Consider the following 56,217-nt stretch of genomic DNA (forward strand, 5'->3'; position numbering starts at 1 on the left):
TCGTCGGTTGGTTGAGGAGGTCGCGCAGCGACCGTCTCGGCTCGCACCTCAACCGGCGACTCGTCGGTTGGTTGAGGAGGTCGCGCAGCGACCGTCTCGGCTCGCACCTCAACCGGCGACTCGTCGGTTGGTTGAGGAGGTCGCGCAGCGACCGTCTCGAAACCAGCATCCCTAGGCTCGACCCATGCCGTTGCCCTGGGATGCCAAGGTCGTCGTCGGCGTCCTGGCTGTGAGCGGGACGGTGCACCTGCTGCGGCCCGAGACCTACGAGCCGTTGATGCCGGACTTCGTGCCTGCCCACCGCGAGGTGATCTACGGCAGCGGGGTGGCCGAGCTGGTGTGCGCGGCCGGGATGCTCCAGCCGCGCACGCGTCGCCTGGCGTCGTACGCCGCGGCAGCCCTGCTGGTAGTCGTGTTCCCGGGCAACCTCAAGATGGCTGACGACGCACGACGGTCCCGCAGTACACGCTTCAAGGCGATCGCCTATGCCCGGCTGCCGCTCCAGTGGCCGATGATCCGGGCCGCCTTGCGAGCGGCCCGGACCACCGGCTGAGAGCTCAGAGGTCGGGAGTGGGCGACAGCGCCGTCGCGCGGTTGCAGTCGGCGACCTTGCACCGAACGACCGCCGCCTTGGCGGTGCCGTTGGCCTGCATCAGCAGCTTGGTGTTGGTCTCCCACCAGATCCGGCCGAAGTAGCCGTTGATCCGGTAGTGGGCGACCGCCACGCCACCTGCTTTGCGCACCACGATGTCGGCGGCGCCCAGACCATCGGTGAGCAGCGGGATGGTGGCGAAGCGTCGGCCGTCAGGAGAGCCGGCCTCGATCCGCTCCTTGCAGCTGGTCCAGAGCCGGTCGGACTGCGTGCCGAGGTGGGTGAGAACCTGGCAGCCACCCGCCTGTGGGTCCTTGTCGTAGTAGCCGATCAGGCCGTGCGCGATGCTCGCGTAGTTGCTGCGCTTGGAGTTCACCTTGGCGACGGTGTCGATGACGGTGTCCCACGTGACTGTCTTGATCGTGAAGGTCCAGAACGACGCGATCACCCGGCCCAGGTCGAAGTCGAGCAGCCTCGGGGTCGAGGCGAACGATCGCGAGATGATCTCCTGCTTCTGCACGAGGTCATAGATCCCGATCGTCGGCTTCTGCGTGGTGTCGCCGTAGGAGTAGGCCACCTGGCCGGCAACGGCGTCCAGCTTGGCGTTGAACGGGTCGATGCCGGCGACGAGGACCTTGGTGTTGCCGGTCTTCGCGACCCGCACCAGCTTGGTGTTTCCCCACAGCTTGTTCCCGGTCGCCACGATGTAGGACTGGTTCCACTTGCCGTAGAGCAGCACGCGCCCGGCGTTGACCGTCACCTTGATGGTGCCGTCGTGGATGGTCTTGCCATCCAGGTGGGGACCGGCTTCGTTGGGACCCCGTGGGAGGGCCGCCGGCTTGATCGTCACCTGCACCGGTGCGGCGAGCGCCGGCGCGGCGGCCATCATCGGTGCAGCGAGTGCCAGCAGCGCCGTCGTTGTGGTCAGCAGTCTGCGCATCCGGTCAATCTCCTCGTTTCCCCGTTGGTGAGCAGTGGGACGGGCACGTCCCACTGCTTACCCCACCACACTTGTAGCGTCTTGGGCATGCCAGATCTGCCGAGGGTCGGCCTGCTCCTGGCCGGCTGCGTGGTCCTGGGCCTCGGCGTGGCCATGTTGCTGACGGCCGACCTCGGCTCCGACGGCTACTCGACGTTCGTCAACGGGCTGGCGATGACGGTGGGCGTCTCCTTCTGGGTGATGAACATCGTGGTGGGCTCGATCCTCGTGGGCTTGGCGGCGGCGCGACGCGTGCGTCCGGGCCTGGGCACGATCACCCAGGTCGTCGTCGTCGGCGTCGTCATCTCGGCACTGCTCGACCTCTGGTCGACCCCGGACCCGACGTGGGGGAGGGCTGCCCTGCTGGTGCTTGCCTTCCCTGTGCTGGCGCTCGGCATCGCGGCCTACCTCGGCAGTGACACCGGAGCCGGCCCGGCCGAGGCGGCCGCGCTGGCCTGGGACCCGCCGGTGCGGTTCCGATGGAGCTACAGCCTGGTCCAGGGCGGAGGTGCCCTCGGCGGCTGGCTCCTCGGCGCGACCGTCGGGGTCGGCACGGTTGGCGTGGTGCTCGCCCTCGGTCCGCTCATCGACCTGGCCAGCCGTGTGCTGCGCATGGACGTGCACCAGTCGGGCTGACCGGTCGACCACCGGGTCGACCACCGGGGCGACTACCTTGACGCCTGTGGCGGTGGACGCGGTGATCTTCGACTGGGGCGGCACCTTGACCAGGTGGCACGACGTCGACTTCCACGAGGAGTCGCTGGCACTGGCGCAGGCCGTCGTGCAGTCCGCCGACGAGCCCGTGGACCTGGCCACGCTCGCCCCCCGCCTCCACGAGGCCAACGCGACCGTGTGGGGCAGGGCACGTGAAGAGCAGCGCAGCTCCACCCTGGACGACCTGTTCGACGAGGCGGGACTGACCCATGACCCCGAGCTGCTGCGGGCCTACTACGACTTCTGGCTCCCGCACACCGCCACCGATCCCCAGGCCGGACCGCTCTTCGAGGCCTTGCGGGCTCGGGGCATCAAGGTGGGCGTCTTGTCCAACACGGTGTGGCCGCGGGCCTGGCACCGGGGCTTCTTCGAGCGCGACGGGGTCCTCGACCTCATCGACGGCGATGTCTACACCTCGGAGATCCCGTGGACCAAGCCCGCTCCGGAGGCGTTCAGCGCGGCCGCGCGGGCCGTCGGCCTGAGCGACCTGTCCCGGTGCGTCTACGTGGGTGACCGACTCTTCGACGACGTCTGGGGCGCACAGAACTCCGGCATGAGAGCCATCCACGTCCCGTTGAGCAACATCCCTGCGGCGCAGGTCGGCCACTCGCTCGGAGTACCCGACGCCGTGGTGCACCACCTCATCGAGATCGTGGACGTCGTCGCTGACTGGTGAAGGCGGAGACTGCCTGCATGTTTGTGCACTGCACAAACATGAGGCGCGGATCGATACCGGCGAGCGGCCGTCCCGTTGCATGATCTTGCACAGGCGATCCGGTCCACCCCCACATCCCGGGCCGGCATGCCGACAGTTGGAAGTCAGGGCAAGCAGGACTGAAGTTCCCAAGTCCGGGCACCCATCGGCCCGCGGGCTTCCGGTGTCGGGGAATGTCTCGGGAGTTCCTCGGCACCGGAAGACCGCGGGCCATTGCCTTTGTCGAACCTCTCCTGCCCAGCTCGCCTGCTCAGGTCTCCGGTCGACAGCTCGCAGGTCACCCGAGGTCCGAGGCCCCTGGCCACGAGCCGGGCGGGAGGCCGAGGGCGGTCTGTCGCACCGCGGCTCGAGTGAGCGCCTGGATCGCCCAGCTGCGGTCCTGGCCCACGGTGTTGGCCACGACGTAGGCGTAGGTCTCGCAACAGCGAGCCTCCAGGTCGCACGCAGCCTTGACCACACCGATCACGTTGGCGGGGATGTCCGGCAGCTCGTAGGTCGGTGCAGCCGGCACCGGCTCGACGCCCTCCTCGCGCAGCCGCGTGGTCAGCAGGTCCCGCCACGCCCGGTGGGTGCTGTAGGCGTCGACGACCTCGGCGAACACGTGCGGGGTCGCAGACTCAGACGTCTGTGCACCCAGGCTGCCGTAGACGAAGAGCGCGGCATGCTCTGCCGCGAGCGCCGTCTGCAACGCCTCGACGGTCTCGGTGGTGGTCAACGCGGCACCCCGCCGCGAGGCACGAGGCCAGCGGCGATACCCGCGGACATGCTCGCCAGCAACCGCGCCACGGCACCGCTCTGCGCGCTCCTGGCCAGCCGGGCCAGCTCCTTCTGGGCGGCCAGCTCGCGGGCGCGCAACCGCCCGGCCGTGAGGCGACGCCCGGGGGTCGGAAACGGGGTCTCGGTGGTGTCGGGCGCTGATGTCCGGATCGCTTCGAGGTGGTCGGCGTGGATGCGAGCCAGGCGCCCACCAGTGTCGATCGCCGGGCGCGAGACCCGGAGGTCGGCCAGCAGGACCGCGCTGAGCGCGTGGGCCCGGTCGAGAGCCTTCAGGTCGGGATCCGCCTGGCTCGGCTGGGAGCCGGGGTCAGCCGAGGACGTGGAGGTGGCCGAGGCGGTCGAGCCGGCGGTGGAAGTGGGTGAGGAGGTCGAGCGCTGGCCCTGCCGGGAGCAGCCGGCCAGGCTGAGCGTCGCGACGCCTGCGGTTGTCAGGGCCGCGCGCCGAGTGCTCCTCACGGCCTGACCCTAACGGCTGGCTCCCGGCGCGGACCGGGCCGCTATCGTGGGTGGTCGACAACAGCACAGGAGGTCAGCGCCCGTGAGCCCAGGAAACAACCCCGGGACCGTCGGGTCAGCGAATGCGGCCACGCGCGACCGCATCAGCGCTGCCATCGCCGATCCCCTTGGTGCCCTCGGGCTCGATCTCGAGGCGGTCGAGCTGACTCCCGCCGGCAAGCGCCGCGTCCTCCGAGTGGCCGTCGACCGAGACGGCGGCGTCACCCTCGACGACATCGCCGAGGCCACCCGTCAGGTGTCGCAGGCACTCGACGACTCCGAGGCCATGGGGGAGGCGCCCTACACGCTGGAGGTCACCTCGCGCGGCGTCGACCGACCCCTGACCTTGCCGCGCCACTGGCGCCGCAACCACGACCGCCTCGTCGCGGTCACCACGAACGATGGCGAGAGACTCACGGGTCGGATCGGCGAGAGTGGCGAGGAGGCCGTGACCCTCGACGTCTCCGGGCAGCCGCGAGTCCTCGCCTACGACCAGGTCGCCAAGGCGTTGGTTCAGGTCGAGTTCAACCGCAAGCACGCGCAGAGCGACGAGCCCACCGACGACAAGGAGGCGTGATGGACATCGACCTGAGCATCCTGCGGATGCTGGAGCGGGAGAAGGAGATCTCCTTCGACGTGCTCGTCGAAGCGATCGAGCAGGCGTTGCTGACGGCCTACCACAAGACGCCCGGCGCGGTGGAGCAAGCACGGGTGCAGCTCGACCGCAAGTCGGGTCACGTGACCGTGCTGGCCTCGGAGGTCGACGACGAGGGCAACGTCGTCGGCGAGTACGACGACACGCCCGACGGATTCGGCCGGATCGCTGCGACGACGGCCAAGCAGATCATGCTGCAGCGGCTGCGCGACGCCGAGGACGACATCCGCTACGGCGAGTTCTCCGGCAAGGAGGGCGACATCGTCTCGGGCGTCATCCAGCAGGGGCGCAACCCCGACGACGTGATGGTCGACCTCGGCAAGCTCGAGGCCCTGCTGCCGATGGGGGAGCGGGCGCCAGGGGAGCGCTACGAGCACGGGGCCCGCATCAAGTGCCTGGTCATCTCGGTGCGCAAGGGCATGCGCGGGCCACAGGTCACCCTCTCGCGGTCCCACCCCAACCTCGTCAAGAAGCTGTTCGCGCTCGAGGTCCCGGAGATCGCCGACGGCATCGTCGAGATCGCCGCGATCGCACGCGAGGCCGGCCACCGCACCAAGATCGCGGTACGCACTACCCAGTCGGGCGTCAACGCCAAAGGCGCCTGCATCGGCCCGATGGGCCAACGCGTGCGCAACGTCATGTCGGAGCTGCACGGCGAGAAGATCGACATCGTCGACTGGTCCGACGACCCTGCGGAGATGGTGGCCCACGCCTTGTCGCCGGCCCGGGTGACCGAAGTACAGGTCATCGACGCCGACGCCAGGTCCGCCCGGGTCATCGTGCCCGACTTCCAGCTGTCCCTGGCCATCGGCAAGGAGGGCCAGAACGCCCGCCTGGCCGCGCGGCTCACCGGCTGGCGCATCGACATCCGCTCCGATGATGAGACCGACAGCGGTTCGTGAGGAACGAACCAACCGCGTCGGTCGGGCCAGGCTGAGCAAGCGACGCGACCGAGGAACTAGGTCGCACGAGCGCGTCGAAACCCGGTGCTGACGAGACCTCCGCACGTGGGGTTTCGGTCCGGAACACGAGTACGGCTAGACTCCCCCGAAGTGGCTCACCCGTCGTTGACCCCTGCCCCCGGACCTGTCCGGACCTGCATCGGTTGCCGCCAGCGAGCTGCCAAGAGCGAGTTGTTGCGCGTGGTCGCCGGCGCAGGAGCAGACGGTCAACCGGCCGTGTGTCCTGATCCGGCCGGCGTGGCACCTGGACGAGGGGCGCACCTGCACCCCACGACCGAGTGCCTCGACCAGGCGGTCAGACGGCGAGCGTTCAGCCGGGCCCTGCGGGTCCAGGAGGGACTCACCGTCGCCCCCCTGCGCGAGCACCTCGACACCAGCACCGACACGACCGACAGAAACTGGAGCAGCAGCTCATGAGCACTCGATGAGTACTTCGCAATGAGCCCCGCACATCTGCAATAACGGTCGCTGAACCCTGAACCGGGTCGGCGGCCAGAAGGAGAGAAGTGGCCAAGACCCGAGTTCATGAGCTCGCCAAGACCTACGGCATCGAGAGCAAGGAAGTGCTCGAGAAGCTGAAGGAGATGGGCGAGTTCGTCAAGTCGCCTTCCTCGACGATCGAGCTTCCCGTCGAGATGAAGTTCAAGAAGCAGTACGGCGATGCGTTGCTGGCCTCCAAGGCCGCCGCAGCGCCCGCTGCCCCGCCTGCCGCACCGCCTACCGCACCGCCTGCGGAGAAGCCCGCCGCCACGGCCCCCGCGGCCGCGCCGGCAGTGTCCGCACCCCCGACTCCGGCTGAGCCCGCCGCGCCTGCCGCTCCGGCTGCCGAGGCCCCGGCGGCGAAGGCCGCTCCGCGGCCCGGCCCGCGACCGAGCACGCCTGAGGCGCCTGCCGCCGCGGAGGCTGCGCCGGCCACGGAGGCTCCGGCTCCGGCTGCCACCGATGCCGACGAGACCGGCACCACCGGTGCTCGTCCCAAGGCCCCGGCCCCGCGGCCGGTCGGCAAGCCGAGCGGTACGCCGCGTCCCGGCAACAACCCGTTCGCCTCCAGCCAGGGCATGGGTCGCCGTCCGGCGCCCGGCCCCGAGCGCGAGGTCAGCGACGAGCAGCGTCCGCCGCGTCCTCCGGCCGGTCGTGGCGAGGGTCGCCCCGGCATGCCTCGCCCCAACCCGGCGATGATGCCCAAGTCCCCGGCCGCCTTCGGCGCGGGCCCAGGCGGCCGTGGCGCAGGTGGCCCCGGACGCGGTGGCGCCCCTGGGCGTCCCGGTGCTCCGGGTCGCGCAGGTGCCGGCGCAGGTGCGCCCGGCCGTGGCGGTCCCGGTGGTGGCGGCGGTGGCTTCGGCCCCAGTGGCGGTGGCCGTCCCGGCCAGGGCCGTGGTGGTCGCGGCCAGACCCAGGGCGCCTTCGGGCGACCGGGTGGTCCGTCGCGTCGCGGTCGCAAGTCCAAGCGCGCACGCCGCCAGGAGTTCGAGCAGATGGAGGCGCCGACGATCGGTGGCGTGCGCGTCCGCAAGGGCAACGGCGAGACCGTTCGCCTTGCTCGCGGCGCCTCGCTGACCGACTTCGCGGAGAAGATCGGCGTCGACGCGGCCGCTTTGGTGCAGATGCTGTTCTCGCTCGGCGAGATGGTCACGGCCACCGAGTCGGTCAACGCCGAGACCCTCGAGCTGATCGGCGAGGAGCTCAACTACGTCGTCCAGATCGTCTCGCCCGAGGACGAGGACCGCGAGCTGCTGGAGTCCTTCGACCTCGAGTTCGGTGAGGACGAGGGCGACGAGAGCGACCTGGTCATCCGACCGCCGGTCGTGACCGTCATGGGTCACGTCGACCACGGCAAGACCAAGCTCCTCGACGCACTGCGCAACGCCAACGTCGTCGACAAGGAGGCCGGTGGCATCACCCAGCACATCGGCGCCTACCAGGTCGCGACCGAGGTCGACGGCAACGACCGCCGCATCACCTTCATCGACACCCCGGGTCACGAGGCGTTCACCGCCATGCGTGCTCGTGGCTCGAAGTCCTCCGACATCGCGGTCCTCGTGGTGGCGGCCGACGACGGAGTGATGCCGCAGACGGTGGAGGCGCTCAACCACGCCAAGGCCGCCGGCGTACCCATCGTCGTCGCGGTCAACAAGATCGACAAGCCTGACGCAGACCCGACCAAGGTCCGCGGTCAGCTCACCGAGTACGGCCTGGTGCCCGAGGAGTACGGCGGCGACTCGATGTTCGTCGACGTCTCGGCCAAGTCCGAGCTCAACCTCGACAAGCTGCTCGAGGCGATCGTGCTGACGGCCGACGCGTCGCTGGACCTGCGTGCCAACCCGACGCAGGACGCCCAGGGTCTGGTCATCGAGGCGCACCTCGACAAGGGTCGTGGTCCCGTGGCGACCGTGCTCGTGCAGCGCGGCACCCTGCGGGTCGGCGACTCGATCGTCGCCGGTCCGGCCCACGGCCGGGTCCGCGCGATGATCGACGAGCACGGCGACCCGATCGAGCAGGCCGACCCCTCGCGCCCCGCGATGGTGCTGGGTCTGTCGGCCGTCCCCGGCGCCGGGCAGAACTTCATCGTCGTCGAGGACGACCGGATGGCCCGCCAGATCGCCGAGAAGCGTGAGGCCCGTGAGCGTGCCGCCAACCAGGCCCGCTACCGCGTCCGCCGCACGCTCGAGGACTTCATGGCCTCCATGGAGAAGGGCGAGAGCCAGGAGCTCAACCTCATCCTCAAGGGCGACGTGTCGGGTTCGGTCGAGGCACTCGAGGATGCGCTGGCCAAGATCGACGTGGGCGACGAGGTGTCGCTGCGCGTCATCGACCGCGGTGTCGGTGCGATCACCGAGACCAACGTCGACCTGGCAGCCGCGTCCGACGCGATCATCATCGGCTTCAACGTCCGCCCCCAGGGCAAGGCGACCGAGCTGGCCGATCGCGAGGGCGTGGAGATCCGCTACTACACGGTGATCTACCAGGCGATCGACGAGATCGAGGCCGCCCTGAAGGGCATGCTCAAGCCGGAGTTCGAGGAGTCGACACTCGGCCAGGCGGAGATCCGCGCGATCTTCCGCTCGTCCAAGGTCGGCAACATCGCCGGCTGCATGGTCATCGACGGAGTCATCCGCCGCAATGCCAAGGTCCGCGTCATCCGAGACGGTGCCGTGGTGGCCAACAACCTCGACCTCGCCTCGCTCAAGCGCGAGAAGGACGACGCGTCCGAGGTGCGCGAGGGCTTCGAGTGCGGTCTGGTGCTGCGCAACTTCCAAGACATCAAGGAAGGCGACATCGTCGAGGCCTTCGAGATGCGGGAGATCCCGCGCGGCTGACCCCGCCGAGTCGGCGCAGTCTGCCCAGCAGACTGCGCCGACTCGACATCGACGTGGAGGCTAACTGCGCCGATTCGGCGCACGAGGAGAGACATGAGCAATCCCCGGGTGCGCAAGATCGCCGACCGGATCCAGGTGATCGTGGCGGAGATGCTGGAGCGGCGGATCAAGGACCCGCGACTGGGCTTCATCACCATCACCGACGTACGCCTGACGGGTGACTCCCAGCAGGCGACGATCTTCTACACGGTGCTGAGCGAACCAGACTCGGCTACCGGCGACTACGCCAGCACGGCTGCCGCCCTCGAGTCGGCCAAGGGCCTGCTCCGTTCGGAGGTGGCCAAGCAGCTGGGCATGCGTCACGCCCCTTCGCTGACCTTCGTCCCCGACGAGATCCCCGAGGCGGCCCGCCACCTCGAGGAGGTCCTAGCCGCGGCCAAGGCGTCAGACGCCGAGGTCGAGGCGGCGCGGGCTGGAGCGGCGTACGCCGGCGAGGAGGACCCCTACAAGAAGCCGCGCGAGCTGGAGGACGACGACGAGGAGCCCTTCGAGACGCCTGGTCCCTCGGCTCCTCAGGACACGTGACTACGTCCGGTCTGGTCGTCGTCGACAAGCCCGCTGGCATCACCTCCCACGACGTGGTGGCGCGCGTACGACGGCTGGCCGGCACCCGCAAGGTCGGCCACGCCGGCACCCTGGACCCGATGGCGACGGGCGTCCTGGTGCTCGGCGTCGAGCGCGCCACCCGGCTGCTCGGTCACCTGATGCTGACCGAGAAGGCCTACGACGCCACCGTGCGGCTCGGGGTCACCACCACGACCGACGACGCCGAGGGTGAGGTGGTCGCCGCGAGGTCGGCCCACGACCTCGACGTGGCCCAGGTGCGAGCCGCCGCGGCCCGGTTCGCCGGGACCATTGCGCAGGTGCCGTCGGCGGTGTCGGCCATCAAGGTGGACGGGCAGCGCGCCTATGCGCGGGTGCGGGCGGGGGAGGACGTGGAGCTCGAGCCCCGTACCGTCACCATCCACGACCTCGTCGTGCACGAGGTTCGCATCGCAGAGGTGACCGACCTCGACATCTCCGTGCGCTGCTCGAGCGGCACCTACGTGCGGGCCATCGCCCGTGACCTCGGTGTGGCTCTCGGCGTGGGAGGTCACCTCACCTCGTTACGACGCACGGCCGTCGGTCCGTTCGAGGTGGCGCAGGCCCACACGCTGGAGGCGTTGGCGGCCGAGTTCGCGCTGGTGCCGATCGCGGAGGCGGCCCGGGCATCCTTCGCGGCGCTCGACCTCACCGACCGCCAGGCTGCCGACGTACGCGTCGGCCGCACCCTCGACGTCGACCTGCGCGAGCTCACCGCCGTGTTCGACCCCGCGGGCGAGTTCCTGGCCCTCTACGAGCCGCGCGAGGGCCGGGCTCGTGCGGTCGCGGTGTTCGTCGGATGACTAGTCTTCGGTCCGTGCAGCTCTGGCGCTCGACCGCCGAGGTCCCGGCCGGCCTCGGCCGCACCGTCGTGGTGATCGGCAACTTCGACGGCGTGCACCGTGGCCACCGCCACGTGGTCGCCAGGGCCCGTGAGATCGGCGATGAGCGTGGGCTGAAGGTGGTGGCCGTGACGTTCGACCCGCACCCGATGGCCGTACTCCGTCCAGACCACGCGCCGACCACCCTGACCTCGATCGAGGACCGCGCCCGGCTGCTGGGTCAGGCCGGTGCGGACGCCGTGCTCGCACTGCCCTTCACCCGCGAGGTGGCCGGTTGGTCGCCGGAGGAGTTCGTCGACCGCATCCTGGTTGACCTGCTGCATGCCTCCGGCGTCGTCGTCGGCGCCAACTTCCGGTTCGGCCACCGGGCGGCCGGCGATGTGGCCATGTTGACCGAGGCCGGACTGTCCCGCGACTTCACGACCGACGGCATCGCGCTCGACGCAGGCCCCATGGTGTGGTCGTCGACCTACGTACGCACCTGCCTGGCCGCCGGTGACGTCGCCGGTGCGGCCGAGGCACTCGGGCGTCCCGTCACCGTGCGCGGGGTCGTGGTCCGAGGTGACCAGCGGGGACGCGAGCTGGGGTTCCCGACCGCCAACGTGCCCGTGGGCGACCCGGGTTCGCGCCCCTCGACGGTGCCGGCCGATGGCGTGTACGCCGGGTGGCTGCGTCGGCTCGACACCGGCGAGCGCTTCCCCGCGGCGATCAGCGTCGGCACCAACCCGACCTTCGACGGGCAGCGGGAGCGGCGCGTGGAGTCCTACGTGCTCGACCACGACGACCCCGAGGACTGGCTCGACCTCTACGACGTCGAGGTGGAGGTCGAGTTCGTCGAGAGGCTGCGTGGCATGGTGCGCTTCGACTCGGTCGATGAGCTGGTGACCCAGATGAAGGACGACGTCACTCGCGCGCGCGACCTGCTGGCGGCCTGATGGCCGACCCGGCTCGCAGTGCGGAGACCTGGTTCCTCGAGCACGGGCTTCCCTACTTCGTCGACGACGTGCGTGCCGAGGTGGCGCGCCGACTGTCGCGGCCGCGTGTGGTCCTGGTGCTGCTGGTCGCCTCGTTGATCGGTCTCGCCTCCGGGCTCGCTGTCGGCATCCCGGCGAGCTCTGGGTCGTTCGGTTTCGCGGCGGGTGCGTGGCTCGCAGTGGTCGTGGTGACGGCGTACGCCTTGTTCGCGCTGCGTATGCACGTGATCGCCGTGTGGGCGCTCAAGCGGGCGTTCGCGAGCCTCGGACTGCTCTTTCCCCTGGCGACGCGAGCGCTGCCGATGTTGTTGCTCTTCGTGACGTTCCTGTTCATCAACACCGAGGTCTGGCAGGTCACCCACTTCATGGGCGCGGGGGTGATCTGGGGCGCTGTGCTGTTCTTCGGCCTGGCGGCCACGGGGTTCTTGCTGGTGCGGCTCGACGAGGAGCTCGACCAGTTCGACGACGACATCTCCGTGGAGACCTTCCTCGAGGTCACTGCCGACACCCCGCTGGCCGACACCGCTCAGCGACTCGTGGCCGAGGGCCACGACCTCCAGGCCGAGGCCGAGGTCACCGGGCTGCAGAAGGCCAACCTCGTGCTGGTGCTGCTGGTCGCCCAGGCGGTGCAGGTGCTGCTCCTCGCGGTGGCGGTGTTCGGGTTCTTCGCCGTCTTCGGGATGGTGGCGATCAACGACCAGGTCATCGAGTCGTGGATCACCGTCCCGCCGTCCTACCCGTTGGGTCAGCACCTCGTCAGCCGCGAGCTGGCCCGGGTCTCGATCTTCCTGGCGGCCTTCAGCGGCCTCTATTTCACGGTGTACGCCGTCACCGACAACACCTACCGCCAGCAGTTCTTCGACAAGATCATGCGCGAGCTGGCCCGCGTCGTGGTCGCCCGGATCTGCTACCGGGAGCTGCGGCGTACGAAGGGGTAGTCCCGTGCAGTTGACGGGTCACGCTCGGCGTGTCGCACCGTCAACTGCACGGGAGTACCCCCGCCAGGTAGATCAGGCGTCGAGGTCCTGCTCGACGAGGGCAGCGATCTTGTCGACCGCATCCTGGTCGTCGGAGCTGACCTCGACGGTGTCACCGTTGCCCGCGCCGAGCGTCATGATCATCAGCGCCGAGCTGGCGTCGACGGGGTCGCCCCCGGGGATGGCCAACGTCACCTCGGTGTCCAGCTCGCCGGCGGCTTCCGAGATGATCGCTGCAGGACGGGCGTGGAGGCCGACGGCGGAACCGACGACGACGGTCTTGGTGGGCATGGTGCTCCTTCTCTGGTGATGGGTGGTTGAGCCAGCTGCGTCAGGCGAGGACCGCGATGTCCTCGTCGTTGGCCGGCCAGATCGTCTTGGCAGCGATCACCGCGACCGCCCCGACGGCCACGCCGACGACCAGCGCGAAGATGTAGCCGAAGACGTTGTGTACGGCGAACAGCACGAAGATCCCGCCGTGTGGGGCTCTGACGGCGACGTCCAGAGCCTCCGACAGGGCGCCGGTCACGGCGCTGCCGATCATGATCGACGGGATGACCCGCAGCGGATCGGCCGCAGCGAACGGGATGGCTCCCTCGGTGATGAACGAGGCGCCGAGCAGCCAGCCTGCCTTGCCGTTCTCGCGTTCGGGAACGTTGAACAGGTGCGGACGTACGACGGTCGCCAGCGCCAGGGCGATCGGCGGCACCATGCCGGCGAGCATGACCGCCGCCATGATCTTGAGGCGGGGGTCGTCGGGCGCTGCCGTGGCCGCGGCACCGACGCCGGCCGCGGCGAAGCTGTAGGCGACCTTGTTGAGTGGCCCACCCATGTCGAAGGCCATCATCAGGCCGAGGACGATGCCGAGCAGCACCGCGCTCGAGCCGCTCATGTCGTTGAGCCCGTTGGTCAGCTTGTCCATCAACCACGAGATCGGACGACCGAGCACGACGAGCATGACCAGGCCGGCCAGGATGCTGGTCAGTAAGGGGATCACGAGCACCGGCATCAGCCCACGAGCCCAGGTAGGCACCTTCCAGCCGGTGATCCACTTGGCGATGATGCCGGCGAGAACTCCGCCGACGATGGCGCCGAGGAAGCCCGTGGCCGGCAGGCCGTTGCCGTCGGCGTCGACGAACCCGCCGATGTTGGCCGCCAGCCCGCCCATCACGAAGCCCGGCGCGATGCCGGGCCGGTCGGCGATCGCGTAGGCGATGTAGCCGGCCAGGGCAGGCACGAAGAAGGCGAAGGCGGTCTTGCCGATGATGAAGAAGATCGCGCCGAGGTAGGCGAAGAAGCTCGACCCGAACAGGGCGTGCTCGAGTCCGGACGCATCGACGTCGGGGAGGTTGAAGATCGAGTTGTGCGCGGCGATCTCGCCGAACGGCCCCACGATCTCGTAGCCGCCGAACAGGAAGCTCAAGGCGATCAGCAGACCACCCGCGGCGACGAACGGGATCATGTAGGACACACCGGTCATCAGGATGCGGCGTACGCGCCCACCCCACGACTCCGCTGCCCCCGCCGAGCCACCGACGTCAGCACCTCCGGCGGCGCCCTCGACGCGAGGTGCGTTGGGGTCCGAGGCGTAGCGGACGGCCTCGGCGATCATCGCGTCAGCGTCGTCGATCGGACGCTTGACGCCGGACTGCACCACGGGCTTGCCCCCGAAGCGCGCCCGGTCACGCACGCCGACGTCGACGGCGAAGATGACTGCCCCGGCCGCGGCGATGGTCTCGCGCGGCAGTGGCGTCGAGCCTGCGGAGCCCTGGGTCTCGACGTGCATCGTGATGCCCGCGCGCTCGGCAGCGGCCTCCAGGGCCTCGGCGGCCATGTAGGTATGGGCGATGCCGGTCGGGCAGGCCGTGACGGCGACCAGCGAGGGCTTGTCGCCGGAGGGAGCCGCCGCTGGAGGCGGAGGCGTGTGAGCCGCCTCTGCGGCGGGTGCTGCGGCGGCGGGCGGTGGGGCCGGTGCCGCGGTCGGTGCCGCGGTCGGGGGTTCCTCGCCCACCACGCCGGCGACCAGGTCCACGACCTGTGCAGGCGTGCTGGCTGCCCGCAAGCTGTCGGTGAACTCCTTCTTCACCAGGGCCCTGGCCAGCTTGGCGAGCAGCTTGAGGTGGGACGCGTCGCCGCCGGCCGGCGCGGCTATCAGGAACGCCAGGTCGGCGGGGCCGTCCTTGGCGCCGAAGTCGACGGTAGGGGAGAGACGCGCGAAGGCGAGGGTCGGGGTGTCCACCCCGGCGCTTCGGCAGTGGGGGATTGCGATCCCACCGTTCAGGCCGGTGGCCGCGGTCGCCTCACGGGCGAGCGCGTCATCGGCCAGCTGTGTCACATCGGTCGCCCGGCCGGCGTCGCCGACGATGCCCGCCAAGGCACGAATGACTTCGTGCTTGTCGGACCCGAGGTCGGCATCGAGGCGGACCAGGTCTTCCGTGATCATCTGGGGCATGGTCCTAAGACTGGCCCTGTGTGATGGACTTCACTAGTACCTGTCCGGGGGACGTGTCCGAAGGTCCCGGGATGGTAGTGCCCGGAAGGGAGGCCGCAGCGCTTCCGTAGGCGACCGCGAGGGTCAGGCGCTCGGCCGGCGAGCCGCCGCGTACGTCGCCCAGCAGGTAGCCGAACAGGCTCGAGTCTCCGGCGCCCACCGTGCTGACCACCTGGATCGGCGGGGGCGTCGCGTGCCACGCGCCATCGGCGGTGACCAGGCAGGCGCCCGCGCCACCCAAGGTGACCAGGACGGCGCCCACTCCCTTGTCGACGAGCTGGCGCGCCGCAGCGGCAGCCAAGGCCGGGTCGGCCTCGTAGGCGTCCTCGTCGCCGCCCACGAACGACGCGAGCTCGGACCCGTTGGGCTTCATCAGGTCGGGAGCGGCTGACGGGAGCGCAGCCACGAGGGCGGACAACGGTCCTTCGCTGGTGTCGACCGCGACCTGCGCCTGGGTGCTGCGCAGGGCCTGCACGAGCTCGGCGTACCACGCATCGGGGGCGCCGGGTGGCAGCGATCCGGCCAGCACGACCCAGGTCGCACTGGCCGCCCGGTCGAGCAGCGCGGCTGCGAGGTCGTCGAGGTGTGCGGAGGTCACGGTGGCGCCGGGGCTGTTGAGCTTGGTGGTGGTGCCGTCGGGCTCGGTGATCGCCAGATTGATGCGTACGTCGCCGGCTGGCGGCGCGGGGTAGCAGCGGATGCCTGCCGACTCGAGCTCGGTGACGAACGGGTCCTCGGGTCGGGCCGGGAAGACTGCCTCGGTCTCGAGACCTGCTGACATCGCGGCGCGCGAGATGTTCACCCCCTTGCCGCCGGCCTGGATGGTCACCGACAGGAGCCGCTGGACGGCGCCGCGCACGAGTGGGCCGGCGAGGGTGACGGTGCGGTCGTTGCTCGGGTTGGGGGTGAGCGTGACGATCTTGCCCGCCTGCCGGTCGCTCATACGGTGATCACCTCGACACCGACGCGTTCGATGGCCCTGCGGTCATGGGTTGCGATCTCCTTGTCGGTGACGAGAGTGTCGACACTGGACAGCTCGGCGAACTTGATGGTGCGCTCGACGCCGACCTTGCTCGAGTCGGCGAGCACGACCACCCTGCGCGATCGTTCGACGATCGCGCGCTTGACCGCGGCTTCGGTGCGGTCGGGAGTGGACAGGCCGTGCTCGACGGTGAGGCCGTTGGTCCCCACGAAGGCCAGGTCGGCCCGGATCGAGTCGAGCGCCTCGACGGTCTCGGGCCCGACGGCGGCGTGGGTGTGGCGACGGACCCTGCCGGGCAGCAGGTGCAGCTCGATCTGCGGTGAGCCGGCCAGCTGGGCCGCGATCGGCACGGCATGGGTGACGACCGTCATCCGCAGGTTGGTGGGCAGCATCCGGCTCAACCGCACCGTCGTGCTGCCGGCGTCGAGGATGACCGTGGAGTCGGCTCGCGGCAGCAGTTCGACAGCGGCCGCCGCGATGCGTTGCTTCTGCTCGATGCGCGCGACGTCGCGGTCGGGGAGCCCGGCCTCGATCAGGGTGAGTGCGTCCGCTGGGATGGCGCCTCCGTGCACGCGACGGATGAGGTTGCGGTCCTCGAGGACGGACAGGTCGCGACGCACGGTCTCGGTCGTGACGGCGTACTCCTGGGCGAGCTCCACGACCGAGATCCGGCCGCGTTCGCGGACGAGTTGGGTCATCGCCTGCTGGCGCTCCGCTGCATACACGGGCTCCTCCGGATGGGATGACCGGCGACGACGTCGGCGATATGTGGGATTTGATCTGTGTTTATGTTGTTCTACGCCCGAATATGTTGACTGTCAAGGAGGCGCGGAGTTGAATGCGGTCATGACCCAACTTTCGGGCACCCCCGTCGTCCCGGGTGTCGCACACGCTCCCGCGCTCCGAGTCCGCGGGGAGGTCGACCCGGAGGCCATCGCGAGGTTCGGCGACGGCGGGTTCGCCGATCCCGACGCCGCGCTCGAAGCCTACGACGTGGCGGTGCAGACGGTCGCCGACCGGTTCGCCGCCAAGGCTGCCAGGGCCAGCGGTGCGGCCGCCGAGGTGCTGACCGCGAGCGCCGGTCTGGCCCGTGACAAGGGCCTGCGGGGTGCGGTGAGGAAGAACCTCGCCGCCGGCACACCGATCGTCGGCTCGGTCCACGCCGCGGTCGAGCAGTTCGTCGCCGTCTTCACCAGCATGGGTGGGCTGATGGCCGAGCGGGCGACCGACCTGCGCGACATCGAGCGCCGCGTCGTCGCACACCTGGTCGGCGAGCCGGAGCCCGGCGTCTCGCTGCCCGACACCCCGGTCGTGCTGGTCGCCGAGGACCTCGCGCCGGCGGACACCGCGGGCCTCGACCCGCAGATCGTGCACGCGCTGGTCACCGAGAAGGGCGGCCCGACCAGCCACACCGCGATCATCGCCCGCCAGCTCGCCATCCCGTGCGTGGTCGGCACCCCTGGCGCACTCGACATCGCCAACGGGACGCGGCTGCTCGTCGACGGCACCGCCGGCACCATCGAGACCGAGCCCGACCCCGACGAGGCCGACCGGCGCGTGGCCTCCGACCGCGAGCAGCGGGCGGCCCTGGCGTCCTGGGAGGGTCCCGGTCGCACCAAGGACGGCGCCCCCGTCAAGCTGCTCGCCAACGTCGCCGACGGTGCGTCCGCCGAGAAGGCAGTCAAGCAGCCCATCGAGGGCGTGGGCCTGTTCCGCACCGAGCTGTGCTTCCTGGACCGGCAAGACGAGCCGTCGGTCGAGGAGCAGGCCGAGATCTACGCCAAGGTGCTCGCGCCGTTCGGCGAGGGTCAGTACGTCGTCGTGCGCACGCTCGACGCCGGCTCCGACAAGCCGGTCGCGTTCGCCACCATGGAGGGCGAGGAGAACCCTGCGCTCGGCGTGCGGGGCCTGCGGCTGTCGTGGGGGAACCCCGCGCTGCTCGACCACCAGCTCGACGGCATCGCTGAGGCAGCCAGGCGCACGGGCACGGAGACGTGGGTGATGGCGCCGATGGTCGCCACCGTCGCCGAGGCCAAGGACTTCGCCGACCAGGTCAGGTCCCGCGGGCTCAAGGCGGGAGTGATGGTCGAGGTACCTTCCGCTGCCCTGCTCGCCCACCGGTTCCTGGAGGTCGTCGACTTCCTCTCGATCGGCACCAACGACCTCACCCAGTACGCCATGGCCGCCGACCGGATGGCTGCCGACCTGGCTCACCTCACCGACCCCTGGCAGCCGGCCGTGCTGCACCTGATCGCGATCACGGCCGAGGCAGGCAAGCAGGTCGGCAAGTCCGTGGGCGTGTGCGGCGAGGCCGCGGCCGACCCGCTGCTGGCTTGTGCCCTGGTCGGCATGGGCGTGACCTCGCTGTCGATGGCAGCGGCCGCGGTCAAGGGCGTCGGCGCGCGGCTGGCCACGGTGACCACGGTCCAGTGCCGGGCGATGGCCGAGGCCGCTCTCGCCGCGAGCGACCCGGCTGCGGGCCGCGCCGCCGTGCTCGCCCTCGCGGAGGCGGAGAGCTAGGCCAGGTCGATCCGGTAGCTCTGCTCGGTGGTGGCGTAGCCGGCCGTCTCGTAGAGAGCGCGGGCGCCGTCGTTGTGTCCGAACACGTTGAGGCCGACCGCCTCGGCACCGAGCCGCCCGGCTGCCAGCGCACCGGCGTCGAGGATCTCGCGTCCGTAGCCGAGCCGCCGCTGGTCGGTCCGGACCTCGATGTCGTAGATGAACGCGGCGTCGCCACCGGCGAAGATCCAGAGGATCCCGACCGGGACGTGACCGTCGTACGCCGTCCACAGATGGTGCCCGGGCGAGTCGCGGCCAGCGGGTAACAGGTGCGCGGTCTGGGTCGCGGCGGACTCCAGTGCGGACTCGAGGTCCAAGAAGGCGCCGGAGTCGAAGAGGTCTTGCGCGTAGGCCTCGACGGCCGTCGCGCGGTAGGCCGCGAACTCGGTCTCGGTCATCGGCCGCAGCTCGACACGCAAGGGGTTCTCGACGGGGGTGGCGAGGTCGAGCTGCATCTGGGTGCTCTGGAGCTCGGCCTGGGTCGAGGCGATCGCCGCTGCCGCCACCTCGTCTCCTGCAGGCAGGTCGAGAGCCAGCAGCTCGAGCTCCTGGCCGGCCAGCTCGGCCATGATGGCGACGAGGGCCTCGTGTGCATGCTCGACGGGCACGTCGAGGTCTGCCAGATAGGCGCGGCGGTCGCGGGCGTGCGTCCAGGCGGTCCCGAGGTCGGTCATCAGGTCGCGTAGGGCCCACGCCTGGGTGCGTGCGCTCTCGTCGTCGGTCGTGTTGGCGTAGATGCGCTCGGCTGCCCGCGCCGCCAGCGACGGATGCATGCCCGCGGCAAGTCGCCGCTCGAGGATGCGCCGCTCGATCATGGCGCGGACCGCCGCGCGCTGGTCGGCGGCCAGCTCCACCGCGGAGATCACGCCGGTGTCACCGTGACGGGTACGCCGCTGAGTGCTGCGTTGCCCGAGAGGTCGAGCAGGTCGGGGTCGGTGAGGTCGTTGATCGAGACGCCGGGCAGCTTGCTCGCCCGGGCCAGCCGCACGCCGTCGACCTGGTGACCGTAGCCGTGGGGCAGCGAGACCACGCCGCGCATCATGTCGTCGGTGGCCTGCACGTCGACCGTCACTGCCCCGACCCGCGAGGTCACCGTGACCTGGTCGCCGTCGGCGATCCCGCGCTCGGCCAGGTCGTCGGGGTGCATCAGCAGCTGGTGACGCGGCCGCCCGCGGTTGACCCGCTCGATGTTGTGGAACCACGCGTTGTTGTCCTGCTTGTGCCGGCGGCCGATCAGGACCAGGCCGTCTGGCGAGTCGCGCAGCCGGTCGTCGACCCACGCCTGGAGTCGCGGCAGGTCGGCGACGACGATGTCCGGGGCCAGGTCGATGCGGTGGTCGCTGGTCTGGAGGCGCTCGGGCATGGTGGGCCGCAACGGTCCGAGGTCGACGCCCTCGGGGTGTCGCAGCAGGTCCTTGAACGACACGACGCCGTTGGTGCGCAGCAGCCCGGCGATGATCCGCCGCGGGCTCGGCGTGAGCCGGGCACGCTGCTTGAGCCGGGTCCGCAACCGCGGCCGGTCGACCAGTCGTCGCTGGAAGCGCAGCGCCAGCTCTCGGTAGATCTCCCAGTCGTGCAGGGCGCCGGCGGGCTTCGGAAGAGGGGCCGGCGTCCAGCGCGCGGTGTTGCGGACCGCCAGGCCGTGGAAGACGATGTCGTAGTGGTCGCGCTCGAGCGCGGTCGTCGGCGGCAGGATCACATCGGCGTGGCGGGTCGTCTCGTTGAGGTAGATGTCGATGGCCGCCATGAAGTCGAGCCCGTCGAAGGCATCGCCGAGGCGCTTGCCGTCTGGCGTCGAGAGGACCGGGTTCCCGGCGATGGTCAGCATCGCCTTGATCTGCCCGGGACCCGAGGTCTCGATCTCCTCGCTCATCACCGCTGCCGGCAGCTCCCCGGCGTACTCGGGGATGTTGCGCACGCGACTGCGGTAGAGGTCGTAGTGACCGGTGCCGACGAACCGTCGGGCCACGAAGTCGATCGCCGGCTCGGTGAACAGCACGCCGCCCGGCTGGTCGAAGTTGCCGGCCAGGATGTTGAGGCACTGGATGCCCCACTGGGCAAGGGAGCCGAAGCCTGTGGTCGACACGCCGATACGACCGTAGGCAGCCCCGCCGTCGGCGGCCGCGAGCTCGCGGGTCAGGCGGCGTACGTCGTCGGCAGCGATGCCGCTGACCTGCTCGGCGACCTCGGGCGTGAACGGATCGACCAGCTCGCGCACCCGCTCGACGCGGTCGACGTAGGGAGCAGGGCGGGTGAGCCCCTCCTCGAACAGGGTGCGCACCATCGCCAGCACGACCACCGCGTCGGACCCGGGCCGGACGAACAGGTGCTCGTCAGCGACCTTGGCGGTCTCGGTGCGCCGCGGGTCGACGACCACCATCCGCCCGCCTCTGGCGTTCAGCGCGCGCAGCCGGTTGGGGAAGTCGGGCACGGTCATCAGCGATCCGTTGGAGGCCATCGGGTTGGCGCCGAAGACGAGGAAGTAGGACGTGCGGTCGAGGTCGGGGATCGGGAGGAGCAGCTGGTGGCCATAGAGCTGCCAGGCGACCAGCTGGTGGGGGATCTGGTCGACCGAGGACGCGCTGAAGCGGTTGCGGGTGCGCAGCATCTTGACCATCGCGATGCCGTGGGTGGCCGAGCCCAGAGAGTGGGCGTTGGGGTTGCCGAGGTAGACGCCGACCGCGTCCCTGCCGTGCTCGTTGACCGCTCTTGCCAGACCGTCAGCGACGAGGTCGAGGGCCTCGTCCCAGCCGATCTCCACCCACTCGGCGTCGGCCCCGGTGCCGATGCGACGCACCGGACTGCGGAGCCGATCGGGGTCGGCGTGGACGTCGCCCAGGGACACGCCCTTGGGGCAGATGTAGCCGCGCGACAGCGGGTCCTCGGGGTTGCCGCGGATGGTGGTCACCACGCCCCGCTCGATGGTCAGCTCGAGGCCGCAGATGGCCTCGCAGAGGTTGCACACACCCAGCCTGGTCGGCACGCCGTCATCCTTGCACGGGCGGCCGACAGGCTCACTTCCCTCGCGGGGCACGAGGTCTTCGTAGGCTGTGCGCGTGATCGATGAGCTCGTCCTCGACTCCGTCGACCAGCGCGTGCTTGGTGCCCTCCTGGAGAAGCAGACGACGGTGCCGGCGAGCTACCCGATGACGCTCAACGCGTTGCGCACCGCCTGCAACCAGACCAGTAGCCGCGACCCGGTGACCGACTACGACGAGCCGTTGCTCCTCGAGCGGATGAAGAGCCTCAAGGAGCGTGGCCTGGTGCGCATCGTGTGGGCCGACCGGGGACCGCGCACGCTGAAGTACCACCAGCTGCTCGACGAGCGGCTCTCCTTGCAGCCCGACGAGCGCGCGCTCGTCACCGTCCTGCTCCTGCGCGGCCCGCAGGCGCCCGGCGAGCTCAAGACGCGCACCGACCGTCTGCACGCGTTCGCCGACCGCGAGGAGGTCGAGGCGGTGCTGCGCCGGATGGCACAGCTGCCCACCCCGCTGGTGCGCGAGCTCGAGCGCCGGCCCGGCCAGCACGACAGGCGATGGGTCCACCTGCTCGGTCCCGTCGCGGTCGACCAGCCGGTTGCCGCTGCCACGCCAGGCGTCGACCGCGAGAGCGTGCTTGCCGCTGGACCTGCCGCACGTGACGCGAAGGTGGTGGCGGCCTATGACGCCGTCGCCTCGTCGTACGCCGACCAGCTGGGCGACGAGCTGGAGCGCAAGCCCTTCGACCGGTGGCTGCTGGATCGCGTGGCCGGGCTGGCAGGTCCGTTGCCGGTCATCGACGTCGGCACCGGACCGGGCCACGTCGCCGCCTACCTGGCCCGTGCCGGTGCGCAGGTAACCGGCCTGGACCTCTCCCCGGCGATGGTCGACCAGGCCCGCGGCCGCTTTCCAGACGTGACGTTCTCGACGGGGAGCTTCAGCAACCTGCTACGCCCGCCGGCTGCAGCCGGATGGGGCGCGATCACGGCGTGGTACGCCCTCGTGCACCTCGCCGACTCTGAGCTGTCGCCCTCGGTCGCCTCCCTCGCCCGCGTGCTCGCTCCGGGAGGCTGGCTGGCGCTGGCGCTCCACAGGGGCGAAGCGGTGCACCACACGAGCGAGCTGCTCGGCCACGAGGTCGACCTCGACTTCGTCCTCCACGACCTCGACGACGTGCTCGCGGCGGTGCGCGGTGCCGGGCTCGTCGACGTCGAGTGGTACCTGCGTGGTCCCTACACCGGGGCCGAGGTCGAGACCGAGCGTCTCTACGTGCTGGCCAGACGCCCCTAGAGCCGCAGCTGCATCTCCAGCAGTCGTTCCACCGGGCGGAAGCCGAGCGGGTCGACGTCGGCGAGGGTGAGAGCCATGCGGGCACCGTAGGGAGGGCTGTGGTTGCCCGCATCAGGATTTCGAGCCGGAGGGGTCGCGTTGATAGCCTTCAGCGTTGTCCCCAGCAGCAACTGTCTGGGGGACGCATGCCGTGCAACGGCCGCGGAATCCAGTGCCCGGGTGAACAGGCCCCGGCGCGCCGCGCAACGACCAACCGGAAGGAGCCCGCATGTCGATCGGAACCGACGCGGAGACCAAGAAGAAGATCATCGCCCAGTACGCCACGACCGAGGGCGACACCGGATCGCCTGAGGTGCAGATCGCCCTGCTGAGCCACCGCATCGCTCACCTGACCGACCACCTCAAGCAACACAAGCACGACCACCACAGCCGCCGCGGACTCCTGCTCCTCGTGGGCCAGCGTCGTCGGTTGCTCAACTACCTGCAGAAGACTGAGATCGAGCGCTACCGCTCGATCGTCGAGCGTCTCGGCCTGCGCCGCTGACGTCCTGAAGGGCCCGTTCCGCGGGCCCTTCGCTACATTTCAACTGAAAACTCATCAACAGGAGCGATCCGCGAGGCAGCCTCCGGTCCTCGGTAGTGGTCTTCAGAACCCGCACCTTCGTGCGCGCGCTCTGCGGATCTCGATCGAAGACCGGCTCTCACAAGACGCGGGTCATGTCGCGGGATCGCTCCGCGCACAGATAGGAGAGCCTTTCGTGGCTCAGACTCATAGCGAACCCGTCATCAGTGCCGTCGAAACCGTCATCGACAACGGCAAGTTCGGCACCCGCACCATCAAGTTCGAGACCGGCCTGCTGGCCCGCCAGGCGGCCGGTTCGGTCACGGCCTACCTCGACGACGAGACGATGCTCCTGTCGGCCACCACGGCCGGCAAGACGCCCAAGGACCAGTTCGACTTCTTCCCCCTCACGATCGACGTCGAGGAGCGGATGTACGCCGTGGGTCAGATCCCCGGCTCCTTCTTCCGCAGCGAGGGTCGTCCCGGTGAGGACGCGATCCTCACCTGTCGCCTGATCGACCGCCCGCTGCGCCCGACGTTCAAGAAGGGCCTGCGCAACGAGGTCCAGGTCGTCATCACCGTGTTGTCGCTCGACCCCGCGATGCCCTACGACGTGCTGGCGATCAACGCCGCCTCGATGTCCACCCAGCTGTCCGGACTGCCGTTCAGCGGTCCGGTCGGCGGCGTGCGCGTGGCGCTCATCGACGGCCAGTGGGTGGCCTTCCCCTCCCACGGCCAGCTCGAGGACGCCGTGTTCGACATGGTCGTCGCGGGCCGCGTCACCGAGACCGGTGACGTCGCGATCATGATGGTCGAGGCCGAGGCCACCGAGCAGACCTGGAACCTCGTGCAGTCCGGTGCCCAGGCGCCGACCGAGGAGATCGTCGCCGGTGGGCTCGACGCCGCCAAGCCGTTCATCAAGCAGCTGTGCGAGGCGCAGTCGCAGCTGGCCGCCGAGGCCGCCAAGCCGGTCATGGAGTTCCCGATCTTCCTCGACTACGAGGACGACGTCTACGCCGCCGTCGAGGCCGCAGCCAAGGCTGACACCGCCGCTGCCCTCCAGATCGCCGGCAAGCAGGACCGCGAGGACCGCCTCGACGAGATCAAGGCCGTCGTGCTCGAGAAGGTCGCCCCTGAGTTCGAGGGTCGCGAGAAGGAGATCGGCGCGGCGTTCCGCTCGCTCAACAAGTCGCTGGTCCGCGAGCGAGTGTTGCGCGACAAGATCCGCATCGACGGCCGCGGCCTGGCCGACATCCGTCCGCTGCACGCCGAGGTCGCGGTGATCCCGCGGGTCCACGGCTCTGCGTTGTTCGAGCGCGGCGAGACCCAGATCCTGGGCGTCACCACGCTGAACATGCTGACCCTCGAGCAGAAGCTCGACACGCTCTCGCCCGAGAAGACGCGCCGCTACATGCACAAGTACGTCTTCCCGCCGTTCTCCACCGGCGAGACCGGTCGCGTCGGCTCGCCCAAGCGTCGCGAGGTCGGCCACGGCGCGCTCGCGCGCCGGGCGCTGCTCCCCGTGCTCCCCACGCGTGAGGAGTTCCCCTACGCGATCCGTCAGCTCTCCGAGGCGATGGGCTCCAACGGCTCCACCTCGATGGGCTCGGTCTGCGCCTCGACGCTGTCGCTGCTGCAGGCCGGCGTACCCCTGAAGGCTCCTGTCGCGGGCATCGCGATGGGCCTGATCTCCGGCGAGGTCGACGGCCAGACATCCTACGTCGCGCTGACCGACATCCTCGGTGCCGAGGACGCCTACGGCGACATGGACTTCAAGGTCGCCGGCACCCGGGAGTTCGTGACCGCGCTCCAGCTCGACACCAAGCTCGACGGCATCCCCGCCGAGGTGCTGGCGTCCGCGCTGACGCAGGCCCGCGGCGCCCGCCTGGCGATCCTCGACGTGATGGCCGAGGCCATCGACGCTCCCGAGGAGATGTCGGTCTACGCCCCGCGGATCATCACCATCAAGATCCCCGTGGACAAGATCGGCGAGGTGATCGGTCCCAAGGGCAAGATCATCAACCAGATCCAGGACGACACCGGCGCTCAGCTGACGATCGAGGACGACGGCACCATCTACATCGGTGCCACCAACGGCGAGGCGGCCGAGGCGGCCAAGAACGCCGTCAACGCGATCGCCAACCCGACGATGCCCGAGATCGGCGAGCGCTACCTCGGCACGATCGTGAAGACGACCAACTTCGGTGCGTTCGTCTCGCTGATGCCGGGCAAGGACGGCCTGCTCCACATCACCAAGCTGCGCGCTCTGGTCGGTGGCAAGCGGGTCGACAACGTCGAGGACGTCGTGTCCGTCGGTCAGAAGATCCAGGTCCAGATCGCCGAGATCGACGACCGCGGCAAGCTGTCGCTCATCCCGGTCGTCGATGAGGCCGCGGCCGACGCCACCACAGAGCCCTCCGTCGACGCGGAGCAGCCGGTGGCCACGCCGAGCCCGGCCGCCGACGAGGAGTGACCCGCAACCGGACGGCTCGCGAGGGTGCGGGCACCACCCGCACCCTCAAGACCGTGCGTGACGGCGCCGGACAGGTGACCTCGCTCGTCCGGCGTACTGTCCTGCCCGGCGGCCTGCGGGTCATCACCGAGCAGGTCGCCGGCGCGCGGTCGGCCAGCATCGGTGTGTGGGTCGACGTCGGCTCGCGAGACGAGACGCCGGCCCTCCACGGCTGCTCGCACTTCCTTGAGCACCTGCTGTTCAAGGGCACGGCCGAGCGCACGGCCCTCGACATCTCGGTGGCCCTCGACGCGGTGGGCGGCGAGTTCAACGCCTTCACCGCCAAGGAGTACACCTGTTTCCATGCGCGGGTCCTCGACGAGGACCTGCCGCTCGCCATCGACGTGCTCGGCGACATGATCACCTCCTCGAGGATCAGCGCCGAGGACGTCGACGCCGAGCGCGACGTGATCCTCGACGAGATCGCGATGCACGATGACGACCCCGACGACGTGGTGCACAACCTGTTCGCCCACCAGGCCTTCGGCGACACCCCCCTGGGTCGGCCCATCGCCGGCACCGAGGAGTCGATCGCAGCGATGACGCGCGACCAGGTGTGGCGGTTCTACAAGCGCCACTACACCGCGCCCCACATGGTCGTGTCGATCGCGGGCAACCTCGACCACGCGACCTGCGTACGCCGGATCCGGCAGGCCTTCTCCCGCAACGGGTTCCTCGACGATGCCACCGCCTCGCCCGCCCCGGCGCGCACGGGTAGGCCGCGTCGCGGGGTGTCGGGCCGGGCCTCGGCCAAGCGGCCCTTCGAGCAGGTCAACCTGGTGCTCGGCGTCAACGGTCTTCCGCGCGGTGACATGCGTCGCTATGCCCTCGGCGTCCTCAACACCGCTCTGGGTGGCGGGACCTCATCGCGGCTGTTCCAGGAGGTGCGCGAGAAGCGCGGCCTGGCCTACTCGGTGTTCTCCTTCGCCTCCCACCACGCCGATGCCGGTCTCGTGGGCGTCTCGGTCGGCTGCCTGCCGGCGAAGCTCGACGAGGTGCTGTCCGTCGTACGCTCCGAGCTCGCCAAGGTAGCCGCCGACGGCCTCACCGACGAGGAGCTCCAACGCGGCAAGGGTCAGCTGCGCGGCGGCCTGGTCCTCGGCCTTGAGGACTCCGGCTCCCGGATGTCGCGCCTGGGCAAGGGCGAGCTGGTCGACGATGAGCTGCTCTCCATCGACGAGGTCATCGCCCGCATCGATGCCGTCACCCTCGACGACGTCCGCACCCTCGCCAAGGACCTGTTCTCCCAGCCCGAGATCCTCGCCCTCGTCGCCCCCTAGCGCACCGCCCGCTTGTAACGCGGGGTTATCAGCACTTCCCAAGCGTCGCGTGGCGGGGGAGGGACGGATAACCGCGCGTTACAAGCCGGCGGTGCGGTGTTGCGGTGTCCGGCGATGTTGCGTGCGGCACCCGCCATCCGTGCACAGGCAGCAGTCGAGCAACCTACGTCCACAGATCGTCGGCTCGGGACCGTGGGCGAGGACGGCGTCGACCAGCCTGGGCGGCATGCTTCGCTACAACGGGCATCCCGACGTCACGCGCACGATCGAGGCGCAAGGTGGGCTCATCACCCGCCGACAGGCGCTGGACACCGGCATGTCCGGACCCCACGTGGACGGCCTGCGTGCGACCGGCCGTTGGGTGGTTGTCCGTCGAGGCGTCTACATGCCGGCCGAACGATGGGAGGCGCTCGACGAGTACGTCGGTCAGCCCCGCGCCAGAGGTCGTGCTGCCCACCTGACGATGCGAGCTGCCCACGTGGTGAGCCATGAGACTGCTGCTCGCGAGCTCGGGCTGGCCATCCTGACTCCCAAGAACGAGGTGATCCACGTGACTCGGCGGGGAGTTGGAGGCGGCAGGCTCGAGCACGGGGTCAAGCACCATCTCGCGCCGTACCAGACCGACCAGGTGGTCCTGGTCGACGGCATTCCTGTCCTGGACGCAGCGCGAACGGTGGCGGACATCTGCCGAGAGCACGGCTACGTGCACGGGCTGGTCGCCTGCGATGCGGCGCGACAGCTGGGCGTGAGTCTCACGGCCTTGTGGCGGGCAACGGCGCCGATGAGGTGCTGGCCCGAGGTGACTGTGGTACGTGCGGTGATCCAAGACTCAGACCCTGGCGCCGAGAGCGTCGCGGAGACCCTGGGGCGCATCCTGCTGCGGGAGGTCGGGCTGGGCCCGGTGGAGACTCAGTTCGAGATCGCCGACGGCTCGCACAGCGCACGGGTCGACATGCGCGTGGGCAGACACCTCGTCGAATGTGACGGTCGCACGAAGTACATGCCGGTGGAGCGGGGCGGCCTGGCGGTGGTCGATCCCGACCGCGTCTTGTGGGAGGAGAAGCGACGGGAGGACTGGCTGCGCGGCTACCGTCTGGGCATGTCCCGCTTGGTGTGGGCCGACTTCTGGGGGCCTCGCCGGGCGCTGGCCAAGGAGCGCATCCTTCGTGAGTACGCAGCTACGTGCGCGGCGTACGGCACGGACATCTCCGACCTTTCGCACCTGGTCGTTCGGGGGTCGGCCTGAGAGGTGGTGGATATGTAACGCGGGGTTATCCGCGCTTCCCAAGCGCCGCGTGGCGTGGGAGGGACGAATAACCCCGCGTTACATGCCCCAGCCCCGGGCCCTGGAGCCGGGGCAAGCCTCAGCGCCTGCCGATGATGGCAACGACGGGGGGTGCCTTCTGTTCGACCAGGGAGACCCGGAAGCCGCCGTCGGTGAGGGCTTTGGAGGCCTTGGTGACGATGTTGGGCACCAGCTCGGGGCGGTTGGCCTCGTAGAACAGGTAGACCGCGCCGCCGGGGAGCACGCGCTCGTGGAGGAGTGCGACCTCGTCGTCACACTTGCGCACCCAGAACAGGTTGACGTTGAAGGCGAAGACCTTGTTGAGGCGCTTGACCGGGACGCGAAGGGTGGCCAGGTCTATCTGCCGCACGGTGAGGCGGCCCGCGTCGACGTACTTCGCGCAGCGACGTCGAGTCCGGTCGACCCCGGACTCGGAGCGGTCGATCGCGAACAGCTTGCCGGACTCGAGCCGCTCGCAGATCAGCTCGGCGCCCGCGCCGGGGCCACAGCCGATCTCGAGGATGCTGTCGGCCGGCTGCGGATCCATGAGGTCCACGGCCCACACGATGCGCGGGGGGATCGGCTGCTTCGCCATGGGCCCCAGCCTGCCAGACTCCGCCGGTAGGTTGTGCGCGTGAGCGACACGATCAGGGTCGGCGTGCTGGGCGCCCGTGGCAAGGTGGGCAGCGCCGTGTGTCGCGGGGTCGAGGAGGCAGACGGGCTCGAGCTCGTGGCCCAGGTCGACGTAGGCGACAGCATCGGGGCTCTCGACGCCGCCGGAGCCCAGGTCGCCGTGGACTTCACCCACCCCGATGCCGTGATGGGCAACCTCCAGCACTGCATCGAGCACGGCATCCATGCCGTCGTCGGCACCACCGGATTCGACGACGAGAGGCTCCAGACCCTGCGCCGGTGGCTGGCCGACGCGCCGCACGTCGGAGTGCTCGTCGCCCCCAACTTCTCCATCGGCGCGATCTTGATGATGCGGTTCGCCGTCCTGGCCGCCCCCCACTTCGAGTCGGTCGAGATCGTCGAGCTGCACCACCCGGACAAGGTCGACGCGCCGTCCGGCACCGCACGTCGTACGGCGCAGCTCGTCGCCGCCGCCCGACGCGAGGCGGGGCTGCCCCCGGTGCCCGACGCGACCACGACCAGCCTCGACGGTGCACGGGGCGCCGACGTCGACGGCATACGGGTGCACGGCGTTCGCGCCCGTGGGCTCGTGGCCCACCAGGAGGTGCTGCTGGGTGGTCCTGGAGAGACGCTCACGATCCGCCACGACTCGCTCGACCGGGTCAGCTTCGTGCCGGGTGTGCTGGCCGGCGTGCGCGCGGTGGCCGGCCATCCCGGGCTCACCGTGGGGCTGGAGAGCTACCTCGGCCTCTAAGGACCGTCGCCTCAGAGCAGGCGCACGAGGGCCGCGGCAAGCGCAGCCCCGAACACCACGACGAGGAACGGCGCCCGCGCCACCAGCAGCACCACCGCCACGCCCAACCCGAGCGCTCGCGCGTCGAGCGTGAGTGAGTGACCGGTCGTGAAGACCTGGACGGCGATGAGTGCCGAGAGGAGGGCGACGGGGATCTGGTTCGCGATGCGCTCGATGAGTGGCCGCTCGAGCAGTCGCGGCGGCACCGACAGCCCGGCCAGCTTCAACACCCAGCAACCGACTCCCGCGAGCACGATGGCCACCCACACGCTCATCGGCCATCACCGGTCCGGAGCAGTACGCCGGCCAGCAACGCCACCCCACCGGCGGCGAGAACCGGCACCCCGGCCGCCGTCACCGGCACCAGCAGGAGGGCGACGGCGGCAGCCGTGAAGCCGACCCCCAGGTTGCGCCGTTCGCGCAGCCGGGGCCAGAGCAACGCCAAGAAGGCGGCACCCACCGCAGCGTCCAGCCCGTAGTCGCGAGGGTCGCCGAGGGTGCTTCCGGCGAACGCGCCCAGGAACGTGAAGAGGTTCCAGAGCACGAAGATCGACACCCCGGTCCAGTAGAACCCGGTGCGCGCCAGGGCTGTGGTCTCGCGGGTCACGGCCATCGCCGTCGACTCGTCGATCACCAGGTGGGCCGAGCCCAGCCGGCGCCTCGGCGAGAAGGCCAGCAGTGGCGCAAGCCGGAGACCGTAGAGCGTGTTGCGGGTGCCGAGCAGGAGCGCGGTCAGCGCACCCGACAGCGGGTTCCCACCCGATGCGAGCACGCCGACGAACGCGAACTGCGAGGCGCCGGTAAAGATCAGCAGCGACATCGCGCAGGTCTGCAGCACGCTCAGCCCGCCGGAGGCGCCCAGCGCGCCGAACGACGCGCCGTACACACCGGTCGCGAGACCGACGCCGAGACTGTCGCGGACGACGGAGCGCCGCTGGTGTTCGTCGTGGGTCACTCCGTGGGCGGTCCGTCGTCGAGGGCGCTCAGGTCACTAGGTACGTCGACCGAGTGCTCGATCAGGAGGGCCAGCGGCACGACCTCGAGGGCGCGTTCGCTCGTGGCGGCCAGCACCACCGGTGCGGCAGCACCGTCGCGGTAGGCCTGGAACCACCGGATCGCCACCACGCACCAGCGGTCGCCGGGTACCAGCCCCGGGAAGTTCCACTCGGGTCGAGGCGTCACCAGGTCGTTGCCCACGCTGCGCTGGTGGTCGAGGAACTCCGGTGTCATCACGGCGCACACCGCGTGGAGGCCCACGTCCTCAGGTCCGCACCGGCAGTCGCCGTCGCGGAAGAAGCCGGTCATCGGCTCGGTTCCGCAGCTCTCGAGCGGTTCGCCCAGCACGTTGCGCTCGGTCGTCGGCCGGGTCGCAGGCTGGTTCACGGCTCCAGCATCTCGCACCGCGTCTTGGCCCGTGGCGGTGCGTGCTCAGCGACGTCGCGTGCGGATCGGCTGTGCGTGCACTCCTGTGTGGGTGGCCGGGTGCACGAGGGCGTAGGCCACCACGAGGCCGGTCAGGCCGCCGACGACAGCACCGGCGCCGACGGCGACGGGCACGGCGGTGAAGTGGGCGATCCAGGCGCCCGACGCGATGGCCGTCATCACGACGGCCACGATGACCACCACGCGGTGGAAGTACGGCAGTGGACCGAGCATGCATCCATCGTGGCTCGCGACCTCACGAAATCAAACGCCCCCAGGGGTGACAGACCAGTCCGGGTGAGCGCTCGATCAGATCGCGGTGTGGAGGCGGACCTGCTTGAGCGTCGTCTCGCCGGAGCCGTCGAGGTCCAGCTCGCGGTGCGCCGAGTCGGGCGCCCAGCCCGCCTCGGTCAGGAACCGGCGTAGGTCGTCGGCGTCGCCACCTGCCCAGGTCACCGCACGCGTGAAGCGGTCTGCCTGCATCGTGTCGACCACCGCCTGCAGCAGGCGCGACCCGTGGCCCTTGCCGCGTTCCTCGGCGTCGATGACCAGCTCTTGGAGCTCCGCATCGGCGACCGGGTCGCAGTCGGGGTCGGCTGCCGGCGAGACGACCGCATAGCCGACCACGCGGTTGCGCTCGAGGGCGACCAGCACGCGGTTGCGCGCGTCACCGGGTGACCGCATCGCCCCAGACCACGTCGCCGCGACCTGGACGGGATCCAGCTCGACGGCATACGCGGCCAGCCAGGCCCGACACTGCAGGTCGGCGACCGCCGCCGCGTCGTCGGACCACGCCACCCGCACGGAGACGTCGGCGGTGGGGGAGGCCATGGCGATCAGTCTCGCAGCACGTCGGGATCCTCGTTCACGGGGTGTTGACCGGACTGCTGATCCCGTCTCCACTGAGCACCACGGCGCCGAGCGTCGACATCAGCAGGCCGGCGACGATGCCCGGCCACCAGCCGGGACGCACGCCGTCACCGAGTGCCACGACGCCGATCAGGGAGGGCACGAAGGTCTGGGTGACGATCAGGGGGGCCGAGGCCGCCGAGACCGGGGCACGGTCGAGGGCCACGGAGTACAACCAGAACCCCAGCAGGCCGTAGACGCCGACCGACAGCGCAGCAGCGACTCCCATCAGGTCGGCCGACTCGGCGCCCCGCACCGCAACCGCCGAGCCCGTGTAGCCCAGACCCGCAAGGGTGGCGATCGCGGCCCCCGACCAGCCCACACCGACCCGGGCAGCCAGCACCAGCACCCCGACCCCAGCCCACAGAAGGACCGCGAACCACACCGAGGTGAACAGCTCGCCGGGCTCACCCGAGCCGACCGACAGCAAGACCAGGCCCGCGGTGACCAGGACTACGGCCCACCAGTGCACAGGCTGCAGACGCTCGTGGAGCACCAACGAGGTCACCGCGGTCACCGGCAGCGACATCGCCACGGTGGCCTGGGCGAGGTAGAGCGGCAGTCCCCAGATGGCCACCACATGGAGCACGAAGCCGAGCAGGTAGGCGGCCACGACGCCGAGGGTCCAGGGGTCGCGCACCGAGACCCGGACGAAGTCGCGCAGCCCGTGGGGACGGTGGTCCTGACGGCGTACGGCATGTGCCTGCGCCACCGCCGCGACCCCGAAGAGAGCTGCTGCGGCGAGACCGGCCGCCAGGCCCCACGCGAAGCTCACCGGCTCACCGGTAGTGCTCGGGCAGCCTCTGGCCGATCCTGACCTGCGACTTGGGCAGTCGCATGAACTTCATCTGCAGCGAGCGCATGACCGCGTAGTAGGTCATGCCCTTCAGCGGCGCTTCGGGGAAGCGCCTGGCGATCTCCTTGCGCAGACGCGACCGCAGGCGCAGGGTGTCGACAATGATCAGCAGCAGCATGCCGAACAAGATGGCGTTGCCGTAGGACGCCAGGGTCGAGTTGCCCGACCACGCCATCACCGTGGTCACGAGCAGGACCGGGATCATCAGCTCGACGAACGAGAACCTGCTGTCGACGAAGTCGCGGATGAACTTCTTGACCGGGCCACGATCACGGGCCGGAAGGTACTTCTCGTCGCCGGTCTTCATCGCCTGGCGCATCTTGGAGCTGCTCTCCGAACGCTGCAGTCGCTGTGCTGCGGCCAGCTCCTTGCGGGTGCGCGGGACCTTGGCGCGCGCCCTGGCAGCCGCCTCCGCCTCCTTGCGGGAGGGGGTGGGCCGGCCCTTCTTGCCCGCACTGGCGTCGTCGACGCCGGTGCCGGGGTCAGACGATGGGGCCTCGGACTTGCTGCGACGGAACACGGTGCGCCTTCGGGTCGTTCGACGATGCCACCTGCGTGGCTGACCCGCCGATCCTACTGGTCCTCGGCCTTCGCACTCGTTGGTGCTGGGGCCTAGGGTGATGGGGAGACCAGCCGGGTTCGATGCAGAGGGAGGACTCCCGCGATGGGTGTCTGGCAGCGCATGACGATGATCTTCCGTTCGAAGGCCAACAAGGCCCTCGACCGGGCCGAGGACCCACGCGAGATGCTCGACTACAGCTACCAGCGGCAGACCGAGCTGCTCTCGAAGGTACGCCGGGGCGTCGCCGACGTGGCCACGAGCCGCAAGCGCGTCGAGCTGCAGATCAACCAGCTCGAGCAGCAGTCGACCAAGTTGCAGGGCCAGGCCGAGAAGGCCATCTCGGTCGACCGAGAGGATCTCGCTCGCGAGGCCCTCACCCGCAAGTCGGCGCTGACTACGCAGATCGGTGAGCTCCAGACCCAGCTGGCGCAACTCCAGGGCGAGGAGGAGAAGCTCACCCTCGCCCAGCAGCGGCTGACGGCGAAGGTCGAGGCCTTCCGCACCCGCAAGGAGACGATCAAGGCGACCTACACCGCCGCTGAGGCTCAGACCCGGATCAACGAGGCGGTCGCGGGGATCGGCGAGGAGATGGGCGACGTCGGCCTGGCGATCCAGCGGGCCGAGGACAAGACCGCCCAGATGCAGGCGCGCGCGAGCGCTGTCGACGAGCTGATCGCATCGGGCGCCCTCGATGACTTGACCGCCATCGGCGGCCAGGACGACATCAGCCGCGAGCTCGAGGCGATGAGCTCGCAGTCCGACGTGGAGAGCGAGCTGGCCCAGCTCAAGGCTGCCGCCCACCCGGAGCTCGCCACGCCCGGCTCGGCCGGCCAGCTAGGTGCCGGTCAAGCTTCCACTCAAGCTTCCGGTCAGGCCCCGATGCAGGCAGGCAGCGACGCCCCCGCGACTCAGCCCGCCGAGCAGCCCCAGGAGGAGGGACGGCAGTGATCGTCCGCATCCTCGGCGAGGGCCAGTACGACGTGGCCGACGACGCCCTCGACGGGCTCAACGCCCTCGATGCGCAGGTCGAGTCGGCGGTCGACGCCGGTGACGAGGCCGCCCTCGCCACCGCTCTGGCTGCCCTGCACGACGCCGTACGATCCTCGGGCTCCGCGCACGACCCCGACTCCCTCGACGAGTCCGACCTGATCCTGCCGCCGGCCGACGCCTCGATCGAGGACGTCCGCGACCTCCTCGGCGGCGACGGTTTGATCCCCGGCTGAACAATTGCCCTATGGCGCACTCTCGCTTCATCCGCGACACCGGGCTCACCGTCCGCATGACGACCGTGATCTTCTTGCTGGGGGCAGCCTTCGTCGCCCTCGTCGTCGTGCTGATGTTCGTCCTGCCCCCGAGCTATGCACCGTTCATCGCGGTCGCCGCGATCGGCTTCGCCGTCTACCAGTGGTGGAACTCCGACAAGGCGGCCATGCGGGCCATGCGTGCGCGGGAGGTGACTCCCGAGGAGGCACCTGAGCTGCACGGCATGATCGACCGGCTCTGCGCGATGGCCGACATGCCCAAGCCGCGCGTCGGCATCGCCGACCTCGACATCCCCAACGCCTTCGCCACCGGCCGCTCGCCCGAGCGTGCCGTCGTCTGCGTGACCACCGGGATCCTCGGCAAGCTGACCGCTGAGGAGCTGGAGGGCGTCCTCGCCCACGAGCTGTCCCACGTGGCCCACCGCGACGTGCTGGTGATGACCGTGGCCTCGTCCGCCGGGATCATCGCGGGGATGATGGGCCGCGGTGCGGCCTGGGGCGGGTTCGGCGTCTTCGGCCGGCGCAACAACAACGGCGGGGCCCCGGCCGTCCTGATCGCCGTCGCGTTCAGCCTGGTCATCTACGCCATCAGCTTCTTCCTGCTGCGGCTGCTCTCGCGCTACCGCGAGCTGTCGGCCGACCGCGCCGGCGCCTACCTGACGATGCGGCCTCAGGCCCTCGCGTCGGCCCTGCAGAAGATCACCGGCGAGATGGCCGCCATCCCGCAGCGCGACCTGCGCAGCACCCAGGCGATGAACGCGTTCTTCATCGCGCCGGCGATCTCTGGTGCCTCGCTCAAGACGCTGACCTCGACCCACCCCTCCCTCGAGCAGCGACTGGAGCAGCTGGCCAAGATCCAGGCCGAGCTGGCCCGGCCCGCGTGAGCGGTCCCGTCGGCTCCCTAGACTGACGAGGTGGGATTCTGGGATGCGGTCACCGGGCGGACCCGCGTCACGAAGAACAACCTCGACTCGCTGTTCGCCGTACCCGCGGCCGCCATCACCCTGCAGACCGCAGCCGGCTTGAACCCGACCGGCACGGGGTCGGTCTGCTTCCGGTCGGCCGCCGGAGCCGCCTTCGCGCAGACCCGCGACGAGGCCGTGCAGCTGATCAAGGCAGGCACTCCTGACGGCATGCAGGCACCCGAGGTCGAGGTCTCAGACGACGGCTTCGGGTTCACCTGGCTGGTGGTGCACCGATCGCCCGACGACGTCGCCGGCCTGTGCACCGACCTCCACGCGGTCAACACCAGCCTGGAGATGCAGGGCTTCGCATCAGGGCTGCTGTGCTCGGTGATCCCGTTCGCTGACGTGTCGGGCCGTCACGTGGGTCTGGTCTACCTCTACAAGCAGGGCACCTTCTACGCCTTCGCGCCGACGGGCGACCAGAAGCGCGACAACCTGCTGGAGATCTCGGTCAGAGACCAGCTCGCCGGAGAGCTGCCGATGGAGACAGACCTGTCGCGCTGGTTCGCTCTGTGGGGAGCTCCTGGGCTGTGAGCATCGGTTCGCAGAGGCCTGCGGGCTGCTGGTCGGTGCAGTCGCAGTCGTCTCAGGCCGACGTGCAGACGCAGGCCCTGTTGCCGTCGGGGTCGCCGATGATCGTGAAGGACGGTGCGTTGCTGTCGTCCACGATCTCGCCACCGGCGGCCACGGCGGCCGCGATGCGCTCCTGAGCCAGCTCCGGCGCCACCCAGACGTCGAGGTGGAAGCGCTGACGAGGAGTCTCGTGCTCCTCGGTCTCCTGGAACCAGAGGATGGGCACGCGTCCCGTCGCGTCGCGCACGTCGTCACCCGTGCTCCCGCGCCCGCTGCTGGCGGTGGTGCCGGTGAGGAGAGCCGCCCAGACGGGTGAGACGTCCGCGGAGTTCGCGGTGTCGAGGGCGAGCTCGACCACGGTGATGCCGGCGGGGTCGGCTCGGAGGCCCTGGTCGGCCGCGACCTCGCTGACCTTCCGCGCCAGGTCGATGTCCCGCTGGGTCACCCACTCGACGACGTGCTCGACGCCCTCGCTGTCTCGGTAGATCGCGTCGGAGCTGATCGCCTTGAGGTCGACGAACCCGTCGCCGACGGTGACGCGTGGGTGGTGCCCCAGCGAGTCGCCGACCTCGGCGATGGCAGCAACCAAGCGCGCGCCGCTCGCGAAGTCGGAGGTCGTGAACCGGGCATGCAGGCCCTGCCCGAGCTTGCGCCAGTCGGCCAGGCCGGCCGTGGCGATCTGCTCGTCCTTGATCATCGTCATGCGGGGACCTTAGTGACGGTTCCGGACGATGGGCGTCCTGAGCCTGCACTGGCGTCAGCGGCTCTCCAGCGCCAGTCGCCACCGCGGTGCGGATCACACGCCGACATGCTGTGGACCTGTCTGGCCCCCGCGAACGGTTGTCCACACATGCACCGCACGAACCGTCAGAGCGTGCCAACCTGGGGTCATGGGACTGTTCAGCCGGCGCCCCAAGCAGCCGACCCCGGTGATCGCACCGACGGGTCATGCGGGCGACGACGCGCTGCTCGTCCAGATCGCCTCACGCAGTGACCTCGAGACGCCCCGCCACTGGCTGCACTACATCTACGTCCCCGACGAGCCTCGCGCTCGCAGCGTCGCCCAGGTGGTGACGGCCGCGGGTTGGGAGCTCCAGGCAGTCGACGTCAGCGCCGGAGGTGGGCCGGAGTGGGTGGTGGTCGTCGAGCGCCACGGCGCCGTGACGTCCTCGTATGCGGTCCACGAGGCGCGGCTGTTCTTCGAGGGCGTCGCGGCCACCCACGACGGCGAGTACGACGGGTGGGAGGCCAGCCTCTAGTCGCGGTGCGACTTGCCGGGCAGGTCGAGCATCCGCTGCAGCGCCACCTTCGCCCAGTGCTCGGTGTCAGGGTCGACCTGCACGTGGTTGACCACGACTCCCTCGACCAGCGACTCCATCGCCCACACGAAGTGCGGCAGGTCGATGCGGTTCATCGTCGAGCAGTAGCAGACGGTCTTGTCGAGGAACATGATCCGCTTGTCAGGGTGGTCGGCGGCCAGCCGCTTGACGAGGTTCAGCTCGGTTCCGATCGCCCACGCCGAGCCGGGTGGCGCGGCTTCGATGGTCTTGATGATGAACTCCGTCGATCCGACCAGGTCGGCCTTGAGCACGACCTCGTGCACGCACTCGGGGTGCACCAAGATGCTGACGCCCGGGATCGTCTTGCGCAGGTCGTCGACGGTGTCGGGTGAGAAGCGGCCGTGCACGGAGCAGTGGCCGCGCCACAGGATCATCTTGGCGTCGCGAAGCTGCTCGGCGCTCAGCCCGCCGTTGGCCTGGCGGGGGTCCCACACCACGCAGTCGTCGAGCGTCAGTCCCATCCTGAGCACCGCGGTGTTGCGGCCGAGGTGCTGGTCGGGGAGGAAGAAGACCTTGGTGTCCTCTCCCTTCTGCGCGAAGGCCCAGTCCAGCGCCGACTCCGCGTTGGACGACGTGCAGACCGCGCCGCCGTTGCGGCCGCAGAACGCCTTGATGTCGGCGGATGAGTTCATGTAGGTGATCGGCACGACGGAGTCGGCGACGCCCGCCTCGACCATGGCGTCCCACGCGTCCTCGACCTGGGGCAGGCGGGCCATGTCGGCCATCGAGCAGCCGGCCGCGAGGTCCGGCAGGATCACCTTCTGGTCCGGGGAGGTCAAGATGTCGGCCGACTCGGCCATGAAGTGGACGCCACAGAACACGATGAACTCGGCCTCGGGCCGGGCAGCGGCATCGCGAGCCAGCTTGAAGGAGTCGCCGGTGACGTCGGCGAACTGGATGACCTCGTCGCGCTGGTAGTGGTGACCCAGGACGAACACCCGGCTGCCCAGCGCCTCCTTGGCCGCGCGCGCACGAGCCACCAGGTCGGGATCGGACGCCGCCGGCAGGTCACCTGGGCACTCGACGCCACGCTCGGACGAGAGGTCCTTGCCTCGACCGAGCGGGAGCAGGGGGAGGTCGACTGTGGTGCTCATGGCGAAATCGTAGAGGTCCGGGCCTCGCGGCCTCAGAGCAGCGAGCCGTGGTGCAGGTAGGGAGCAGGCGGCCGCATGCTGCGCAGGGCCAGGAAGCCGCCCTGCGCGAGGTCCAGCCGTGCCGCGAGGCCGACATCGACGGCCCACTCGTTGGCGGCGGTGATGTGGGGGACGAAGGCCTGGCCGCTGGTAGCAGCGAGGCACTCCCACAACAGCCGCGTCGCCGTACGCCGGTTGGTCGCGGCGAGCAGGACCGGCGTGCCGTCGCTGGCGTGGAAGGCGTACCCGCTGCCGGTCGAGGTGTCGGAGACGACCAGGCGGAACTCCGAGAGCAGCCAGGCGTGGTCCGGCCCGTGTGCCGCGCCGCGGAGCCGCCGGTCGATCGAGTCCATCAGCTCGAAGTCGCCGGCCGACCCCTCTCGCACCTTCTCGACCACAGGGATGGCCGAGCGGTCGAGGGTGCCGCTGAGGTGCATCTGGGGGTGCAGGGAGAAGCCGGCCGACCGGTACCGACGTACGGCCCGAGGATCGGCCGACGCCGACAGCATGCCGCGCAGGCAGCCGCGCCCGTGCTGCATGGCAGCGGCCAGCAGCGCCCTGCCGATGCCGTGTCCCTGCAGCCCCGGACGCACCGCGTAGGACGCCAGGACCCACATCAGCTCGCGGGTGAAGGACGTGGCGAACCCGACCAGGTCTGCATCCACCTCGGCCACCCAGCAGCCGCCCGGGTCGGTGGACAGGTAGTGCTGGGTGCGGGTCACCCACTGTGCTCCCCGCTCGGCTGAGCGGGGCTCGGGGTCGGGTCCGTCGCGTCGCGCCAGTCGCTTGTCGACCTCGTAGAACGCCTCGGAGCTCAGCCGCTCCACCTCGACCACGTCCTCGGCCCGCATCGGCCGGATGCGGGCATCCGTCACGTCCGTGACGATAACCACGCCCCTTGGCTGAGGCCTGGTTGGATGAGCACGTGCGCGTCCTGGTGGCCCCCGACAAGTTCGCAGGCACGCTGACGGCGGTGCAGGCGGCCCGCGCCATCGCCGACGGCTGGACCAGGCAGGCACCGGCCGACGAGCTCGACCAGGCGCCGATGGCCGATGGCGGGCCAGGCTTCGTGGACGTGCTGCACGCCGCGCTCGGCGGTGAGGTGCTCGCCGTGACCGTCAGTGGCCCGTTCGGGGAGCCGACGCCGGCCACCCTCCTGCTGGTGGGTGATACCGCCTACGTCGAGACGGCCCAGGCGTGCGGGCTGCACCTGACGCGTCGCGAGCGCCCCGAGGAGTCGTCGTCGCGCGGTGCGGGTGAGCTGGTGCTGGCCGCCGTGGACGCTGGCGCGCGCGAGGTGGTGGTCGGGCTGGGCGGCAGCGGCACGACCGACGGTGGTGCGGGGCTGCTGGCCGCCTTGGGAGCCACGGCAGACGTGCGTCTCGACGCGGGGCCGGCGGCCCTGGCCGGGGCGACGCACGTGGACATCTCCGCCTGTCGCGATCGGCTCGGCGACACCGTCCTGGTCGCGGCCAGCGACGTCGACAGCCAGCTCACCGGGCTCTTCGGTGCGGCGAAGACCTTCGGGCCGCAGAAGGGCCTGCCCGAGGAGCGCATCCCTGAGGTCGACGGCTGGCTGGAGGCGTACGCCGAGGCGCTGGACCGCCGTACCTCGCTGCTGCCAGGTGCCGGGGCCGCGGGCGGCATGGGATACGCCCTGCTCTCGCTCGGCGCCTCCCGCCGTCCGGGATTCGATGTCGTGGCAGGGGCCACCCGTCTGGCCGAGCGCGCCCGCGCCGCCGACCTCGTCCTCACCGGGGAGGGGGCCTTCGACTTCTCCAGTCGTGCGGGCAAGGTTCCCTACGGCGTCGCCCAGGTCGCGGCCGAGGTCCTGCGGCCCTGCGTGGCCCTGGCTGGACAGGTGCTGGTCGGTGCCCGCGAGATGCGGGCCCTGGGCATCGAGTCGGCCTACGCCGTCGTCGAGCTCGTGGGGGAGGAACGGGCCTTCGCAGATCCCGCGGGCGCCCTCGCCGAGCTCGCCGCGCGCGTGGCCCGGACCTGGTCCCATTGATCTATCCACGAGGCGATCGACTGGTCAGCAGATGCGTCGGAATAACCGCGCCTGTGGGACCATTGAGGCCGGTAGCACCCGCTGACGAAGGAGCCGCACCCCATGACCGAGACGGTCGAGACCACCGAAGAGCGCCGCGCCGACCAGATCAACCTGAGCTCGGTCGCCGCAGCCAAGGTCAAGAGCCTCCTCGAGCAAGAAGGCCGTGACGACCTCCAGCTCCGCATCTCGGTGCAGCCAGGTGGTTGCTCGGGTCTGCGCTACCAGCTGTTCTTCGACGAGCGCAACCTCGACGGTGACGTCGTCACCGACTTCGACGGCGTGGCCGTCGTGGTCGACCGGATGAGCGTTCCCTACCTCAACGGCGCCCAGATCGACTTCGTCGACAGCATCGAGAAGCAGGGCTTCACGATCGACAACCCCAACGCGACGGGCTCCTGCGCCTGCGGCGACTCGTTCCACTGAGTTACTTGGCTCGCTCCGCTCGCATGTCCGCGCGCTCGTAACCCTCGCGCGCGCAGACGCAGACTTCGGTTGCGCTTCCGCCGCCCCAGTTGAAGTGAAGGGCAGCGAGCGAGCCAACCTAGTCCAGGTGTAAGTGGAGGGCGTTGGCGATGCGCTGGGCCGCCTCGTCGACGCTGATCGCGCGCTTGGAGACCTCGCGCGGGTAGTCCTCGTAGGTCAGGCTCGGCGCCGACTCGACCGCCCGGCGGGCGATCTTCTCCAGCCGCAGGTGGTCTCGGGCGGCGCGAGCGTCGGCGTACATGTCATCCGTCGAGTTGGCGGCCATCTCCCGACCGTAGGGGCTACTCACGGGTAGGCCCAGGATCGGTGAGATGCGGACCTGCCCGAGTAGGGTGCTGCGACGTGTCCCTGCTGATCTGCGGATCCATCGCCACTGACCACCTGATGACGTTCGGTGGCAAGTTCCGCGACTCGCTCGTGGTCGACCAGCTCGACAAGCTCTCGGTGTCCTTCTTGGTCGACGAGCTCGAGATCAGACGCGGTGGAGTCGCTCCGAACATGTGCTTCGGGCTGGGTTCCCTGGGCCTGTCGCCGGTGCTGGTCGGCGCCGCAGGTGACGACTTCGCCGACTACCGATCCTGGCTGGAGCGTCACGGGGTGGACTGCTCGTCGGTGCGCATCTCCGAGACTCGTCACACGGCGCGGTTCGTGTGCACGACCGACACCACCATGGCCCAGTTCGCCTCCTTCTACCCCGGGGCGATGGCTGAGGCACGACTGATCGAGCTCAAGCCGATCGTGGACCGCGTCGGCAGCCCGACGTTCGTGCTCATCGCAGCCGACGACCCTGACGGCATGTTGCGGCACACCCAGGAGTGCCGGCAGCGTGGCTACCCGTTCATCGCCGACCCGAGCCAGCAGCTGGCCTTCAGCGACGGCGAGCTGATCCGCGACCTGATCGACGGGGCGGCGTACTTGTTCTCCAACGAGTACGAGTCGCACATGATCGAGGCCAAGACGGGCTGGTCGAGTGGTGAGGTGCTCGATCGCGTCGGCGTTCAGGTCACCACGCTCGGCAAGAACGGTGTGCGGATCAGTCAGCGCGGCGCCGAGGACATCGTCATCTCCGCGGCAGCCGACGTGCACGCGGTAGAGCCGACCGGCGTCGGCGACGCCTTCCGCGCGGGCTTCCTGGGGGCCCTGGTGTGGGGCATGTCCCACGAGCGAGCTGCGCAGATCGGCTGTGTGCTGGCTGCCTACGTCGTCGAGACGGTCGGCACCCAGGAGTACAGCTTCACGCCGAGCGAGTTCGTCAAGCGCATCGAGCAGTCCTACGGCATCGACGCCGCCGTCGACGTCGCACCGCACCTGACCTGAGGCCTCAGCTCACGCGCCGCACGACGTAGCGGGGCGTGCCGTCCTCGGCGGTGTCGGCCCCGACGTACTCCTGGGCCTTCATCCGGCACCAGGCCTGCACGTCGACGGCGGCCGCCGGGTCGTCAGCGACCACCGACACCACGTCTCCGACCGCCAGGTCCGAGACCGCCGCGGCCAGCGCGATCACCGGGAGCGGGCAGGGCTTGCCGCGGCAGTCGACCTCGATCATCAGTGCCCGACCTCGGCTCGCAGGCGCTCGACGACCCCGGGCAGCACGTCGAGGAACGCGTCGACCTCGGCGGCGGTCGTGTCGCGGGTGAGCGAGACCCGCACGTTGCCGTGGGTCAGCGCGCCCATCGCTGCCAGCACGTGGCTCGGTGTCAACGTCGAGGCGGTGCACGCCGAGCCGCTTGCGACGCCGAACCCCAGCCGATCGAGCTCGGTGACCAGGGACTCGCCGTCGACGTAGAGGCACGAGAACGTCAGCAGGTGAGGGAGTCGGTCGGTGGGGTCGCCGACGACGTCGACGTCAGGCATCGCCGAGACGCCGGAGCGCAGGCGGTCGATGAGGGCGTGCTGACGAGCCCCGACCTCCTCGCGCTCGGCGACGACGGCTTGCAGGGCCGCTGCCGCCGCCAGCGCGGCAGGTACGTTCTCGAAGCCTGGCACGCGCTCGTCGATCCGCTCGTCGACGGGGAAGGGATGCCGCCAGCGTGCGCCCTTGCGCACCAGGAGTACGCCGACCCCTGCGGGTCCGCCCCACTTGTGCGCCGACGCCGCGGCGACCGCCCAGCCTTCGGGCAGAGGCAGTCGTCCGGCGGATGCGCACGCATCGACGAACAGCGGCACTCCGCCTGCGACACCGGCGAGGTCCGGGACCGGCTGCGTCGTGCCCACCTCATGGTTGGCCGACTGCACGGCCAGCACACTGGTCCCGGGCGGGGGAGGGGCGATGCGGACCCTGCCCTGGGCGTCGACCGGCAGTGCGGTGCCGCCGCCCGCCCAGTCCACGGCGTGCAGCACCGCGGAGTGCTCGACGGCGGTGTGGGCGATGCTGCCACCGCGGGCACCCCTGTGCAGGCCGAGCAGGCCGAGGTGCACGGCAGCGGTCCCGGAGGCAGTGAAGGAGACCTCGTCGGGGCGGACCTCCAGCGCCTCGGCCAAGGCCGCGCGGGCGTTGTCGAGCAGCAGACGGGCCGACCGTCCGGCGCGGTGCAGGCGTCGCGGGTCGGCGTACCCCTGGTCGAGTGCGGCCAGGTAAGCCGCACGGGCCGCTGGGTGGAGTGGTTCGGAGGATGCGGCATCCCAGTAGATCGCTGGCGACGCGCCGCTTCCCATGCCAGGAATCTATCCGTCCCGGCGGGGTACCCACCCGCCAATCCGCGGCACGATTCGGCTAGTCTGCCGACGTCCAGTGCTGTCATGACAGGAAGGCTGCGTTCGTGGGTGTGCAGACCCCCCTGCGGAAGGTACGTCGGCTGGCAGTCCTTGCCGCCGCGCTGACCTCCGTGGTCATCCTGACCGGATGTTCCGAGCAGAGCCGGCACGAGTGGAAGAACCTCGCGATGCCGGACCCCGTGTCCGCGCAAGGCGAGCACATCTTCATCCTGTGGCGCTGGGCCTGGGTGGCGGCACTCATCACCGGCGGCATCACCTGGGGCCTGATGTTCTGGGCGATGTGGCGTTACCGCCGCAAGGCCGGCGATCCCGAGGTCCCGGTGCAGACGCGCTACAACCTGCCGCTCGAGATCTTCTACACCATCGCGCCGGTCATCATGGTGATCGTCTTCTTCGTGCACACCGTCGACACCCAGAACATCGTGCTCGACAACAAGGGCAAGCCCGACCACACCGTGATCGTCGTGGGTCAGCAGTGGCAGTGGACGTTCAACTACGCCAACGAGGACGCCATCGACGCGCCCTACGCCTTCGAGGCCGGCACGGCCGACTACGTCCCCACGCTGGTGCTCCCGGTCGGCGAGACGACGGAGTTCCAGTTGCGCTCGCCCGATGTGATCCACGACTTCGGGGTGCCCGGGTTCTTGATGAAGATGGACGTCATCCCGGGCCGTGAGAACCACTACCGCATCACGCCGACCAAGATCGGCGACTACCGGGGCAAGTGCTACGAGCTGTGCGGCGTCTACCACTCGCGCATGCTCTTCAACGTCAAGGTCGTCAGTCCCGAGGACTTCGACACCTACTTGCAGGGTCTCGAGGACGCCGGACGCGTGGCCGACCAGCCGCTGCTCGGCGGCGCCAACGCCCGAACCCAGGCTGGCCTGCCCGCAGAGGGCGGGGAGGAGTCCCAGTGACCACCACGGCAGGACGTCCCACCGTCAGCACCGGCCAGCGCAAGCCGCTGGGCCAGCGCCTGGTCAGGGTCATCACGACCACCGACCACAAGGTCATCGGCAACCTCTACCTGGTCACGTCGTTCGCCTGGTTCCTGGTCGGCGGCCTGATGGCGATGCTGATGCGCTCCGAGCTGGCCTACCCAGGCCAGCAGATCGTCAACGACGAGCTCTACAACCAGCTCTTCACGATGCACGGCACGATCATGCTGCTGCTGTTCGCGACGCCACTGTTCTTCGGCTTCGGCAACGCCATCATGCCGCTGCAGATCGGCTCGCCCGACGTCGCGTTCCCACGGCTCAACATGCTGTCCTACTGGCTGTTCCTGTTCGGCGGCCTGATCGCAGCCTCCGGCTTCTTGTCACCGCAGGGTGCGGCCGACTTCGGCTGGTTCGCCTACACCCCGCTCTCCGACGCCATCCGCTCGCCCGGGATTGGTGGCGACCTGTGGGTGATGGGCCTGTGGATGGCCGGTCTGGGCACGATCCTCGGCGCCGTCAACTTCACCACCACGATCATCTGCATGCGCGCACCCGGCATGACGATGTTCCGGATGCCGATCTTCGTCTGGAACACCCTGGTCACCTCGCTGCTGGTGCTCATCGCGTTCCCGGTGCTTGCCGGCGCGCTGCTCTCGCTCGAGGCCGACCGACTGCTGGGCGCTCACGTCTTCGACGCTGCCCACGGCGGCGCCATCTTGTGGCAGCACCTGTTCTGGTTCTTCGGGCACCCCGAGGTCTACATCATCGCGTTGCCGTTCTTCGGCATCATCACCGAGATCTTGCCGGTCTTCAGCCGCAAGCCGATCTTCGGCTACGTCGGCCTGGTCGGCGCCACCTTGGGCATCGCGATCCTCTCGGCCGCGGTCTGGGCCCACCACATGTTCGTCACCGGGGCGGTGGACCTGCCGTTCTTCTCCGGCATGACATTCCTGATCGCCGTCCCCACCGGCGTGAAGTTCTTCAACTGGATAGGCACGCTGTGGGGCGGGTCGATCACCTTCGACACGCCCATGCTCTGGGCGATGGGCTTCTTGACCACATTCTTGTTCGGAGGCCTGACCGGCATCATCCTGGCCAGCCCGCCGCTCGACTTCCACGTGTCTGACTCCTACTTCGTGGTGGCCCACTTCCACTACGTCGTGTTCGGCACCGTCGTGTTCGCGATGTTCGCCGGCTTCTACTTCTGGTGGCCCAAGCTGACCGGCCGGATGCTCGACGAACGCCTCGGCAAGCTGCACTTCTGGCTGCTGTTCGTCGGCTTCCACACCACGTTCTTGATCCAGCACTGGATCGGCGTCGAAGGCATGCCGCGTCGCTACGCCGACTACCTGCCCGAGGACGGGTGGACCGGCATGAACCAGGTCTCCACCATCGGTGCGTTCATCCTCGGAGCATCGACGCTGCCGTTCCTCTACAACGTCTACGTCAGCCGTCGGGCGCCGCTCGTCGACCGCGACGACCCGTGGGGCTGGGGTCGCTCCCTGGAGTGGGCGACCAGTTGCCCACCGCCGCGGCACAACTTCCACTCGATCCCCCGGATCCGCTCGGAGTCGCCGGCCTTCGACCTCCACCACCCCGAGGTGGCGGCGATCGAGCTGGCCCACAACGAGGCCGCTCGTGCGGGCAGGTTCGCTGATGCCCCTGACATGGAGGGCCGCGAGGAGATGCTCGAGGATCGTGGCGCGGTGATCACCGACATACGCCCCGACGACGATGACCAACACGATGCACGCGACGACCAGGACGGTGACAACCGGTGAAGCACGAGGCCTGGATCTTCGGCGTGTCGACGATCTTCTTCGTCATCGTCAGCCCGGCCTACTGGCTGATCACCAAAGACTGGACCGGTAGCTCGGCGCTGGTCATGACGACGCTGCTGGTCGCCATGATCACCCTCTACCTCGGCTTCCACGCCTCCAAGATGGATCCTCGTCCGGAGGACCTCAAGGACGCCGAGATCGCCGACGGTGCCGGCGAGCTGGGCTTCTTCCCGCCGTACTCCTGGTGGCCACTGTGGTGCGGCGCGACGCTGGCCGTGATCGTGTACGGCGTTGCGCTGGGGCAGTGGTGGCTGGTGGCGATCGGCATGGGCCTGGGCGTGCTGGCACTGTCCGGGCTGGTGTTCGAGTACTACAAGGGCGAGCACGCGCACTGAAGGGCGCACGCGGACGAAGGCTCGCCTGTGGTCCCAGGCCGCCACGTCTTGCGGTTTCGGGATCGGTCGGTGCGCCGGGTTAGGCTGATACGGCAACCCTCAGTCTGTCCCGGGAGTCCTACCAGCATGATTGTGCGTCGTTTCCGCCTGCTCGCCGTCGCGTCCGCGTGCGTCGTCTTGACGACCCTCGCGGCCTGCAACGCGAACGAGACCCCAGACCTCGCTCCGGGGACGGACTCGACGTCGGGCAGCACCACACCGGGGGAGTCGCAGTCCCCGGAGGTGCCTGCAGTGCAGGTGGAGTCCAACGTCCGCAAGGGCGCCCGCAACGTGCCGGTGGACACCCGTCTCACCGTTGAGGCCGAGGGCGGGACGTTGCGCCGGGTGACGGTGACGTCCAAGGCCGGCTCCGTGCGGGGCAAGCTCTCGGGAGACAAGGCGACCTGGGTCGCAGGCGCGCTGCTCGAGCCCGGAACCTCCTACTCCGTGACGACCGTGGCCAGCAATGCCGCGGGGACCGAGCGCACCGTCCGGTCCCGCTTCCGCACCGTCGACCTCACCCTCGACCAGCAGACCTACCCGTCGGTCGCCCCGCTCAACGGCGAGACCGTGGGCGTCGGGATGCCCGTGATCGTCTCCTTCGACGTGGCCGTGACCGACAAGGCCAACATCGAGAAGCACCTGAAGGTCAGCGCCAAGCCGCGGCAGCCGGGGTCGTGGCACTGGATCAGCGACCACGAGGTGCACTGGCGCCCGAAGAGCTACTGGCGGGCCGGCACCGACGTGAGCGTCGATGTCGACATCAACAGCGTGCCGGCCGGGGGCGGCATCTTCGGCCAAGAAGACCGGCACGTGGAGTTCCACGTCGGCAGCGCCAACATCTACAAGGTCAACGCACAGACCCACCAGATGCAGGTCTTCAGCAACGGACAGCTGCTGCGCACCATCCCGATCACGACCGGCAAGCCCGGATTCACGACGCGCTCCGGCGTGAAGGTGATCATCGAGAAGTTCCGTCACCACCGGATGAACTCCGAGACCATCGGCATCTCGCGGGACAACCCGGAGTACTACGACCTCGACGACGTCGAGTACGCCATGCGGCTGACCTACTCCGGCGAGTTCATCCACGCAGCCCCGTGGTCGGTCGGCTCCCAGGGTTACGCCAACGTCTCCCACGGCTGCACCGGCATGAGCACGGCCAACGCCGGCTGGCTCTACGACATGACCAAGCGCGGCGACGTCGTCGTCTACACCGGCACTGACCGGGCCATGGAGCCCACCAACGGCTACGGCGACTGGAACATCCCGTTCCGCACCTACGCCAAGGGTTCAGCGCTCTAGGGATCGCTTGCCGGGTAGGCGCGGCCGAGCCTCCGTTCGCCGCGATGGTCGAGGAAGGCGCGCTAGCGCGTGTCTCGAGACTGGGTGGGCTGTCGGTTCACCGGGTCTCGAGACGGTTGCTAGCGCAACCTCCTCGACCGACGTGGGCTACTGGTCGGTGTCGTCGGTGTGGGCGCCGCTGGCGCGTGTCTCGAGACTGGGTGGGCTGTCGGTTCACCGGGTCTCGAGACGGTTGCTAGCGCAACCTCCTCGACCGGCGAGGGCTACTGGTCGGCGTGGTCGGTGCTAGCGCAACCTCCTCGACCGACGAGGGCTACTGGTCGGTGTCGTCGGTGTGGGCGCCGCTACCGGCTGAGGGGCTGGAGGCGGTGCCGCGGAGAGGTACGTCGCCGGCGGTGCGGAGGGCGTGGTCGTCGAACTCGTGACCGGGCGCCGGGTGGTCGAGGCCGGCCTGGAGGGTGTGCTCGTGCTCGGCATGGTGCCGGGCCTCCTCCAGCTCCTCGCGGGTCGGCTTCTGCACGTTGTCGGCGTACATCACCTTGGACAGTCGACCGCGCACCTTGTCGAGGACTGCGAGCACACCGCGCTTGGGGGAGGCGACGCCGTTGGCGTCGACCCCCGAGCCCGGCACGTAGACCTCGTCGCGTCCGCGAGCCGTCAGCGTGTAGGAGCGAGCCTCGCTGATCGGCAGGTGCCGCTCGCTGTAGCCGCCCTCGGCCGAACGCATGATGATGCCGGACTCGTAGCCGTGCAGCAGCAGGTCGTTGTCGTGACGCTGCAGCGAGATGCACCAACGCCGGGTGACCCAGAACGCGATCGCCGGACCGATGAAGACGGCAGCACGCATGAAGTAGGTGATCTGGTTGATGCTCAGTCCGAGCTTGATGGCGATGATGTCGTTGCCGCCGGCGGCCCAGAACAGGCCGTACATGGTCATCAGCGAGACCATGAACGCCGTGCGCGTCGGGGCGTTGCGAGGGCGCTGCAGGATGTGGTGGTCGCGCTTGTCGCCGGTGATCCACGCTTCGATGAACGGCAGGATCGTCAGCAGCAGGAACATCACGACAGGCAGGATCAGGATCGGCAGCATCACGTTCCAGCTGATCGTGACCCCGAAGACATGGGTCTCCCAGCCGGGCATGATGCGCAGCGCCCCATCGGGCCAGCCCATGTACCAGTCGGGCTGTGAGCCGGCGGTGACCTTGGACGGGTCATAGGGGCCGTACTTCCAGACCGGGTTGATCGTCAGCAGCGCACCCATCAGGGCGATCACGCCGAAGATGACGAAGAAGAACCCGCCGGCCTTGGCGGCGTAGATCGGCAGCAGCGGGTAGCCGACGACGTTCTGCTCGGTGCGTCCGGGGCCGGGCCACTGGGTGTGCTTGTGGTAGACGAGCAGCAGCATGTGAGCGCCGACCAGGGCCAACAAGAGGCCAGGAATCAGCAGGACGTGGACGGTGAACAGGCGCGGGATGATCGTCTCGCCGGGGAACTCGCCGCCGAAGACGAAGAACGACATGTAGGTGCCGATGACCGGTGAGGCCTTCATGAAGCCGTCGGCTGCTCGGATGCCAGTACCGGACAGCAGGTCATCGGGCAGGGAGTAGCCGGTGAAGCCCTCGAGGGTGCCGAGGATCAGCAGCAGGCAGCCGATCACCCAGTTCAGCTCGCGAGGCTTGCGGTGGGCGCCGGTGAAGAAGACCCGCAGCAGGTGCACCATCATCGCGGCGACGAACAGCATCGCGGCCCAGTGGTGCATCTGACGCATCAGCAGGCCGCCGCGTACGTCGAAGGAGATGTTGAGCGAGGAGGCGTAGGCCTCCGACATCTCGATGCCGCGCAGCTGGTTGTAGGAGCCCTGGTAGGTCGTCTCACCCATGCTCGGGACGAACCACAGCGTGAGGAACACGCCCGTCAGCAGCAGGACGATGAAGCTCCACAAGGCGATCTCGCCGAGCATGAAGGACCAGTGGTCGGGGAAGACCTTGCGGATCTGCTTCTTCATCGCCGTGGCGAGGCCGAGCCGGTCGTCGGCCCAGCCGGCGGCAGCGCCGATCGGGTTCGGCTTGGACGCCTTGGCTGGGGTCGTGGCGTTGGTGTCCGCAACCTTGCTGGTGTCGATGCTCATGTCTTGTCACGCTCCCAGAAGCTGGGCCCGACGGGTTCGGTGAAGTCGCTCTGTGCCACGAGGTAGCCCTCGTCGTCCACCTCGATGGGTAGCTGCGGCAGGTGGCGGGCGGCGGGGCCGAAGATCACCTTGCCGTTGTCGGCGAGGTCGAAGGTGGACTGGTGGCAGGGGCACAGCAGGTGGTGCTTGGTGCGTTCGTTCAAGGAGATGGGGCACCCGACGTGGGTGCAGATCTTGGAGAAGCACACGATGCCCTCCACCGACCAGTTCTCGCGGCCCTTCCAGGGCGTGATCTCGCCCGGCTCCATCCGGAGCAGGATCACCGCTCCCTTGGACTTGGCGATCTGCAGCTCGACGCCCTCGACCACGTGGTGGCCCTCGTCGTCGAGCTCGAAGATCGCCGCCGGCTCGGCGTTGACCAGGTCGCCGATCTCCAGGTCGGAGACGTGGATCGGGGTGCCGACCACGTCGCGTACGACGCGCATGCCGGGCTTCCAGATCGTGTGCAGCAGCTTGTCACCCGGGAGTGGCCCGAGGTCTCGCAGCATGATGATCGGGGCCAGGCCGACCAGGCCGAGCGCGCCGAGCAAGGAGTTGCGCACCAGGGGACGACGACCGATGCCCGAGTCGTCGACGCCCTGCAAGACCAGGCCGACCGAGGTGGAGCGGTCCTCCTCGCTGGAGGCGGCCGGGTGCCTCAGCTCGACGATCTCCTGGTCGGTCATCAGCTTGCGGGCCCAGTGGATCAGGCCGATGCCGATGCACAAGAAGGCGATGGCGAGGGTGAGGCCGAGCATCAGGTTGGAGGCGCCCAAGCCGGCGATGGTGTCCCAGTTGTCGCCGACCTGGAAGGCGAAGTAGGAGACGAAGAATCCCAGCAGGGCCACGGTGGCCACCCCGAAGAACGCCGCCACCTGACGCTCGGCGCGCTTCTCGGCCTTGGGGTCGACGTCGGTGGGCCGCCAGTGGTGCGGGGGCAGGCCCGGGTTGGGAACCGGCTCGTCGCCCTCGGGAACGGCGGGAAGGTTGTTGTCGTGGTCGTTCACGCGGAGACATTCCCCTTGCTCGTCCGGGTGGTGTGGGCGGCGATCCAGACGGCGAAGCCCACGCACGCGCCGATGCCCAGCAGCCACGCGGCCAGGCCTTCGCTCACGGGGCCGAGCCCGCCGAGGCCGAAACCACCGTAGTTGGGCTGGTTCTCGAGCGACTGCAGGTATGCGATCACGTCACGCTTCTCGTCCGGCGACAGGTTGCCGTTGGAGAAGACGTCCATCGACTGGGGGCCGGTGAGCATCGCCTCGTAGATGTAGCGAGGCTCCACGCCGCGGATCTTGGGGGCATAGCCACCGCGCGGCATCGCGCCACCGGAACCCTCGAAGTTGTGGCATGCGGTGCAGTTGGTCAAGAAGATCTGGCCGCCGCGCACGATGGCTTCCTCGCGCTCCTGATCGGACAGGCCCTCGAGGCTGTAGTCACCTGCGTCCGGGATGGCGGGGCCGGGGCCGAGCGAGGCGACGTAGGCCGCCAGGGCGGCGATCTCGTCGGCGTTGTAGACGGGGGCCTTCGCCTTGACCTGTGCGCCGGGCTGGGCCATCGGCATCCGGCCGGTGCCGACCTGGAAGTCGACGGCGGCGGCGCCGACGCCTACCAACGGCGGGCCGATGATGTTGCCGTCACGCTGCGCGCGCACGCCCTCGCCGTTTTGACCGTGGCAGAAGGCGCAGCCGACGAGGAACAACTGGCGTCCCTTGGCGATCTGCTCGGTGTCGGACTCAGCAGCGCCTGCCGTCGCCGAGGACGGCGAGAACGCGGCGTACACAGTGCCGGTCAGCAGCAGGCCCAGCAGCAGCACGAGCAGCCCGGCCAGAGGCCGGCGCCGGTGTCGGGACACACGACCTGCCAAGCCGTTGAGCTGTCGATTCAGAAGGCGCACGGTGAGGGTCCTCGTATCGGTCGGCCCGACGGGCACAGGTTACTGGACGACGTAGATGGTGAAGAACAGGCCGATCCACACGACGTCGACGAAGTGCCAGTAGTAGGACACGACGATCGCGCTGACGGCCTGCTCGTGGGTGAAGCGCTTGGCCATGTAGGTGCGGCCCAGGACGAACAAGAAGGCGACCAGGCCACCGGTGACATGGAGGCCGTGGAAGCCGGTGGTGAGGTAGAACATCGAGCCGTAGGCCGAGTCCTGGATGGTGGTGTTCTCCTGGACGAGCGAGACGTACTCGGTGGCCTGACCGGCGACGAAGACCGCGCCCATGACGTAGGTCAGGATGAACCACTCGCGCAGGCCCCACTTGCCGACCTGCAGCAGGCCGCCAGACCGCCCGACCTGGCCCCGCTCGGCGGCGAACACGCCGAGCTGGCAGGTCAGCGACGACAGCACCAGGATCGTGGTGTTGACCGAGGCGAACGGGACGTTGAGCTTCTCGGTGTTGAGCGCCCACAGGTCCGGGCTCACCGCGCGGATGGTGAAGTAGGACGCGAACAGGGCGGCGAAGAACATCAGCTCGCTGGAGAGCCAGATGATCGTCCCGACGCTGACCATGCTCGGCCTGTCATGGTGTCCGTGCAGCCGCGAGGCCGGGATCGCTTGAGCAGTCGCCACGGGGTCATTATGTCTGTAGGGCTTCCGGAGGCCACCCCCGGGCCCCGTGTTTCGAGAGGCATATTCTCGGGACGTGGACACGGCACTGCTGGTGAGTCCGGCTTTGCTGCCGCGACACTCCGCCAACTACCTCCCCGAGTTCACCCTCGGCCGCATCTTCACCGACTGGGAGCTGGCACCGATACTGGCCCTGCTGACCCTGGCGGGGGTCTGTCTCTACGCCGTGGGGCTCAACAAGCTCTACAGCCGCGGCGACCACTGGCCCGTCGGTCGCACCGTGGCGTTCGGCATCGGGATCGCGGCGTTCGTGCTCGCCACCCAGTCGGGGCTGTCGGCCTACGACACGACGCTGCTGAGCGTGCACATGGCCCAGCACATGATCCTGTCGATGGTCGTGCCGTTGGCGATCGCCCTGTCGGCACCGGTCACGCTGGCGCTGCGCACGCTGCCCGCGCGGCCGCGGCGCTGGCTGCTCGTCGTCCTCCACTCCCGCCTCGGGAAGGTCCTGACGTTCCCGCCGCTGACCTTCGTCCTGTACGTCGTGTCGCCCTGGGCGCTGTACTTCTCCGGCTGGTACTCCGCGTCCCTGCAGTCCGCGTTCGTCCACGAGGCCATGCACGTGCACCTGGTGGTCGTGGGCTCGCTCTTCTTCTGGCCGCTGCTGGGCCTCGATCCGGTGCCCGGGCGGGTCGCCTACCCGTTCCGGATGCTGCTGGTGCTGCTCACCTTGCCGTTCCACGCGTTCCTGGGCGTCACGATCATGAGCCAGACCGAGCTGCTGGGCGGCAACTGGTACCCCTCGCTGCACCGCACCGACATGGCTGCCTGGCTGCCCGACCCGCTCGATGACCAGCACCTGGCCGGCGGGCTGCTGTGGAGCTCGGGCGACCTGGTGGGCCTGGTCCTGTTCGGGGTGCTGTTCGTGCAGTGGGTGCGGTCCTCGATCAAGGAGGGCGAGCGCGAGGACCGCCGCCTCGACCGGCTCGAGGCCAGGGACGCCGGCAAGATGATGGGCAGCGGTTAGCCACCGGTAGCATGCGCGGGTGAGCTTGAGGGTCCTGGTCTACAGCGACGACGTCAACACCCGCCAACAGGTGATCTTGGCGCTCGGGCGGCGACCCCACCCCGACCTTCCCGAGCTGACCTACGTCGAGGTCGCCACCGAGCCGGTCGTGATCCAGCACATGGATGCGGGTGGAGTCGATCTCGCGATCCTCGACGGCGAGGCAGTGCCGGCCGGTGGCATGGGCATCGCCAAGCAGCTCAAGGACGAGATCTACCAGTGCCCTCCGATCCTCGTGCTCACCGGACGTCCGCAGGACGCCTGGTTGGCCACCTGGTCGCGGGCCGAGGCGGCCGTGCCTCATCCGATCGACCCGATCCAGCTCGCCGAGGCGGTCGTGGGACTTCTGCGCTCCCGCGTGCCCGCCGTGCCCGGCGACTGACGTCAGCAGCGTCCGGTCCAGCCGTGTCTACGTGGCCCGAGGTGCTCGCCGCGCTGGTCGCGGGGCGCGACCTCACGGGCGAGCAGACGTCGTGGGCGATGGGGGAGGTCCTCGCCGGTGAGGCGACACCCGCGCAGATCGCCGGCTTCGCCGTCGGGCTGAAGGCCAAGGGCGAGACCGTCGAGGAGGTCACCGGGCTGGCCGAGGCGATGTACGCCGCTCGCACGCCCATCGACGTACCCGGCCGGCTGCTCGACGTGGTCGGCACCGGCGGTGACCGCTCGATGTCGGTCAACATCTCGACGATGGCCGCGATCGTCGCCGCAGGTGCCGGCGCCAGGGTCGTCAAGCACGGCAACCGCTCGGCGTCCTCCCAGTCGGGCAGCGCCGACGTGCTGGAGGCCCTGGGCATCCGGCTCGACCTGCCACCCGAGCGCGTGGCCGAGGTCGCCGAGCAGGTCGGCATCACGTTCTGCTTCGCCGCCGCGTTCAACCCGGCGATGCGCCACACGGCCGCACCGCGTCGCGAGCTGGGCATCGGCACGACCTTCAACATCTTGGGACCACTCGCCAACCCCACTCGCCCCGCCGCCCAGGCGGTCGGCTGCGCCGACCCGCGGATGGCACCGGTCATGGCGGGTGTGTTCGCCGCCAGGGGCGCCGATGCCTGGGTCTTCCGCGGCGACGACGGCCTCGACGAGCTGACCACCACGACCACCTCGACGGTGTGGGTGGTGCACGACGGCCGGGTGACGACCACGACCATCGACCCTGGGGCGTTCGGCCTTGCCACCGCCAGCCAGGACGACCTGCGCGGGGGAGGTGCCGCCCACAACGCCGACGTCGTACGCCGACTCCTGGCGGGCGAGCCCGGTGCGGTCCGCGATGCGGTGCTGCTCAACGCCGGCGCGGCTCTGGCGGTGTATGACGCCCCCGCGGCGCCACCCGACGAGGCGCTCGCGGCTGGCTTGGCCAAGGCCCGCGACGCCGTCGACTCCGGGGCCGCCGAGGCCGTCCTCGAGCGTTGGGTGGCGGCCACAGGGGCTTGATCCGCCGACCCGTGACGGCTGCAGGACCGTCAGGAGTCGGCTGCGTCCGCTAACCTTGGACAAATGTTGGACAAAGTTGCCGGATCGGGCAACCGGGGCCCGCTGACTGGCGAACACCGAGGTGTGGACCAAGGACAGGCGATCGGCGCCCGGCTGGCGAAGGGCGAGGATGCTGCGCTCGAAGACGCCTACGCGGCGTACTCGCGCAGCCTGCTGTCGTTCCTGCGGAGGTACGTCGGTGCGGACG

The 56,217-nt window shown here is 69.6% G+C and carries 61 protein-coding genes (1 of these 61 only partly in view); 34 read left to right on the plus strand and 27 right to left on the minus strand.

What is annotated here, in order from left to right; all coding sequences use genetic code 11:
• The first annotated feature begins 184 nt into the window (after positions 1-184).
• On the plus strand, positions 185-553 hold the full coding sequence (locus ISU10_RS14310) for a DoxX family protein (protein ID WP_194697089.1): 369 nt from the start codon (positions 185-187) through the stop codon (positions 551-553).
• A gap of 4 nt (positions 554-557) precedes the next feature.
• On the opposite strand, the gene ISU10_RS14315 is transcribed toward ISU10_RS14310, so the two are convergent.
• The gene (locus ISU10_RS14315) at positions 558-1,532 is read right to left on the minus strand and encodes a hypothetical protein (protein ID WP_194697090.1); all 975 of its coding nucleotides are present in this window, start codon (positions 1,530-1,532) and stop codon (positions 558-560) included.
• Positions 1,533-1,619: 87 nt separating this feature from the next.
• Here ISU10_RS14315 and ISU10_RS14320 point away from each other — a divergent pair, with 87 nt between their 5' ends.
• Complete coding sequence (locus ISU10_RS14320; protein ID WP_194697091.1) at positions 1,620-2,207, plus strand: DUF6198 family protein; 588 nt, start codon at positions 1,620-1,622, stop codon at positions 2,205-2,207.
• Between the two features lie 46 nt (positions 2,208-2,253).
• Positions 2,254-2,961, plus strand: a complete 708-nt coding sequence (locus ISU10_RS14325) for an HAD family hydrolase (protein WP_194697092.1) — start codon at positions 2,254-2,256, stop codon at positions 2,959-2,961.
• A 316-nt stretch (positions 2,962-3,277) separates the two neighbouring features.
• Here the strand turns inward: ISU10_RS14325 and ISU10_RS14330 are convergent, their stop codons facing one another.
• Positions 3,278-3,715: a ferritin-like domain-containing protein gene (locus ISU10_RS14330; protein ID WP_194697093.1), complete on the minus strand. Its 438-nt coding sequence runs from the start codon at positions 3,713-3,715 to the stop codon at positions 3,278-3,280.
• On the minus strand, positions 3,712-4,233 hold the full coding sequence (locus ISU10_RS14335) for a hypothetical protein (protein WP_194697094.1): 522 nt from the start codon (positions 4,231-4,233) through the stop codon (positions 3,712-3,714). The genes ISU10_RS14330 and ISU10_RS14335 overlap by 4 nt, the downstream gene beginning before the upstream one ends.
• Before the next feature lie 82 nt (positions 4,234-4,315).
• Here ISU10_RS14335 and rimP point away from each other — a divergent pair, with 82 nt between their 5' ends.
• The 8 genes from rimP (at position 4,316) to ISU10_RS14375 (ending at position 12,602) form a co-directional block, all read left to right on the plus strand.
• Entirely contained in the window at positions 4,316-4,849 is a 534-nt protein-coding gene (rimP, locus tag ISU10_RS14340) for a ribosome maturation factor RimP (RefSeq protein ID WP_370865393.1), read from the plus strand.
• Positions 4,849-5,829, plus strand: coding sequence for a transcription termination factor NusA (gene nusA / locus ISU10_RS14345; RefSeq protein WP_194697095.1), 981 nt, complete (start codon positions 4,849-4,851; stop codon positions 5,827-5,829). The genes rimP and nusA overlap by 1 nt, the downstream gene beginning before the upstream one ends.
• A 150-nt stretch (positions 5,830-5,979) precedes the next feature.
• A complete protein-coding gene (locus tag ISU10_RS14350; protein ID WP_370865394.1) occupies positions 5,980-6,306 on the plus strand; it encodes a YlxR family protein in 327 nt (108 codons plus the stop codon).
• Between the two features lie 89 nt (positions 6,307-6,395).
• Positions 6,396-9,206: a translation initiation factor IF-2 gene (gene infB, locus ISU10_RS14355; RefSeq protein WP_194697096.1), complete on the plus strand. Its 2,811-nt coding sequence runs from the start codon at positions 6,396-6,398 to the stop codon at positions 9,204-9,206.
• A gap of 93 nt (positions 9,207-9,299) precedes the next feature.
• Positions 9,300-9,791 (plus strand): 30S ribosome-binding factor RbfA, encoded by a 492-nt coding sequence (rbfA, locus tag ISU10_RS14360; protein ID WP_194697097.1) that lies wholly within the window; start codon positions 9,300-9,302, stop codon positions 9,789-9,791.
• A complete protein-coding gene (gene truB, locus ISU10_RS14365) occupies positions 9,788-10,651 on the plus strand; it encodes a tRNA pseudouridine(55) synthase TruB (RefSeq protein ID WP_194697098.1) in 864 nt (287 codons plus the stop codon). The genes rbfA and truB overlap by 4 nt, the downstream gene beginning before the upstream one ends.
• Before the next feature lie 14 nt (positions 10,652-10,665).
• A complete protein-coding gene (locus tag ISU10_RS14370) occupies positions 10,666-11,625 on the plus strand; it encodes a bifunctional riboflavin kinase/FAD synthetase (protein WP_370865395.1) in 960 nt (319 codons plus the stop codon).
• A complete protein-coding gene (locus ISU10_RS14375) occupies positions 11,625-12,602 on the plus strand; it encodes a hypothetical protein (protein WP_194697100.1) in 978 nt (325 codons plus the stop codon). Before ISU10_RS14370 ends, ISU10_RS14375 begins: the two co-directional genes overlap by 1 nt.
• A 72-nt stretch (positions 12,603-12,674) precedes the next feature.
• On the opposite strand, the gene ISU10_RS14380 is transcribed toward ISU10_RS14375, so the two are convergent.
• Genes ISU10_RS14380 through ISU10_RS14395 form a run of 4 tightly spaced genes read right to left on the minus strand, consistent with a single transcriptional unit; the run spans position 12,675 to position 16,812 of the window.
• On the minus strand, positions 12,675-12,932 hold the full coding sequence (locus tag ISU10_RS14380; RefSeq protein ID WP_194697101.1) for an HPr family phosphocarrier protein: 258 nt from the start codon (positions 12,930-12,932) through the stop codon (positions 12,675-12,677).
• A gap of 40 nt (positions 12,933-12,972) precedes the next feature.
• Positions 12,973-15,093, minus strand: a complete 2,121-nt coding sequence (locus tag ISU10_RS14385) for a PTS fructose transporter subunit IIABC (protein ID WP_194697102.1) — start codon at positions 15,091-15,093, stop codon at positions 12,973-12,975.
• Between the two features lie 4 nt (positions 15,094-15,097).
• Complete coding sequence (locus ISU10_RS14390; protein ID WP_194697103.1) at positions 15,098-16,075, minus strand: 1-phosphofructokinase family hexose kinase; 978 nt, start codon at positions 16,073-16,075, stop codon at positions 15,098-15,100.
• Complete coding sequence (locus tag ISU10_RS14395) at positions 16,072-16,812, minus strand: DeoR/GlpR family DNA-binding transcription regulator (RefSeq protein WP_228500917.1); 741 nt, start codon at positions 16,810-16,812, stop codon at positions 16,072-16,074. Before ISU10_RS14395 ends, ISU10_RS14390 begins: the two co-directional genes overlap by 4 nt.
• A gap of 148 nt (positions 16,813-16,960) precedes the next feature.
• Here ISU10_RS14395 and ptsP point away from each other — a divergent pair, with 148 nt between their 5' ends.
• On the plus strand, positions 16,961-18,634 hold the full coding sequence (gene ptsP / locus ISU10_RS14400; RefSeq protein ID WP_194697105.1) for a phosphoenolpyruvate--protein phosphotransferase: 1,674 nt from the start codon (positions 16,961-16,963) through the stop codon (positions 18,632-18,634).
• On the opposite strand, the gene ISU10_RS23865 is transcribed toward ptsP, so the two are convergent.
• Both ISU10_RS23865 and ISU10_RS14410 read right to left on the minus strand, forming a co-directional pair.
• The gene (locus ISU10_RS23865) at positions 18,631-19,539 is read right to left on the minus strand and encodes a GNAT family N-acetyltransferase (RefSeq protein WP_194697106.1); all 909 of its coding nucleotides are present in this window, start codon (positions 19,537-19,539) and stop codon (positions 18,631-18,633) included. The genes ptsP and ISU10_RS23865 overlap by 4 nt on opposite strands.
• Entirely contained in the window at positions 19,536-21,656 is a 2,121-nt protein-coding gene (locus ISU10_RS14410; protein WP_194697107.1) for a molybdopterin-dependent oxidoreductase, read from the minus strand. The genes ISU10_RS23865 and ISU10_RS14410 overlap by 4 nt, the downstream gene beginning before the upstream one ends.
• A gap of 73 nt (positions 21,657-21,729) precedes the next feature.
• Here ISU10_RS14410 and ISU10_RS24160 point away from each other — a divergent pair, with 73 nt between their 5' ends.
• The 5 genes from ISU10_RS24160 to ISU10_RS14435 all read left to right on the plus strand — a co-directional run bounded on the left by ISU10_RS24160 (position 21,730) and on the right by ISU10_RS14435 (position 28,541).
• On the plus strand, positions 21,730-22,941 hold the full coding sequence (locus ISU10_RS24160; protein ID WP_370865397.1) for a DUF480 domain-containing protein: 1,212 nt from the start codon (positions 21,730-21,732) through the stop codon (positions 22,939-22,941).
• 268 nt (positions 22,942-23,209) lie between these two features.
• Entirely contained in the window at positions 23,210-23,485 is a 276-nt protein-coding gene (gene rpsO / locus ISU10_RS14420) for a 30S ribosomal protein S15 (protein ID WP_194697108.1), read from the plus strand.
• Between the two features lie 214 nt (positions 23,486-23,699).
• The gene (locus tag ISU10_RS14425) at positions 23,700-25,976 is read left to right on the plus strand and encodes a polyribonucleotide nucleotidyltransferase (protein WP_194697109.1); all 2,277 of its coding nucleotides are present in this window, start codon (positions 23,700-23,702) and stop codon (positions 25,974-25,976) included.
• On the plus strand, positions 25,973-27,295 hold the full coding sequence (locus ISU10_RS14430; RefSeq protein WP_194697110.1) for a M16 family metallopeptidase: 1,323 nt from the start codon (positions 25,973-25,975) through the stop codon (positions 27,293-27,295). Before ISU10_RS14425 ends, ISU10_RS14430 begins: the two co-directional genes overlap by 4 nt.
• Positions 27,296-27,521: 226 nt before the next feature.
• Positions 27,522-28,541: a type IV toxin-antitoxin system AbiEi family antitoxin domain-containing protein gene (locus ISU10_RS14435; RefSeq protein ID WP_194697111.1), complete on the plus strand. Its 1,020-nt coding sequence runs from the start codon at positions 27,522-27,524 to the stop codon at positions 28,539-28,541.
• A gap of 118 nt (positions 28,542-28,659) precedes the next feature.
• Here the strand turns inward: ISU10_RS14435 and ISU10_RS14440 are convergent, their stop codons facing one another.
• Entirely contained in the window at positions 28,660-29,175 is a 516-nt protein-coding gene (locus tag ISU10_RS14440; protein WP_194697112.1) for a class I SAM-dependent methyltransferase, read from the minus strand.
• Positions 29,176-29,214: 39 nt separating this feature from the next.
• On the opposite strand from ISU10_RS14440, the gene dapB reads away from it, so the two are divergent.
• On the plus strand, positions 29,215-29,967 hold the full coding sequence (gene dapB / locus ISU10_RS14445; protein ID WP_370865398.1) for a 4-hydroxy-tetrahydrodipicolinate reductase: 753 nt from the start codon (positions 29,215-29,217) through the stop codon (positions 29,965-29,967).
• An 11-nt stretch (positions 29,968-29,978) separates the two neighbouring features.
• On the opposite strand, the gene ISU10_RS14450 is transcribed toward dapB, so the two are convergent.
• The 7 genes from ISU10_RS14450 to ISU10_RS14480 form a co-directional block, all read right to left on the minus strand.
• The gene (locus tag ISU10_RS14450) at positions 29,979-30,281 is read right to left on the minus strand and encodes an AzlD domain-containing protein (RefSeq protein WP_194697113.1); all 303 of its coding nucleotides are present in this window, start codon (positions 30,279-30,281) and stop codon (positions 29,979-29,981) included.
• Complete coding sequence (locus ISU10_RS14455; protein WP_194697114.1) at positions 30,278-30,961, minus strand: AzlC family ABC transporter permease; 684 nt, start codon at positions 30,959-30,961, stop codon at positions 30,278-30,280. The genes ISU10_RS14450 and ISU10_RS14455 overlap by 4 nt, the downstream gene beginning before the upstream one ends.
• Positions 30,958-31,389 carry a DUF2237 family protein gene (locus ISU10_RS14460; RefSeq protein ID WP_370865399.1) on the minus strand — a complete coding sequence of 144 codons (432 nt, stop codon included), beginning with the start codon at positions 31,387-31,389 and terminating at the stop codon, positions 30,958-30,960. The genes ISU10_RS14455 and ISU10_RS14460 overlap by 4 nt, the downstream gene beginning before the upstream one ends.
• Before the next feature lie 45 nt (positions 31,390-31,434).
• A complete protein-coding gene (locus ISU10_RS14465; protein WP_194697115.1) occupies positions 31,435-31,662 on the minus strand; it encodes a hypothetical protein in 228 nt (75 codons plus the stop codon).
• A 75-nt stretch (positions 31,663-31,737) separates the two neighbouring features.
• The gene (locus ISU10_RS14470) at positions 31,738-32,259 is read right to left on the minus strand and encodes a GNAT family N-acetyltransferase (protein ID WP_194697116.1); all 522 of its coding nucleotides are present in this window, start codon (positions 32,257-32,259) and stop codon (positions 31,738-31,740) included.
• A gap of 34 nt (positions 32,260-32,293) precedes the next feature.
• A complete protein-coding gene (locus ISU10_RS14475) occupies positions 32,294-33,112 on the minus strand; it encodes a DMT family protein (RefSeq protein ID WP_194697117.1) in 819 nt (272 codons plus the stop codon).
• 4 nt (positions 33,113-33,116) lie between these two features.
• On the minus strand, positions 33,117-33,713 hold the full coding sequence (locus ISU10_RS14480; protein WP_194697118.1) for a DUF3043 domain-containing protein: 597 nt from the start codon (positions 33,711-33,713) through the stop codon (positions 33,117-33,119).
• Between the two features lie 144 nt (positions 33,714-33,857).
• Between ISU10_RS14480 and ISU10_RS14485 the strand changes: the two genes are divergently transcribed.
• From ISU10_RS14485 to pspAB, 4 genes are read left to right on the plus strand one after another with little or no spacing between them, the layout of a single operon-like run.
• Positions 33,858-34,703: a PspA/IM30 family protein gene (locus tag ISU10_RS14485; RefSeq protein ID WP_194697119.1), complete on the plus strand. Its 846-nt coding sequence runs from the start codon at positions 33,858-33,860 to the stop codon at positions 34,701-34,703.
• Positions 34,700-34,978, plus strand: coding sequence for a PspA-associated protein PspAA (gene pspAA / locus ISU10_RS14490; protein ID WP_194697120.1), 279 nt, complete (start codon positions 34,700-34,702; stop codon positions 34,976-34,978). The genes ISU10_RS14485 and pspAA overlap by 4 nt, the downstream gene beginning before the upstream one ends.
• A gap of 11 nt (positions 34,979-34,989) precedes the next feature.
• Complete coding sequence (gene htpX, locus ISU10_RS14495; RefSeq protein ID WP_194697121.1) at positions 34,990-35,901, plus strand: zinc metalloprotease HtpX; 912 nt, start codon at positions 34,990-34,992, stop codon at positions 35,899-35,901.
• Positions 35,902-35,931: 30 nt separating this feature from the next.
• The gene (gene pspAB, locus ISU10_RS14500; RefSeq protein ID WP_194697122.1) at positions 35,932-36,516 is read left to right on the plus strand and encodes a PspA-associated protein PspAB; all 585 of its coding nucleotides are present in this window, start codon (positions 35,932-35,934) and stop codon (positions 36,514-36,516) included.
• Positions 36,517-36,568: 52 nt separating this feature from the next.
• Here the strand turns inward: pspAB and ISU10_RS14505 are convergent, their stop codons facing one another.
• Positions 36,569-37,258: a 4a-hydroxytetrahydrobiopterin dehydratase gene (locus ISU10_RS14505; protein WP_194697123.1), complete on the minus strand. Its 690-nt coding sequence runs from the start codon at positions 37,256-37,258 to the stop codon at positions 36,569-36,571.
• A gap of 187 nt (positions 37,259-37,445) precedes the next feature.
• Here ISU10_RS14505 and ISU10_RS14510 point away from each other — a divergent pair, with 187 nt between their 5' ends.
• The gene (locus ISU10_RS14510) at positions 37,446-37,814 is read left to right on the plus strand and encodes a ribonuclease E inhibitor RraB (RefSeq protein WP_194697124.1); all 369 of its coding nucleotides are present in this window, start codon (positions 37,446-37,448) and stop codon (positions 37,812-37,814) included.
• On the opposite strand, the gene nadA is transcribed toward ISU10_RS14510, so the two are convergent.
• Together nadA and ISU10_RS14520 are read right to left on the minus strand one after the other, a co-directional pair.
• Positions 37,811-38,989, minus strand: a complete 1,179-nt coding sequence (nadA, locus tag ISU10_RS14515) for a quinolinate synthase NadA (RefSeq protein ID WP_194697125.1) — start codon at positions 38,987-38,989, stop codon at positions 37,811-37,813. The genes ISU10_RS14510 and nadA overlap by 4 nt on opposite strands.
• A gap of 32 nt (positions 38,990-39,021) precedes the next feature.
• Positions 39,022-39,903 (minus strand): GNAT family N-acetyltransferase, encoded by an 882-nt coding sequence (locus tag ISU10_RS14520; RefSeq protein ID WP_370865400.1) that lies wholly within the window; start codon positions 39,901-39,903, stop codon positions 39,022-39,024.
• 50 nt (positions 39,904-39,953) lie between these two features.
• On the opposite strand from ISU10_RS14520, the gene ISU10_RS14525 reads away from it, so the two are divergent.
• On the plus strand, positions 39,954-41,039 hold the full coding sequence (locus ISU10_RS14525) for a glycerate kinase family protein (RefSeq protein ID WP_194697126.1): 1,086 nt from the start codon (positions 39,954-39,956) through the stop codon (positions 41,037-41,039).
• 102 nt (positions 41,040-41,141) lie between these two features.
• The gene (gene erpA / locus ISU10_RS14530) at positions 41,142-41,504 is read left to right on the plus strand and encodes an iron-sulfur cluster insertion protein ErpA (RefSeq protein WP_228500919.1); all 363 of its coding nucleotides are present in this window, start codon (positions 41,142-41,144) and stop codon (positions 41,502-41,504) included.
• Between the two features lie 118 nt (positions 41,505-41,622).
• On the opposite strand, the gene ISU10_RS14535 is transcribed toward erpA, so the two are convergent.
• Positions 41,623-41,829, minus strand: a complete 207-nt coding sequence (locus tag ISU10_RS14535; protein ID WP_194697127.1) for a hypothetical protein — start codon at positions 41,827-41,829, stop codon at positions 41,623-41,625.
• A gap of 77 nt (positions 41,830-41,906) precedes the next feature.
• Between ISU10_RS14535 and ISU10_RS14540 the strand changes: the two genes are divergently transcribed.
• On the plus strand, positions 41,907-42,881 hold the full coding sequence (locus tag ISU10_RS14540; RefSeq protein ID WP_194697128.1) for a carbohydrate kinase family protein: 975 nt from the start codon (positions 41,907-41,909) through the stop codon (positions 42,879-42,881).
• Positions 42,882-42,885: 4 nt separating this feature from the next.
• Here ISU10_RS14540 and ISU10_RS14545 read toward each other — a convergent pair whose 3' ends face one another.
• Complete coding sequence (locus ISU10_RS14545; RefSeq protein ID WP_194697129.1) at positions 42,886-43,110, minus strand: sulfurtransferase TusA family protein; 225 nt, start codon at positions 43,108-43,110, stop codon at positions 42,886-42,888.
• Positions 43,110-44,219 carry a cysteine desulfurase family protein gene (locus ISU10_RS14550; protein ID WP_194697130.1) on the minus strand — a complete coding sequence of 370 codons (1,110 nt, stop codon included), beginning with the start codon at positions 44,217-44,219 and terminating at the stop codon, positions 43,110-43,112. The genes ISU10_RS14545 and ISU10_RS14550 overlap by 1 nt, the downstream gene beginning before the upstream one ends.
• A gap of 104 nt (positions 44,220-44,323) precedes the next feature.
• Here ISU10_RS14550 and ctaC point away from each other — a divergent pair, with 104 nt between their 5' ends.
• From ctaC to ISU10_RS14570, 4 genes are all read left to right on the plus strand, one after another.
• Positions 44,324-45,196, plus strand: a complete 873-nt coding sequence (gene ctaC / locus ISU10_RS14555) for an aa3-type cytochrome oxidase subunit II (RefSeq protein WP_194697131.1) — start codon at positions 44,324-44,326, stop codon at positions 45,194-45,196.
• Entirely contained in the window at positions 45,193-46,998 is a 1,806-nt protein-coding gene (gene ctaD / locus ISU10_RS14560) for an aa3-type cytochrome oxidase subunit I (RefSeq protein ID WP_194697132.1), read from the plus strand. Before ctaC ends, ctaD begins: the two co-directional genes overlap by 4 nt.
• Complete coding sequence (locus ISU10_RS14565) at positions 46,995-47,393, plus strand: cytochrome c oxidase subunit 4 (protein WP_194697133.1); 399 nt, start codon at positions 46,995-46,997, stop codon at positions 47,391-47,393. The genes ctaD and ISU10_RS14565 overlap by 4 nt, the downstream gene beginning before the upstream one ends.
• Before the next feature lie 126 nt (positions 47,394-47,519).
• Positions 47,520-48,737, plus strand: coding sequence for a L,D-transpeptidase (locus ISU10_RS14570; RefSeq protein WP_194697134.1), 1,218 nt, complete (start codon positions 47,520-47,522; stop codon positions 48,735-48,737).
• A 313-nt stretch (positions 48,738-49,050) separates the two neighbouring features.
• Here the strand turns inward: ISU10_RS14570 and qcrB are convergent, their stop codons facing one another.
• From qcrB to ctaE, 4 genes are all read right to left on the minus strand, one after another.
• A complete protein-coding gene (gene qcrB / locus ISU10_RS14575; protein ID WP_194697135.1) occupies positions 49,051-50,865 on the minus strand; it encodes a cytochrome bc1 complex cytochrome b subunit in 1,815 nt (604 codons plus the stop codon).
• A complete protein-coding gene (gene qcrA / locus ISU10_RS14580; protein ID WP_194697136.1) occupies positions 50,862-51,911 on the minus strand; it encodes a cytochrome bc1 complex Rieske iron-sulfur subunit in 1,050 nt (349 codons plus the stop codon). Before qcrA ends, qcrB begins: the two co-directional genes overlap by 4 nt.
• On the minus strand, positions 51,908-52,756 hold the full coding sequence (qcrC, locus tag ISU10_RS14585; RefSeq protein WP_370865402.1) for a cytochrome bc1 complex diheme cytochrome c subunit: 849 nt from the start codon (positions 52,754-52,756) through the stop codon (positions 51,908-51,910). Before qcrC ends, qcrA begins: the two co-directional genes overlap by 4 nt.
• An 81-nt stretch (positions 52,757-52,837) precedes the next feature.
• The gene (gene ctaE / locus ISU10_RS14590) at positions 52,838-53,476 is read right to left on the minus strand and encodes an aa3-type cytochrome oxidase subunit III (RefSeq protein WP_194697138.1); all 639 of its coding nucleotides are present in this window, start codon (positions 53,474-53,476) and stop codon (positions 52,838-52,840) included.
• 73 nt (positions 53,477-53,549) lie between these two features.
• Here ctaE and ISU10_RS14595 point away from each other — a divergent pair, with 73 nt between their 5' ends.
• The 4 genes from ISU10_RS14595 to ISU10_RS14610 form a co-directional block, all read left to right on the plus strand.
• Entirely contained in the window at positions 53,550-54,500 is a 951-nt protein-coding gene (locus ISU10_RS14595) for a cytochrome c oxidase assembly protein (protein ID WP_370865403.1), read from the plus strand.
• Between the two features lie 19 nt (positions 54,501-54,519).
• The gene (locus ISU10_RS14600; RefSeq protein ID WP_194697139.1) at positions 54,520-54,921 is read left to right on the plus strand and encodes an Rv3143 family two-component system response regulator; all 402 of its coding nucleotides are present in this window, start codon (positions 54,520-54,522) and stop codon (positions 54,919-54,921) included.
• Between the two features lie 23 nt (positions 54,922-54,944).
• Positions 54,945-55,970, plus strand: a complete 1,026-nt coding sequence (trpD, locus tag ISU10_RS14605) for an anthranilate phosphoribosyltransferase (RefSeq protein WP_194697140.1) — start codon at positions 54,945-54,947, stop codon at positions 55,968-55,970.
• A 63-nt stretch (positions 55,971-56,033) separates the two neighbouring features.
• Positions 56,034-56,217, plus strand: the beginning of a protein-coding gene (locus ISU10_RS14610; RefSeq protein ID WP_194697141.1) for an RNA polymerase sigma factor. The gene runs 407 nt beyond the window's last position; only the first 184 of its 591 coding nucleotides appear in the window; it begins with the start codon at positions 56,034-56,036; its stop codon lies off the right edge, out of view.

Source organism: Nocardioides agariphilus (assembly GCF_015352445.1).
Classification (GTDB): domain Bacteria; phylum Actinomycetota; class Actinomycetes; order Propionibacteriales; family Nocardioidaceae; genus Nocardioides; species Nocardioides agariphilus.

Excerpts from the sequence above, each read along its gene's own strand:
- rbfA (WP_194697097.1), top strand. The coding sequence starts at position 9,300 with ATGAGCAATCCCCGGGTGCGCAAGATCGCCGACCGGATCCAGGTGATC.
- ISU10_RS14570 (WP_194697134.1), top strand. The coding sequence starts at position 47,520 with ATGATTGTGCGTCGTTTCCGCCTGCTCGCCGTCGCGTCCGCGTGCGTC.
- ISU10_RS14380 (WP_194697101.1), bottom strand. The coding sequence starts at position 12,932 with ATGCCCACCAAGACCGTCGTCGTCGGTTCCGCCGTCGGCCTCCACGCC.
- ISU10_RS14550 (WP_194697130.1), bottom strand. The coding sequence starts at position 44,219 with ATGGGAAGCGGCGCGTCGCCAGCGATCTACTGGGATGCCGCATCCTCC.
- erpA (WP_228500919.1), top strand. The coding sequence starts at position 41,142 with ATGACCGAGACGGTCGAGACCACCGAAGAGCGCCGCGCCGACCAGATC.
- ISU10_RS14485 (WP_194697119.1), top strand. The coding sequence starts at position 33,858 with ATGGGTGTCTGGCAGCGCATGACGATGATCTTCCGTTCGAAGGCCAAC.
- ISU10_RS14310 (WP_194697089.1), top strand. The coding sequence starts at position 185 with ATGCCGTTGCCCTGGGATGCCAAGGTCGTCGTCGGCGTCCTGGCTGTG.
- nadA (WP_194697125.1), bottom strand. The coding sequence starts at position 38,989 with ATGAGCACCACAGTCGACCTCCCCCTGCTCCCGCTCGGTCGAGGCAAG.
- ISU10_RS14385 (WP_194697102.1), bottom strand. The coding sequence starts at position 15,093 with ATGCCCCAGATGATCACGGAAGACCTGGTCCGCCTCGATGCCGACCTC.
- ISU10_RS14465 (WP_194697115.1), bottom strand. The coding sequence starts at position 31,662 with ATGCTCGGTCCACTGCCGTACTTCCACCGCGTGGTGGTCATCGTGGCC.
- htpX (WP_194697121.1), top strand. The coding sequence starts at position 34,990 with ATGGCGCACTCTCGCTTCATCCGCGACACCGGGCTCACCGTCCGCATG.
- ptsP (WP_194697105.1), top strand. The coding sequence starts at position 16,961 with ATGACCCAACTTTCGGGCACCCCCGTCGTCCCGGGTGTCGCACACGCT.
- ISU10_RS14450 (WP_194697113.1), bottom strand. The coding sequence starts at position 30,281 with ATGAGCGTGTGGGTGGCCATCGTGCTCGCGGGAGTCGGTTGCTGGGTG.
- ISU10_RS14535 (WP_194697127.1), bottom strand. The coding sequence starts at position 41,829 with ATGGCCGCCAACTCGACGGATGACATGTACGCCGACGCTCGCGCCGCC.
- ISU10_RS14505 (WP_194697123.1), bottom strand. The coding sequence starts at position 37,258 with ATGACGATGATCAAGGACGAGCAGATCGCCACGGCCGGCCTGGCCGAC.
- qcrB (WP_194697135.1), bottom strand. The coding sequence starts at position 50,865 with ATGAGCATCGACACCAGCAAGGTTGCGGACACCAACGCCACGACCCCA.
- ISU10_RS14510 (WP_194697124.1), top strand. The coding sequence starts at position 37,446 with ATGGGACTGTTCAGCCGGCGCCCCAAGCAGCCGACCCCGGTGATCGCA.
- rpsO (WP_194697108.1), top strand. The coding sequence starts at position 23,210 with ATGTCGATCGGAACCGACGCGGAGACCAAGAAGAAGATCATCGCCCAG.
- ISU10_RS14320 (WP_194697091.1), top strand. The coding sequence starts at position 1,620 with ATGCCAGATCTGCCGAGGGTCGGCCTGCTCCTGGCCGGCTGCGTGGTC.
- ISU10_RS14440 (WP_194697112.1), bottom strand. The coding sequence starts at position 29,175 with ATGGCGAAGCAGCCGATCCCCCCGCGCATCGTGTGGGCCGTGGACCTC.
- ISU10_RS14435 (WP_194697111.1), top strand. The coding sequence starts at position 27,522 with ATGCTTCGCTACAACGGGCATCCCGACGTCACGCGCACGATCGAGGCG.
- ISU10_RS14375 (WP_194697100.1), top strand. The coding sequence starts at position 11,625 with ATGGCCGACCCGGCTCGCAGTGCGGAGACCTGGTTCCTCGAGCACGGG.
- ISU10_RS14390 (WP_194697103.1), bottom strand. The coding sequence starts at position 16,075 with ATGAGCGACCGGCAGGCGGGCAAGATCGTCACGCTCACCCCCAACCCG.
- ISU10_RS14470 (WP_194697116.1), bottom strand. The coding sequence starts at position 32,259 with ATGGCCTCCCCCACCGCCGACGTCTCCGTGCGGGTGGCGTGGTCCGAC.
- ISU10_RS14315 (WP_194697090.1), bottom strand. The coding sequence starts at position 1,532 with ATGCGCAGACTGCTGACCACAACGACGGCGCTGCTGGCACTCGCTGCA.
- nusA (WP_194697095.1), top strand. The coding sequence starts at position 4,849 with ATGGACATCGACCTGAGCATCCTGCGGATGCTGGAGCGGGAGAAGGAG.
- ISU10_RS14545 (WP_194697129.1), bottom strand. The coding sequence starts at position 43,110 with ATGATCGAGGTCGACTGCCGCGGCAAGCCCTGCCCGCTCCCGGTGATC.
- ISU10_RS14395 (WP_228500917.1), bottom strand. The coding sequence starts at position 16,812 with ATGACCCAACTCGTCCGCGAACGCGGCCGGATCTCGGTCGTGGAGCTC.